The 57,671-nt window shown below is 70.7% G+C and carries 45 protein-coding genes and 1 other RNA gene (1 of these 46 running past the window's edge); 6 read left to right on the top strand and 40 right to left on the bottom strand.

Annotation, left to right across the window (positions count from 1 at the left end; all coding sequences use genetic code 11):
- The 4 genes from OXN85_10550 to uvrA form a co-directional block, all read right to left on the bottom strand.
- Positions 1 to 1,051, bottom strand: a 1,051-nt coding sequence (locus tag OXN85_10550; GenBank protein MCY3600394.1) for a tyrosine-type recombinase/integrase, incomplete at its 3' end; no start/stop codon positions are given.
- 159 nt (positions 1,052 to 1,210) lie between these two features.
- Positions 1,211 to 1,825, bottom strand: coding sequence for an Ig-like domain-containing protein (locus tag OXN85_10555; protein MCY3600395.1), 615 nt, complete (start codon positions 1,823 to 1,825; stop codon positions 1,211 to 1,213).
- Positions 1,826 to 2,016: 191 nt separating this feature from the next.
- The gene (locus tag OXN85_10560) at positions 2,017 to 5,898 is read right to left on the bottom strand and encodes a hypothetical protein (protein MCY3600396.1); all 3,882 of its coding nucleotides are present in this window, start codon (positions 5,896 to 5,898) and stop codon (positions 2,017 to 2,019) included.
- Between the two features lie 378 nt (positions 5,899 to 6,276).
- Complete coding sequence (gene uvrA, locus OXN85_10565; protein MCY3600397.1) at positions 6,277 to 9,141, bottom strand: excinuclease ABC subunit UvrA; 2,865 nt, start codon at positions 9,139 to 9,141, stop codon at positions 6,277 to 6,279.
- 70 nt (positions 9,142 to 9,211) lie between these two features.
- Here uvrA and OXN85_10570 point away from each other — a divergent pair, with 70 nt between their 5' ends.
- The 4 genes from OXN85_10570 (at position 9,212) to OXN85_10585 (ending at position 12,565) form a co-directional block, all read left to right on the top strand.
- Entirely contained in the window at positions 9,212 to 10,450 is a 1,239-nt protein-coding gene (locus OXN85_10570; GenBank protein ID MCY3600398.1) for an AAA family ATPase, read from the top strand.
- A 5-nt stretch (positions 10,451 to 10,455) separates the two neighbouring features.
- On the top strand, positions 10,456 to 11,076 hold the full coding sequence (locus tag OXN85_10575) for a DUF4276 family protein (GenBank protein ID MCY3600399.1): 621 nt from the start codon (positions 10,456 to 10,458) through the stop codon (positions 11,074 to 11,076).
- Positions 11,077 to 11,221: 145 nt separating this feature from the next.
- Positions 11,222 to 11,872 carry an AAA family ATPase gene (locus OXN85_10580; protein ID MCY3600400.1) on the top strand — a complete coding sequence of 217 codons (651 nt, stop codon included), beginning with the start codon at positions 11,222 to 11,224 and terminating at the stop codon, positions 11,870 to 11,872.
- Between the two features lie 195 nt (positions 11,873 to 12,067).
- Positions 12,068 to 12,565: a hypothetical protein gene (locus tag OXN85_10585; protein ID MCY3600401.1), complete on the top strand. Its 498-nt coding sequence runs from the start codon at positions 12,068 to 12,070 to the stop codon at positions 12,563 to 12,565.
- Positions 12,566 to 12,581: 16 nt separating this feature from the next.
- On the opposite strand, the gene OXN85_10590 is transcribed toward OXN85_10585, so the two are convergent.
- The 3 genes from OXN85_10590 to OXN85_10600 are packed head-to-tail and all read right to left on the bottom strand — an operon-like array spanning position 12,582 to position 18,759.
- A complete protein-coding gene (locus tag OXN85_10590) occupies positions 12,582 to 14,018 on the bottom strand; it encodes a hypothetical protein (protein ID MCY3600402.1) in 1,437 nt (478 codons plus the stop codon).
- 38 nt (positions 14,019 to 14,056) lie between these two features.
- Positions 14,057 to 15,493 carry a sodium:solute symporter gene (locus OXN85_10595; protein ID MCY3600403.1) on the bottom strand — a complete coding sequence of 479 codons (1,437 nt, stop codon included), beginning with the start codon at positions 15,491 to 15,493 and terminating at the stop codon, positions 14,057 to 14,059.
- Positions 15,490 to 18,759, bottom strand: a complete 3,270-nt coding sequence (locus tag OXN85_10600) for a serine hydrolase (protein MCY3600404.1) — start codon at positions 18,757 to 18,759, stop codon at positions 15,490 to 15,492. Before OXN85_10600 ends, OXN85_10595 begins: the two co-directional genes overlap by 4 nt.
- Positions 18,760 to 18,817: 58 nt before the next feature.
- Here OXN85_10600 and OXN85_10605 point away from each other — a divergent pair, with 58 nt between their 5' ends.
- Complete coding sequence (locus OXN85_10605; GenBank protein ID MCY3600405.1) at positions 18,818 to 20,125, top strand: DUF1343 domain-containing protein; 1,308 nt, start codon at positions 18,818 to 18,820, stop codon at positions 20,123 to 20,125.
- A 24-nt stretch (positions 20,126 to 20,149) separates the two neighbouring features.
- On the opposite strand, the gene OXN85_10610 is transcribed toward OXN85_10605, so the two are convergent.
- The 33 genes from OXN85_10610 to rnpB form a co-directional block, all read right to left on the bottom strand.
- On the bottom strand, positions 20,150 to 21,076 hold the full coding sequence (locus OXN85_10610) for a diacylglycerol kinase family lipid kinase (GenBank protein MCY3600406.1): 927 nt from the start codon (positions 21,074 to 21,076) through the stop codon (positions 20,150 to 20,152).
- A gap of 19 nt (positions 21,077 to 21,095) precedes the next feature.
- Positions 21,096 to 25,829, bottom strand: coding sequence for a translocation/assembly module TamB domain-containing protein (locus OXN85_10615; GenBank protein MCY3600407.1), 4,734 nt, complete (start codon positions 25,827 to 25,829; stop codon positions 21,096 to 21,098).
- 173 nt (positions 25,830 to 26,002) lie between these two features.
- Positions 26,003 to 28,219: a BamA/TamA family outer membrane protein gene (locus tag OXN85_10620; GenBank protein ID MCY3600408.1), complete on the bottom strand. Its 2,217-nt coding sequence runs from the start codon at positions 28,217 to 28,219 to the stop codon at positions 26,003 to 26,005.
- Positions 28,216 to 29,049: a prolipoprotein diacylglyceryl transferase gene (locus OXN85_10625; GenBank protein MCY3600409.1), complete on the bottom strand. Its 834-nt coding sequence runs from the start codon at positions 29,047 to 29,049 to the stop codon at positions 28,216 to 28,218. Before OXN85_10625 ends, OXN85_10620 begins: the two co-directional genes overlap by 4 nt.
- A gap of 84 nt (positions 29,050 to 29,133) precedes the next feature.
- A complete protein-coding gene (gene tsaD / locus OXN85_10630) occupies positions 29,134 to 30,162 on the bottom strand; it encodes a tRNA (adenosine(37)-N6)-threonylcarbamoyltransferase complex transferase subunit TsaD (GenBank protein ID MCY3600410.1) in 1,029 nt (342 codons plus the stop codon).
- 77 nt (positions 30,163 to 30,239) lie between these two features.
- Complete coding sequence (locus OXN85_10635; protein MCY3600411.1) at positions 30,240 to 31,187, bottom strand: CdaR family protein; 948 nt, start codon at positions 31,185 to 31,187, stop codon at positions 30,240 to 30,242.
- The gene (locus tag OXN85_10640) at positions 31,188 to 31,988 is read right to left on the bottom strand and encodes a PASTA domain-containing protein (protein ID MCY3600412.1); all 801 of its coding nucleotides are present in this window, start codon (positions 31,986 to 31,988) and stop codon (positions 31,188 to 31,190) included.
- Between the two features lie 7 nt (positions 31,989 to 31,995).
- The gene (locus tag OXN85_10645) at positions 31,996 to 33,318 is read right to left on the bottom strand and encodes a hypothetical protein (protein MCY3600413.1); all 1,323 of its coding nucleotides are present in this window, start codon (positions 33,316 to 33,318) and stop codon (positions 31,996 to 31,998) included.
- Positions 33,315 to 34,091: a thiazole synthase gene (locus OXN85_10650; protein ID MCY3600414.1), complete on the bottom strand. Its 777-nt coding sequence runs from the start codon at positions 34,089 to 34,091 to the stop codon at positions 33,315 to 33,317. Before OXN85_10650 ends, OXN85_10645 begins: the two co-directional genes overlap by 4 nt.
- A gap of 1 nt (position 34,092) precedes the next feature.
- Positions 34,093 to 34,293 (bottom strand): sulfur carrier protein ThiS, encoded by a 201-nt coding sequence (thiS, locus tag OXN85_10655; GenBank protein MCY3600415.1) that lies wholly within the window; start codon positions 34,291 to 34,293, stop codon positions 34,093 to 34,095.
- A 57-nt stretch (positions 34,294 to 34,350) separates the two neighbouring features.
- Positions 34,351 to 35,049 (bottom strand): thiamine phosphate synthase, encoded by a 699-nt coding sequence (locus tag OXN85_10660; GenBank protein MCY3600416.1) that lies wholly within the window; start codon positions 35,047 to 35,049, stop codon positions 34,351 to 34,353.
- 16 nt (positions 35,050 to 35,065) lie between these two features.
- Positions 35,066 to 36,061 (bottom strand): methionyl-tRNA formyltransferase, encoded by a 996-nt coding sequence (gene fmt, locus OXN85_10665; GenBank protein ID MCY3600417.1) that lies wholly within the window; start codon positions 36,059 to 36,061, stop codon positions 35,066 to 35,068.
- A 23-nt stretch (positions 36,062 to 36,084) separates the two neighbouring features.
- On the bottom strand, positions 36,085 to 36,579 hold the full coding sequence (gene def / locus OXN85_10670) for a peptide deformylase (GenBank protein MCY3600418.1): 495 nt from the start codon (positions 36,577 to 36,579) through the stop codon (positions 36,085 to 36,087).
- Between the two features lie 56 nt (positions 36,580 to 36,635).
- Positions 36,636 to 36,929, bottom strand: coding sequence for a preprotein translocase subunit YajC (gene yajC / locus OXN85_10675; GenBank protein ID MCY3600419.1), 294 nt, complete (start codon positions 36,927 to 36,929; stop codon positions 36,636 to 36,638).
- Entirely contained in the window at positions 36,923 to 38,140 is a 1,218-nt protein-coding gene (gene tgt, locus OXN85_10680; protein ID MCY3600420.1) for a tRNA guanosine(34) transglycosylase Tgt, read from the bottom strand. The genes yajC and tgt overlap by 7 nt, the downstream gene beginning before the upstream one ends.
- Positions 38,137 to 39,327 carry a tRNA preQ1(34) S-adenosylmethionine ribosyltransferase-isomerase QueA gene (gene queA / locus OXN85_10685; GenBank protein MCY3600421.1) on the bottom strand — a complete coding sequence of 397 codons (1,191 nt, stop codon included), beginning with the start codon at positions 39,325 to 39,327 and terminating at the stop codon, positions 38,137 to 38,139. Before queA ends, tgt begins: the two co-directional genes overlap by 4 nt.
- Positions 39,317 to 40,456 carry a Holliday junction branch migration DNA helicase RuvB gene (ruvB, locus tag OXN85_10690; GenBank protein ID MCY3600422.1) on the bottom strand — a complete coding sequence of 380 codons (1,140 nt, stop codon included), beginning with the start codon at positions 40,454 to 40,456 and terminating at the stop codon, positions 39,317 to 39,319. The genes queA and ruvB overlap by 11 nt, the downstream gene beginning before the upstream one ends.
- The gene (ruvA, locus tag OXN85_10695) at positions 40,453 to 41,052 is read right to left on the bottom strand and encodes a Holliday junction branch migration protein RuvA (protein MCY3600423.1); all 600 of its coding nucleotides are present in this window, start codon (positions 41,050 to 41,052) and stop codon (positions 40,453 to 40,455) included. The genes ruvB and ruvA overlap by 4 nt, the downstream gene beginning before the upstream one ends.
- 22 nt (positions 41,053 to 41,074) lie before the next feature.
- A complete protein-coding gene (ruvC, locus tag OXN85_10700) occupies positions 41,075 to 41,551 on the bottom strand; it encodes a crossover junction endodeoxyribonuclease RuvC (protein ID MCY3600424.1) in 477 nt (158 codons plus the stop codon).
- A gap of 14 nt (positions 41,552 to 41,565) precedes the next feature.
- Positions 41,566 to 42,306, bottom strand: coding sequence for a YebC/PmpR family DNA-binding transcriptional regulator (locus OXN85_10705; GenBank protein ID MCY3600425.1), 741 nt, complete (start codon positions 42,304 to 42,306; stop codon positions 41,566 to 41,568).
- 22 nt (positions 42,307 to 42,328) lie between these two features.
- Positions 42,329 to 44,416 carry an elongation factor G gene (fusA, locus tag OXN85_10710; protein MCY3600426.1) on the bottom strand — a complete coding sequence of 696 codons (2,088 nt, stop codon included), beginning with the start codon at positions 44,414 to 44,416 and terminating at the stop codon, positions 42,329 to 42,331.
- Between the two features lie 220 nt (positions 44,417 to 44,636).
- Positions 44,637 to 45,524, bottom strand: a complete 888-nt coding sequence (locus tag OXN85_10715; GenBank protein MCY3600427.1) for a rhomboid family intramembrane serine protease — start codon at positions 45,522 to 45,524, stop codon at positions 44,637 to 44,639.
- Positions 45,521 to 46,732, bottom strand: coding sequence for a D-alanine--D-alanine ligase (ddlA, locus tag OXN85_10720; protein MCY3600428.1), 1,212 nt, complete (start codon positions 46,730 to 46,732; stop codon positions 45,521 to 45,523). The genes OXN85_10715 and ddlA overlap by 4 nt, the downstream gene beginning before the upstream one ends.
- Positions 46,725 to 47,156: an energy transducer TonB gene (locus OXN85_10725; GenBank protein MCY3600429.1), complete on the bottom strand. Its 432-nt coding sequence runs from the start codon at positions 47,154 to 47,156 to the stop codon at positions 46,725 to 46,727. Before OXN85_10725 ends, ddlA begins: the two co-directional genes overlap by 8 nt.
- Positions 47,149 to 49,803, bottom strand: a complete 2,655-nt coding sequence (gene mutS, locus OXN85_10730; GenBank protein ID MCY3600430.1) for a DNA mismatch repair protein MutS — start codon at positions 49,801 to 49,803, stop codon at positions 47,149 to 47,151. Before mutS ends, OXN85_10725 begins: the two co-directional genes overlap by 8 nt.
- 4 nt (positions 49,804 to 49,807) lie before the next feature.
- Positions 49,808 to 50,656 carry an SPOR domain-containing protein gene (locus OXN85_10735; protein ID MCY3600431.1) on the bottom strand — a complete coding sequence of 283 codons (849 nt, stop codon included), beginning with the start codon at positions 50,654 to 50,656 and terminating at the stop codon, positions 49,808 to 49,810.
- Positions 50,653 to 51,663, bottom strand: coding sequence for a DNA polymerase III subunit delta (holA, locus tag OXN85_10740; GenBank protein ID MCY3600432.1), 1,011 nt, complete (start codon positions 51,661 to 51,663; stop codon positions 50,653 to 50,655). The genes OXN85_10735 and holA overlap by 4 nt, the downstream gene beginning before the upstream one ends.
- A gap of 40 nt (positions 51,664 to 51,703) precedes the next feature.
- A complete protein-coding gene (locus OXN85_10745; GenBank protein ID MCY3600433.1) occupies positions 51,704 to 52,150 on the bottom strand; it encodes a hypothetical protein in 447 nt (148 codons plus the stop codon).
- Between the two features lie 175 nt (positions 52,151 to 52,325).
- Positions 52,326 to 52,982: a sigma-70 family RNA polymerase sigma factor gene (locus OXN85_10750; GenBank protein ID MCY3600434.1), complete on the bottom strand. Its 657-nt coding sequence runs from the start codon at positions 52,980 to 52,982 to the stop codon at positions 52,326 to 52,328.
- Between the two features lie 44 nt (positions 52,983 to 53,026).
- Complete coding sequence (locus tag OXN85_10755) at positions 53,027 to 53,662, bottom strand: NUDIX hydrolase (GenBank protein ID MCY3600435.1); 636 nt, start codon at positions 53,660 to 53,662, stop codon at positions 53,027 to 53,029.
- An 18-nt stretch (positions 53,663 to 53,680) separates the two neighbouring features.
- Positions 53,681 to 55,045, bottom strand: a complete 1,365-nt coding sequence (locus tag OXN85_10760) for a pitrilysin family protein (protein ID MCY3600436.1) — start codon at positions 55,043 to 55,045, stop codon at positions 53,681 to 53,683.
- Positions 55,042 to 56,307 carry a pitrilysin family protein gene (locus OXN85_10765; GenBank protein ID MCY3600437.1) on the bottom strand — a complete coding sequence of 422 codons (1,266 nt, stop codon included), beginning with the start codon at positions 56,305 to 56,307 and terminating at the stop codon, positions 55,042 to 55,044. The genes OXN85_10760 and OXN85_10765 overlap by 4 nt, the downstream gene beginning before the upstream one ends.
- 39 nt (positions 56,308 to 56,346) lie before the next feature.
- An RNA gene (rnpB, locus tag OXN85_10770) (RNase P RNA component class A) lies at positions 56,347 to 56,742 on the bottom strand.
- A 187-nt stretch (positions 56,743 to 56,929) separates the two neighbouring features.
- Here rnpB and OXN85_10775 point away from each other — a divergent pair.
- On the top strand, positions 56,930 to 57,671 hold the 5' portion of the coding sequence (locus OXN85_10775) for a YncE family protein (protein MCY3600438.1). 338 nt of this gene lie beyond the right edge of the window; the window shows 742 of its 1,080 coding nt (coding positions 1-742); its start codon is at positions 56,930 to 56,932; its stop codon lies beyond the right edge, outside the window.

Here is a 57,671-nt window from a genome sequence, read left to right on the forward strand (position 1 = left end):
GGCAGGCCTCCGCGACCTCCGCCGGGACGCCCGACTCGGCCATCCACGACCGGGCGCTCGACCGGAATCCGTGCAGTGTCGAGGCGACCCCGGCCCGCTTGAGCACCCTGAGAGGCGCTTTCGGCGGAAGCGGTCCGCCGGTCCGCGACGGAAATGCCAGCGACGATTCGGGAGACAGCTTGCGCGCCCGCTCCAGAACGTCGAGCGCGGCGGTGCTGAGTGGGACCGCAAACTCGCGGCCCGCCTTCATCCGCAAGGCCGGGATCGTCCACGTCGCCCCGTCCATGTCGATCTCGTCCCAAAGCGCGCCCCTCGCTTCGCCGGGACGGACGGCGGTGAGGACGATCAGTTCGACGCACAGAGCCGCCGAAGGATGCGTGTCGGTGGTCCGGCGAACCACCCGGAGCGCGGCGGCGACCTCGCCGTGCGGGAGCGCGCGGTGGTGGGTTGTCGTGTGGCCGTTCGCCTTCGGCAGCGCAACGACCGCCCGGTCCACCGGGTTGTCCGCCCGGTAGTTTCGACCGATGCACCAGCGGAAGACGGCGGTGATGCGGTGCTGGGCCTTCCGCGCCGCCGCGGGCTTCGAGTTCCAGATCGGCGAGAGGCAGGCGAGCACGTCCGCGCTCTCGATCCGGTCCACCCGCTTGTCGAGGAGCGGGGCGGCGTGAAGGCGGAACGTGGACTCCCACTGCTCGGGAAGCAGGCTCCCCGCCTTCCACGCCTCACGGTGAAGCTCGATGGTCCGCTCGGCGGCTTCGGCGAACGTCGGAACACCGCGCCCGCGCGGGTCCTGGCCCAAGAGGACGCCCCGGCTGTTGTCCAGTGCCTTCTGCCGGGCCTCGGCGAGCGTCACCTCGGGGTACGGCCCGAGTCCGATCGAGGTTAGGCGGCCTTCGATCCGCACGCGCTGACGCCATGTCTTGGTGATCCGGCCATCGCGTGTCCGGTGGACGCGAAGGCTCAGCCCGCGTCCGCCCCGCCCGTCGCCGTAGACGCCGGGCCGGTTGACCGTCCGAACGAAGGCGGCGGAGAGTGTCCTCGGTCGCTTCATCGTGGGGTTCCTTCCTCGTCATGTATCACTCATTGCAGCACTACACCGGGAAGAATACACCGGATGGCGATGGACCACAAGGGACGGTAGAGCGCCGGGGATACTACAGAACACGTTGTCCAATAACGTGTTATGGACTATTTGGTAGATCTTGATGGATTACGTTGGAAGTTGTGTGCCGAGTTCGGGCGGAATCGGCCCCGCCAGCCTGTTACGCTCGAAGTCGAGCGTCTCCAGGCGCGCCAAGCGACCGAGTTCCGGTGGAATCGACCCGACCAGGTTGCTCGCCGAGAGCCGCAGGGCGGTGACGCGGCCGTCCGGCGCGGTCGTCACGCCGTGCCACTCTCCGATCGGCTGGTCCGACAGCCAGCCCCCGTTCTCGAGCCATCCGGAGCCGTTGGTGGCTTCGTAGAGCGCGACGAGCACGGCCCGGTCCGCCTGGGCCACCGTGACCGTCGCGCTCCCCGATGCGGAGCCCGCCGTGGCCGTGATCGTGGCCGTCCCGTTGCCCACCGCCGTCACGAGGCCCGACGCGTTGACCGTCGCCACTCCGGGGCTGCCGGACGTCCAGGTGACCGCAGCCCCCGCCATCACCTGCCCGTTCTGGTCGCGGACCTCCGCCGTGAGTTGCACGGTCGCGCCCAGCGCGTTCAACTCGGCCGCCGCCGGGCTGACCGCGACCGCCGTCGCCCGGGGCGGATCCGGGGGCGGAGGCGGCGGAGGCACCGGATCCGTGGTCGAATCGCCGCAGCCCGCCAGCCAGCTCAGACCCACGAAGGCGGCTCCGAGAGCGAACGTTCGACGAAAACTGCGTCGGCACGGGGATTGTCCTGACACCGTGATCACCTGGCAGTTACCCCTGACCGCGTTGAATGGGAATAGTGGGAATTTAAAAGAAAGGGGCCCCGCGAGTGCGGGGCCCTCTTCCTTTACTGCCTGGTCCCGTCCAGGGACGGGAGTTGTGGTTAGGTCGAGGAGTCGTCCGCGTTGACGATCGTCACCTCGGCCGCCTGGAGCGTCCAGTTCACCGTGTTGGCCTTGGCTGTCGGATCAACGGTAACCGGAACGGCGCAGTCCGTGTTGCCGTCGTCGATGTTCGCCACCGGCGTCACCGTCACCGTCCCGCTGGCCGAGGACTGACCCCGGTCGATCCTGAATGTCCCTCCGGCAACGGAGGTCTCAACCGCGGCGCACGCCGCGACATCCCCGATCGTGAACGTTAGGATCCCATCGGACGGCGCACCCAACGTCGCCGTGACCGTCACCTGCGTCGCACCCGATCCCTCATCCAGAGAGGTGTGACTCAGCGTTACGCTGATGTCCGGATCGACGTCAACGATCATGATCGAAGTCGGCGCCACGTAGATCCCTTCCACAGCGGCGTTGGCGCTGACGGCGAACTCAATCGCATTACCGACCTCTTCCATCTCCGCATCATCGAGCGCGGTCACGTACACGGTGTCGATCGCCGACGTCATGCCCATCGGAATCGTGATGTTGTTGTCACCATCAGCGTCCGAGGTCACGCGGAAATCGTCGGCGGTTGCGCCGCCAATACCTGTCGCTCCCACCGCTAGCACGGTCCCGGCCGCGTCCGTGGGCGCGGTGCCCGCCGTGGCCGTGATGATCACCGTAGCGCTGTCCGCATCCTCGGTCACGGACATCACGCTCGTGGAGAGCGCGAAGTCATCGTCCAGCACGCGCACCGGGAACGACGCGGCGTCGTAGCCCGTCGCCGTATGGGACACCATGTGCATTTCGGACGCCAGGTTCAGGTCGTGAGCGATCGCGACCGTCACCAACGCACTGTCCGTCGCTGACGTGAGGCTCAGGGTCGCGGGAGTCACTGTCACCCCAGACCCAGGCGGCGCGCTGACCGCCACCGCGAGGGGCGCGGTCGCCGTCGGGGCCGCCGTCGCGACGTTCGTCAGCCGGACCCAGTAGCCCATGTTGGCTGACGCTTCAGTGCCTTCGGCCACGCGAATCGAGTCCGCATCCGTGAACGTCGTCGGACTGGTGTTGTCGTCCGCGGTCGAGAACTCGAACGTCGGGCCGGGAGGCGGACGGCCATCAGGCCACGCCACCATGAACTCGTTGAGTACGTAGTCCCCTGCGTTGCCGTCGTCCCGACCGTTGGGCTCGACCGCGACGTCCTCGGAATCGAGATAGAAGCAGAGGTTCTCGGTTCCGGCTCCGGTACCGTTCCTCCGGATCGTGAACGTCTCGTCGAAGGTGATCGCGTTGGTGTCGTTCTCGAGATCGACCCTGTTGCGCGAGACGCGCGTGTTCCCGCCCTCTCGCCGCGGAAGCGTGTCGGCGGTTGCGCAGGTCTGACCCGCGTTCACTCGCCGCAGCTGGAGCTCCGCCGAGCGGATCACGTTCGCGTCGGAAATGGTCCCGCCCACGCTGACCGTGACCGCCGTGGCCGACTGCGGGCTGATGTCGCCCTGGGTCCTGCTCAGCGTGAAGGTCGGCGGCTTCGTATCCCGAATGAAGGAGAAGCTCGTGGAAGTCGCGTTCACGGGCGTGGCGCCGTCCCGAACCTGCACGTTCACCCTGCGCGCACCCTCGCCCGAGGAGCTCGCACGGGCCGTAAGGTCGGTGTTGATCTCAACGGTTCCGCTGGACCCGTCGACAGTGCCTTTGACGGTGGTACGCGGGTGGGTGAAGCTGAGGCTGCCCACCCACCACCTGACCTCGTCGATGCCGCTGCCGGGCTCACCGGTGGCGAGATCCGGATCCTCGACGTCGAGGGAGAGCACGGCACCAGCACCCAGCACCAGGCCGGCCTCATCCGGCTCGGCGTCGCTCAGCTCGGGATCGCCCTTGTCGACGCCGAAGGCGGCTGCCGTCTGGATCGTGCTGTTGCCCGACCGCGGGGCCCGCGCGTTCATGAGCTTGTCGTAGATCGCGGTAACCTCGGCCAGATAGCAGTTGGCGCCATCGTCGTCGTCGAAGTCGCTGTTGGGGTCGTCCTCCGGCAGGTCGCCGATGCCGCCCACGTCCCCGAGCCCCTCGAGGGCCACGAAGGCCGTCCGACGGTCGCCGTCGCTGTTGGCGGCCACGGAGCAGTCGCCCACGGCGAAGCCGGCGGTCTCTCCGCCCACGCCGGCGTCGTCCAGGCCGTTGACTCTGAAGTTGCCGGCGGAATAGTACGTGTTCATCACACCCACGACGGTGGTGCCACCGAGGTGGAGGGAGATTCCCCTGTCGCCGGCGTCGGTGTCGAAGGTGGGTCCCTTGTAGTCGAAGTGGAGCGGGCCGAGCTTCGCTTCCTCGTCTCCGCGGAACTCGTCGGTCACCAGCAGGCCGCCGTCATCCTTGATGTCGCCGCCGTTGATGAGCCAGTGCTCGTTCTCGCCCGCCGTGTTCTCGACGTTCCAGTTGATCCCCGGATTAACGCTCCAGGTGAACGGAGCTTCCTTGTCGACCCGGGCCACGCCGTTCCTGGGAGTACCGTTGCTCAGCGCCGAGAAGGCAAGCGCCGGCGGGGCATCGTCGAGTGCCGAGGCGTCGGGGCCGGTTACCATCGCGTGAAGCGACATCTCGCTCACCATGGTGCCATTGAAGGCCACCGGGCAGGCGTGGAAGGAGTTGACGTTGCTCTCGTCGTCCCCGGCCGGGCCGCCGTAGAAGGTGGTGCCGCCAGCAACCGCGGACTCGCTGCCCGCGCTGTGAGAGAGCATCACGTAGTTGGGGTTATCGAGCGCGATCGACTGAGAGGCGACGACTTCGCGCGTGGCGTCCTCATCGGTCGTGAGGAAGGCGCCCAACTCGTACTCGCCGTTGGCGTACTTGGGCATGAGCTGCATCCCCACGCACTCGCCCACGACGTCGTTGGTTGTCAGGGCGCACTCGATCTCGACCTGCCCTGCGGCGGCGAGTCCGGGGCCCACGGCGACGTCGGCGGAGGTGCTGCCCGTGCCGCGGCACATGGGCGTCACGGTCTCGCCGTTCAGCGTGAGGCCGATCTCCGTCCACGTCTCATCGTTCGACTGCACATCGAGCACCGCGTAGATCGTGCCCGAAATATCCATTGGATCGCTGATCTGCTGCCGCTCGGCATCCAGCAGCCTCGTGATCACGAGCGTGGCCGCCTCCGGACCCTCCGGAACATCGATGCGGAAGCCCTGGGAGACCGAAGCGGATCCGTCGCTCGCGGTGATCGTGATGACGGCGTCACCGGACGCGATCGCGCTGATCGTGGCGGTGGAGCCCTCCATCGCGACGGTCGCGACGGCTTCGTTCGAGCTGGCGCCCGTGTAGGACAGCTCGTCGCCGTCCGGATCGTTGAAGTAGCCGGCCACGTCGATGGTCGACGTGCCGCCGATCTGGAGCCTGGAGCCGGGAATCGTGCCCACCGCAACGGGGGCCGCGTTCCTGGACGCTGCCTCGACGGTGACGGCGAAGCCCTGGTTGGCCTGGGCGCCGGAGGGGTCGGCCGCCGTTATCGTGACAACGGCACTTCCTTCGGTAACACCCGTGACCGTCGCGGTCGAACCCTCAAGGCTCACCGTGACGATGCCGTCGTTGGACGAAGAACCGCTGAACGTCAGCGCGTCGCCGTCCGGGTCGTTGAAGTAGCCGGCCGCCGGAACGGTAGCCGTTCCACCCACGCCCACCGTGTGCGCCGGAATCGTGCCGACTGCCGCTGGAGCCTGGTTAACAGGCGGAGGCGGAGGCGGCGGCGGCGGAGGCGGCGGCGGAGGCGGCGGAATTACCGGCGGTGGAATGGTGATGGGCGGAATGTCCGGGAACGCCGGCGGGACGACCTCTACGGTGTCACCGCAAGCGCCGATGGTCAGGACCGCCCCGACCGTCAACAGCCTTTTGGTACCCTTTCTCATTCTTCACTCCTCCTCAGGATGAAGTCCTTCGGGTGTATGGCCGACTCGATCGATCAACATACCACCGTCAACGAACGATGCACCACACCCCAGCCCGCAAATCGGGCTGAACATACCCACGCTCTCACAGGGTGGCAAGAGCGCCGGAAGCCGCAAAAACGCCTTGTTTTCTTCGATGTTTCCTTCGGTCGAGCAAGTTCGTGAAACCGTCGCTTCGGATCACGTTTTTTCGGGGGGATTCGAGGCAGGCCCCACCACACTCTCCACCACCCACTCCCCCGCGTAACCTGGAGTATGGCACCGATCTTCACCTGCCGTCAAGTATTCCGCCAAGTGTTGCTGCGCCGCACCGCACGCTGATACGGCCCCCTACACCGCTTATATGGCCAAGGTTCCGCTCGGCTCCGGCAGGAGCGAGGCGAGGTGCCGGCCGGTGTGGCTGCCGGGGGTCGCGGCCACGAGTTCCGGGGGGCCCGCGGCGACGACGAGGCCGCCCCCCGCCCCGCCCTCCGGCCCCATGTCGATGACCCAGTCGGCCGTCTTCACGACGTCCATGTGGTGCTCGATGACGATGATCGTGTTGCCGCGGTCGGCGAGCCGGTGGAGGACGCGCAGCAGGAGGCGCACGTCCTCGAAGTGGAGGCCGGTGGTGGGCTCGTCGAGGATGTAGACGGTGCGGCCGGTGCTCGTCTTCGCGAGTTCGGTGGCGAGCTTCACGCGCTGGGCCTCGCCGCCGGAGAGCGTGGTGGCGGGCTGGCCCAGCGTCACGTAGCCGAGGCCGACATCGGAAAGCGTGCCCAGGCGGCGCTTCACCGACGGCACGGCGTCGAAGAACTCGAGCGCCTCGTCCACGCTCATCGCGAGCACGTCGGCGATGCTCCGCCCCCGGTAGAGGACCTCGAGCGTCTCGCGGTTGTAGCGGCGTCCCCGGCAGATGTCGCAGGGGACGTACACGTCGGGCAGGAAGTGCATCTCGATCTTCACGAGGCCGTCGCCACGGCAGGGTTCGCAGCGCCCGCCCTTCACGTTGAAGCTGAACCGCCCCGGCGCGTAGCCGCGGATGTTCGACTCGGGCAGGCGGGCGAAGAGTTCGCGGATGGGGGTGAAGAGGCCGGTGTAGGTGGCCGGGTTCGAGCGCGGGGTGCGGCCGATGGGGCTCTGGTCGACGTCGATAACCTTGTCGAAAAGTTCAAGGCCCTCGATCGCGTCGTGGGCGCCGGGGACGAGCTTGGAGCGGTAGATCTCGCGCGCCAGGCGGCGGTAGAGGATCTGCTCGACGAGGGTGGACTTGCCGGAGCCGGACACGCCGGTCACGCAGATGAAGGTCCCGAGCGGGAACTCGACGTCGATCGCCCGCAGGTTGTGCTCGCGGGCGCCGCGCACGACGAGCCGGCCATGGTCCGGGGCGCGGCGGCGTTCGGGGACGGGGATCTCGCGCTCTCCGCGCAGGTAGGCCGCGGTGAGGGAGCGTTCGTCGGCCAGGAGGCGGTCGATGTCGCCGGAGACGACGACTTCCCCGCCCTCGCGCCCGGCCCCCGGCCCCATGTCGACGATGTGGTCGGCGCGGCGGATCGTGAGTTCGTCGTGCTCGACGACGAGGACGGTGTTTCCGAGGTCGCGCAGGGCGCCGAGTGTCTGGAGCAGCTTGCGGTTGTCGCGCGGGTGGAGGCCGATGCTGGGTTCGTCGAGCACGTAGAGGACGCCGACGAGGCGGCTCCCGATCTGGGTCGCGAGGCGGATGCGCTGGGCCTCGCCGCCCGAAAGCGTGCCGGCGGAGCGCGCCAGGGTGAGGTAGCCGAGCCCCACGTGGTCGAGGAACTCGAGCCGCTCGACGACCTCCTTGAGGATGGGGACGCGGATCTCGGCCGCCTGGCCGCCGGCGGCGCGGGCGCGCTCGAGCCAGCCGCCGAGGAGCGGGCGGAGTTCGGCCACGGACTGCGCGGTGAGCGCGGGGAGGGAGAGTCCCTCCAGGGTGACGGCCCGGCTCTCGGGACGCAGCCGCCCGCCCTCGCAGGCGAGACAGGTGGAGAGCGTCATGTACTCCTCGAGCGAGAGGCGCACGCGCTCGCTCGTCGTCTCGTGGTAACGGCGCAGGGTGGCGGCGACGGCCCCTTCCCATCCCATATCGGTGTCGCCGTAGAGGATCGCCTCCTGCTGGTCCGGGTTCAGGTCGCCCCAGACGGTGTTGAGGTCGAAGTGCAGCTTGCGCGCGAGGCGCGCGAGGGCGTGACGGCGGGCGCCATAACTCGGCGCGCCCAGAGGGAGGAGGACGCCCTCGAGGATGGAGATCCGGTCGCCGCCCACGATGAGGTCGGCGTTGGGGACGCGCTGCGAGCCGAGCCCGTCGCACTCCTGGCAGGCGCCGAAGGGCGAGTTGAAGGAGAACTGCCGGGGCTCGAGTTCCGGCATGCCGAGTCCGCAGCCCGGGCAGGCGTAGCGCTCGCTGAACAGGTGCCGCGTCTCCCCGTCGCCCTCCGCGCTCCCGCCGGTGGCCTCGCCGGCGCCGTTCTCGCCCGCGCCGTTGTGGAGGGCGACCTCGACGACGCCGTCGGCCATGCCGAGGGCCGTCGCCACGGAGTCCGCCAGCCGCTCGCGGTCCGAGGCGCGCACGACGAGCCGGTCGACGACGACGGAGATGTCGTGGTTCCGGCGCCGGTTCAGCAGCGGCGGGTCGGAGAGGTCGACGAGTTCGCCGTCCACGCGCGCGCGCACGAAGCCTTCACTGAGCGTGCGCTCGAACAGGTCGCGGAATTCGCCCTTCCGTCCCCTGACGAGCGGGGCGCGGACCTCGATGCGGGCGCCGGCGGGCCAGCCGAGGATCTGCTGCGCGATCTCCGACGGCGACTGCGGGCGCACGGGGCTGCCGCACGCGGGACAGTGGGGAGTGCCGGCGCGGGCCCACAGGAGGCGGAGGTAGTCGTAGATCTCGGTGACGGTGCCGACGGTGGAGCGCGGGTTGCCGCCGGCGGTGCGCTGCTCGATCGCGATGGCGGGCGAGAGTCCCTCGATGACGTCGACGTCGGGCTTCTCCATGACGCCGAGGAACTGCCGGGCGTAGGCGGAGAGGGATTCGACGTAGCGGCGCTGCCCCTCCGCGTAGATGGTGTCGAAGGCAAGCGAGGACTTCCCGGAGCCGGAGAGCCCGGTGACGACGATGAGCCGGTCGCGCGGCAGTTCGACGTCGACGTCGCGGAGGTTGTGCTCCCGCGCCCCCCGCACGATGAGAGCGTTCGAGTCTTCCATAGCCCGGCATCGTAGGCGCGCCCGCCACCCCCGCGCCAGCTTGAGGGCCCGGTGCGCTTCCGCCTCTCGCTTGCTCCGTCAAGGCAGGGCGCGCGAGCTTGGTGCGGCTTTGAAACAACATGTGCGTCGATCGAGGACGCCACGCGGCAATGACACCTGGAGGAACCCCTCGACCATGAGCGACCACACCCACATCGAGCGCATCCACATCCAGGGTTTCCGCTCGCTGGCCGACGTCGAGTTCTCGCCGGGGGCGGGCGCGAACGTACTGATCGGCGCGAACGGCTCGGGAAAATCCAACTTCGTGAAGTTCTTCAACATGCTGAGCTGGATGCTGAAGTCGCGGCAGCTGGCGGAGTTCGTCGGCATCGAAGGCGGCGCGGACGACCAGCTGCACGGAGGGAACGAGACCACGCCGCGTCTGGATGCCGAGATCGCAATACGCACGGACACCGGGCGGAACGACTACCGGTTCAAGCTCGCCTTCGCCCATCCCGACCAGCTGTTATTCGTCGACGAGGCGTTTCGCTACAGCCGTTTCGATGGTAACGCGCCATGGAACTCTCTGGGCAGCGGACATCGAGAGGCCCTCATCGTCGAGGCGAGGCAGCCGAACGAGCCGGAGCCAGCGTCCGAAGTCCGTGCTCGAACCGCGCGCGTGGTGACTCATCTGCTGAGGGACTGCGCCGCCTATCAATTCCACAACACCGGCGCCACCTCGAAATTCAAGAAGAACTGGGACGCCGACGAGAGCGGGTACATGCGAGCTGACGGGGGCAACCTGCCGGCCATACTGTACCGGCTGGAACAGGAGGATCGGCGCCGTTACGACGTCATCTGCCGTCACATTCGGCGCGTACTGCCGGGGTTCGATCGATTCGAGATCGAGGAGCAGTACGGAAAAGTCGCCTTGCGCTGGCGGTCCAAGCATTCGGACAAGACCTACGGCGCGCACCTCACGTCGGACGGTTCGCTGCGTTTCTTCGCTCTCGCCACCCTGCTGAACCTGCCCGCGGAGATGCTGCCGGGCGTGCTGCTGCTCGACGAACCGGAACTCGGCCTCCATCCGAAGGCGGTCGCACTTGTGGGCGACATGATCCTTGCGCTGGCCGAGAGTCGGCAGATCATCGTGGCGACCCAATCACCCCTCCTCGTTGACGCGTTCGAACTCGATCAGGTCTTCGTGCTCGAACTTGAGGACGGGCGGACGGTGCTGAGCCCGCGGGAGACGCATCAGCTTCGCGAATGGCTTGAAGATTACACGCTGGGAGAACTCTGGCAGAAGAACCTGCTGGGTGGACGGCCTTGACCCGTTTGGCCATCTCCGTGGAGGGGCAGACGGAGGAGGAGTTCGTCAAGGACTCGCTGGCGGCCCACCTCCAAAGCCGGGGCGTGTATGTCACACCTGTGACCGTCGGGCGGGCGCGCGGCAGGGGAGAAGGCGGGGGCAACGTCTCAATAGGCCTGCTCGCACGGGAAATGCGGGCACTGCAGGCCAATTTCGACGCCGTAACCTCCCTGGTGGACTTCTACGGGTTCAGAGGCAAGGGAACCATGTCGCCCGACGACCTCCTCCGGGCGATCCGCGAGAGCATCGAACCATCCGACGAGCGATTCGTGTTCCCGTACGTCCAGATGCACGAGTTCGAGGCACTGTTGTTCTCGAAGGTAGACGCATTACCGATCGTTCTCCCCGAGGCCCCGGTCGCGGATCTCAGATCGATCCGCTCCGACTTCGAGACGCCGGAGGACATCAACGACAGTCCCACGACCGCACCGAGCAAACGTATCAAGCGGCTGATTCCGAGCTACCGGAAGCGACTGGACGGCCCTCCGCTGGCGGCTGAAATCGGGCTGAACCGGATACGAAGCGAATGCCCGAGATTCGACGCCTGGTTGCGTCGCCTCGAATCCTTCGGCGAGCCCGCAACCTGAGGGAGGTAGCGTTTTCGCCCTCCCGATCCGCGTGGCTGGAGACTCCATGACTCAAGAAACACCCGGGAACCGACTCCATCTCCCACACCTGGCCATCACCGGGTTTCGGGGCATCCGGGAGCTTTCGATCGGCCGGCTCGGTCGGGTGACGCTGCTCACTGGAAAAAACGGTGTGGGGAAGACCGCCGCCCTCGAGGCCGTCCGAGCGCTGGCGGCGCGTGGCCGGCGGTGCCTTTCCCTGGGCCCGGGCGTACTGGGAGACGACAGGATCGCGAAATGGTGGAACGACGTTGAGTTGACCCCAGACGAGGACAAGGTCGTTGACGCCTTGAAGCTCGTGGTGAACGCGGCTGAGCGCGCGGCTGTGGTCGGGGAACGCGCAGGCCGCCGACCGCGACGTAGTCGAGTGATCGTGGAGCTGGAGGACGATCCCGTGCCTGTTCCGTTGAAGAGTCTGGGGGACGGGGCCGTGCGGGTGTTCGGGGTGGCGCTCGCTCTGGCCAACAGCCGCGACGGATTCCTGGTGATCGACGAAGCCGAAGACGGCATCCATCACTCCCTGCAAGAGCGCTTCTGGCGCATGGTTCTGGAAACTGCGGAGGCCAACAACGTTCAGGTGCTGGCGACGACGCACAGCCGAGATTGCGTGGAGGGATTCGCCCGGGCGGTGACCGAATGTCAGCACATCGACGGTGCTCTTGCCCGGATCAACCGACGGAACGGAGAAACGTGGGCCGTCGAGTACTCCGAGAGGGACATGCGGATCGCCGCGGAGCAGGGCATCGAGGTTCGGTGAGCGACGATGAGGCGGTCGCGCGGCAGTTCGACGTACCCGGGGCCAGCTTGCCGGCCCGGTGCGCGCGCGGGGGCCGGAGCGGCTACGTTGGTGTGGCGGGCCGTGGGGAGCACCGGGATCCGGAGCCCGGTTTATGGCCCGTTGATGGCGCCGGGCATGGTTGGGCGTCACGCTACTCCGGATGCGAGGTGGACGTTGCTGATCCGCAGATTCACACGTAACGACCGCGATGCGGCCCTGGTTGCCGCGCTCGTGCAGGCGCTCGAGCCGCGCTTCGAGGCCATCGACCGCCGCTTCGAGGCCGTCGAGAACCGCCTGGACGCCATGGACGGCCGCCTGGACGCCATGGACGGCCGCCTGGACGCCATGGACGGCCGCTTCGTGTCGATAGGCCATCGTTTCGAGGCCATCGACAACCGCTTCGACGCGCTGGACGTGAAGTGGGAGGGCCGGTTCGTCGCTCTCGCCAACGATATATCCAGACTGCGGGTTGACTACGTCGATGTTCGCGAACACGTCGCCCGTCTGCATGAGAACGTCAACGCGCGGATGGATGGATTCGAGGCGCGACTCGACACGATGGGCGAGGACATCGACGCGCGATTCGACGCGATGCGCCAGGAGATGGCCGCGCAGTTCGCGACCCTCTCCGAGACCGTGGTGCACGGGTTCAGCCGGCCGGAGCCCGCCTGACGCCGGCGCCGTCTCCTTACCTGGGGATCACGCGGGTGATGCGGCCGTTGGGGTCGACGAAGATCAGGGGGCCTCTCCAGATGTCGTCTCCGTAGGGGATTCTCGGCGCCTCCTCGAGGGCGCGCGCCAGGTCCGGGCTGGGCAACCGGTAGGGTTCGGCCGGCTCCAGGTCGACTTCGTAGCCGAGATCGGCGAGCGACTGGATGGTGATCGCGCTCAGCGGTTCGGCCTCGCCGAGGTGCTGGAACGGCGTCATGAGTTCCAGCGCGAGGACGGCTTCCCTCCAATGGCTGTTCCGCGATCCCTGGCCGCCCTCGTTCTCCACGGGCACCTTTGCGCCGCGGTAGCCCGTGCCGCCCGCCTCGTCGAACGCCGCGATGGCCAGCGGGCCCGTGAAGTGCGTGTCCGGCGCCGACGTTGCCGAGGCGGGATTCCGGAGCAGGTCGAGACGCTGCCAGACAAGGCCGATGCCGAGCACATGACCCATCTCGTGGAGGATCACCTCCTCCAGGTCTCGGGTCCCGAGCCGCCCGAGGTCGGCGGCGTCCATCATGATCCGACCGTACAGGGGCAACGATGATGCGGTCCGGAGCCAGCAGGGCCCGGCACGTCCCAGAACCCCGCTCGGACCGTCGATTTCGACCACCGCCACCACGATCATCAGGTCGTCGATCGCCTCCACGTGGCGCTGGAATAGCGGATCGCTGCCGCAACCCAGCGTCCGGTTCAACTGCGCGTCGCGGAGGTCCGTCGGCGCCAGGATCGCCATCCAGCGTTCCGCCGCCCGCTGGAACGCGGCCTCCTGCGCGCCGGTCATGGGCGTCGCGAAAACGAGTTCGATGTCGAAGGGAGTCGTGGCGCGCCCGACGGTGACGTCGAACGATGTGGCGACGGCGGCCTCCTCCGGATCGGTCGCGGTCACCGTGACCGTCGCGACCTCGGGAGCGGACGAGGTCGCCGCGAAGGTGAGCGCGTCGCCGTCCGGGTCGCGGAAGTGGGCGGAGGCGTCCACCGTCGCCGTCTCGCCCGTGAACAGCGTTTGGGCCGGGATCGTGTCCCCGGCCGCGGGCGCCTGGTTCGGGACCGTGACCTCGAAGCTCTGCTGGGCGGCCAGGCCTTCTCCGTCGGTTGCGGTCACCGTGATCGTGCCGACCCCCCTGGCGACGGCGGTGACCGTCACGGAACTGCCGGACAGCGAAACGCCGACGATGTCCGCATTCGATGACGTGGCGGTGTAGGACAGGACATCGCCATCGGGGTCGCGGAAGTGGGGCGCCACGTCCACGGTCGCCGTGTCCCCGACGGGCAGCGTCCGCGCGGGAATCGTCCCCACCGGCTCCGGCGCGCGGTTCGGCACCGGGGCGGGTCCCATGACGTCGGGCTCGCCGTCGCCGCAGGCGGCCGCCCACACCACGGCGGCGGCCGCCAGTACGCGTGCTCTCCGCGACTTCATCCCCGCGACTTCATCCCTGCGACTTCATCCCCGCGAGTTCACTCCGACGCGCGCGAACCGCGGCGGGAACCGGCGAGGAGGCCGACCGCCACGGTGATCGCCGTGCCGATGAGGACGAACCAGGGCCAGGCAACGGCGTCCCGCGCCCCGATCCAGATCGAGGTGACGGATCCGATCCCGAGCACGATCCCGAGCCGGGCCGAGCCGCTCGTGGCCCGGCGCGAGAAGCGGGCGAGCGCGAACGCCCCCAGCAGTCCGCCGTAGACGAGCGACGCGATCCCGAGCGACACCTCCACGGCGGTGCTCTCCTCGCTCAGGGGGATGAACCCGATCGCCGCCGCCACGAGCAGCACCGTCCACGCCACCGCCGCGATCCTCCCCACGCGCAGGATCCGCCGCTCGTCCGCCTCCGGACGGGCCGCCGCCCAGAAGTCGTAGGCCGCAGTGGATGAGAGCGCGTTGATCGAACTGGAGAGTGTAGACATGGCTGCCGCGAACACGCCCGCGATGAGCAGGCCGCGGACGCCGGCCGGGAGCGCTTCAACGATGAATCCGGCGAAGATCTCGTCGGCGCGCACGAAGGCGGCTCCGTCGTACCACGCCCAGAGGCCCAAGCCAACGAAGAGGAAAAGGGTGAACTGGAAGAGGACGGCGAAGCCGCTGCCGACGAGGGCGCGGCGGCTCGCGGCGAGATCGCGGCAGGCGAGGAGGCGCTGGACGATGAGCTGGTCCGCGCCGTGCGAACCCATGGAGAGGAAGGCGCCGCCGAGCAGCCCGGCCCACAGCGTGTAGGGTCGCCCGAAGTCGAGGGAGGGGTCGATGACGGTGAGCTTCCCGGCTTCCCCGGCGCGGGCGAGGATCTCGGGCCAGCCGCCGGGCAGGGCGCCGCCGAGGACGACGAGCGCGATGAGCCCGCCGGCCAGGTAGAGCGCCATCTGCGAGGCATCCACCCAGACGACGGCGCGGATGCCGCCGATGAAGGTATAGATGAAGGTGACGGCCCCGATCACGAGCACGGAGGCGATGAGCGGCCACCCGGTGACGAGTGTGAGCGGAATGGCCGTCGCGAAGAGCCGCACGGAATCCGCGAGGAGGCGCGTGATCATGAAGATGCCGGAGGTCAGCCGCCGGGTCTCCGTCCCGAACCGGGCCTCCAGCAACTCGTAGGCCGTCCGCAGCCGTCCCTCGCGATATGCCGGCAGCAGCCAGGAGGCGACCGCGATCCGCCCGAGCACGTAGCCCGCCGCGATCTGCACGAAGGCGAGCGACCCGCCGTACGCGATGCCGGGGATGGAGAGGAAGGTGAGCGTGCTCGTCTCCGTCGCCACGACGGACAGGAGGACGACGACCCACGGCAGGTCGCGCCGGCCCAGAAAATACTCTTCTCCCCCGCGCGCGCCCCTGCCGAGCCACGCCCCCCAGGCGGTGATCCCGCCGAGGTAGACGACGAGGATCGCGAGGTCGAGAGAGGTCAGCGGTCGCCACCCGGGTCGCGGGGCCGGACGTCCCGGTCGCGGATCGAGGTCGCGACGGCGTCGTGCACCGTGCGCCGCAGCGCGATGTGCTTCCGGTTGTCGCGGGTCGGGTTCACGCGGTTCGTGAGCAGGACGACGAAGAGGTCCAGCTCCGGGTCCACCCAGAAGCTCGTGCCGGTGAAGCCGGTGTGCCCGAACGCGTCTTCACCGAAGTAGTCCCCCGCCGACGAGCGCCCGGAGGGAGTGTCCCAGCCCAGCGCCCGGCTCGAGGCGGGGGCGGCCCGCGCCGTGAACCGCGCGACGGTCTCCGGCGACGGCGAGTCGAGACGGGCGGAGAACGATCGGGTATACGGCCCGGGCGGGGGGCGGTCGGCGGCGGCAAGCTCTCGCCCTTGGCGCGCGGCGGCGAGGATCCAGGCGGCGAACTTCGAGAGGTCCCGGGCCGACGAGAAGAGTCCCGCGTGTCCCGCCACGCCCTCCAGCGCGTGGGCGTTCTCGTCGTGTACCTCCCCGTGCACGTGCCGGTGCCGGTAGACGGTGTCCACCTCGGTCGGAGCCGTGCGCCGGTACAGCGAGCGGGGCGGCTCGAACCAGGTCTCCGTCATCCCCAGCGGCCGGAAGACGGACTCGTGCAGGTAGTAGTCCAGCGGCTGTCCCGATATCTCCTCGATCAGGAACCCCAGCGTCATGAACCCGATGTCGGAATAGACCGTCGGGTCCCCGTCCTCCCCCGGCTCATAATCGGGTTCGAGGGCGGCGATCGCCTCGCGGTACGCGTCCTCTCCCCGGAGGGTGCGCCAGAAGGGAAGGAAGGGCGGCAGTCCCCCCTGGTGCGTCAACAGGTGGCGGACGGTGACGTTGCGCTTCCACCCCTCAGACCACTCCGGCAGGTGCTCGCCGATGCGGGTGCCGAGGGAGAGGTCGCCACGGTCGATGAGTTGCATCACGCCGGTCGTGGTGGCGACGACCTTGGTGAGCGATGCGAGGTCGTACAGACTCGAATCCGTCGTGGCCGCCCCGGACGGGAGCGTGGCGGAGGACGCCCAGTCCAGGTCTCCGTAGCCGCGCAGCCGGACGACGCGGTCCCCCCGTCCGACGGCGAGCACCGCGCCGGGCGCCGCGCCGTCCCGGATCGCGGCATCGATGATCCGGTCCACGCGGGCGAGCGAATCCCCGTCCATCCCCACGTTCACGGGCCACTCCTCCCGGGCGAGCCGCATGCGCCCGTCCGCGAGCGGCGGACCCTGCTCGGCTTCCGGACGTTCGCCGACGGCCAGGCCATCGCCGAGCGCGTGGCGGGGCGGGAGCGAGATCGGCAGGCGGCCGGAAATCGGCGCGCCGAGGAGCGCGAGCGCGGCGGCTTCCTGCGAGGCGTCCGCCCCGCCCCACGCGATGAGGTACGTCTCCGCGTCCGGCACGGAGGTGAGTAGGTAGGGGCTCCCGAACGAGACGAGCAGGGCGGGCCGGCCGGCGGCGTCGAGGCGGTCGAAGAAGTCCCGGACCTCCTCGGGGAGGTCGGTGGAGTCCGAGGCGGCGCCGGGCCGCACGTAGGCGGAGAAGATGACGGCGTCGACGGAGCGGGCGCGCCGGAGGAGCGAATCGTAGACATCGGGGTGGGCGTCGAAGCCGATCCGTGCGCGGCGGACGCGTACCGCCCGGCTGAGTTCGCGGTTGAAGACGCGCCCCGCGGCGAGGTCGTTCGTCCCGGCGAAGGTCACGGAGAGCACGGAGCGCGACTCGCGCGGGTCGAGGGGCACGGCGCCGGCCTCGTTGCGGACGAGCGTGATGGAGCGCGCGGCGACCCCGCGGGCGAAGGACTCGTGCCACTGGGTGCCGACGAGCCGGGGGATGGCGTCGGGGTCGACCTCCGCGCCTTCGTGCAGGCGGGCCCGCGCCTTCAACTCCAGGACGCGCCGGACGGAGGCCTCGATGCGCCCGGCGGTGAGCCGGCCGGAGCGGACCGCGCCGACGACGGCCGCGATGGCCCGCAGCGGCTCGCGCGGCATGAGCAGGACGTCGCTCCCCGCTTCCAGCGAGCGGATCGCGGCTTCGCTGGCCCCGTAGTCGTCGGCGATGGCGGCCATGTCGAGCGCGTCGGTGAAGAGGACGCCGTCGAAGCCCAGGTCGTCGCGCAGCATGTCCGTCATGAAGTACGGCGAGAGCGTGGCGGGCGGGGCTCCGGCGCCGAGGATGCCGGGGGCCGCGACGTGCGCCGTCATCACCGCGTCGACACCCTCCGCGATCGCGCGCCGGAAGGGGACGAGTTCGAGGCTGTCGAGGCGGCCGCGGTCGCCGGGAATGACCGGGAGGGCGACGTGGGAATCCGTCCCGGTGTCGCCGTGGCCCGGGAAGTGCTTGGCGGTGGCGAGCAGGCCGGCTTCGTGCGCGCCCCGGATGAACGCCGCGCCGAGCGCGGCCACGCGCTGCGGGTCCTCCCCGAAGGAGCGCGTGTTGATGATGGGGTTGGCGGGGTTGTTGTTGACGTCGAGCACGGGCGAGAAGGTGATGTGGACGCCGAGGGCCCGCGCCTCGATGCCGGTGATCCGGCCCGCGGAGTAGGCGTATTCCTCGTCGTCCGCGGCGCCGAGCGCCATCGCGGGGGGGAGGACCGTCGCGCCGGGCATCTCGAGCATGTTCGGCAGCGCGAACACGCCGCTCACGCGGAAGCCGGCGCCGGCCTCGAAGTCCGCGCCGACGAGCAGCGGAACGTCGGCCGCGGCCTGCAGCCCGTTCAGCCGCGCGGCGTAGCCGAGGGGAGTTCCGAGCGAGATCACGACCCCGCCGATCGCGTCGTCGCGCACGAGGGACTCGACGCGCGTGAACTCCTCGTCGTCGCGCGGGGCGTAGCCGCCGCTCATCCACACCATCACGAGTTGCGCCACCCGTTCCCGCAGGCTGAGACCGGCGAGCGTCTCTTCCACCCAGGCCCGCGCCTCGGCGGAAAGGGTGGGCTCGACCGGAGGAACGCCGGGGGAAGCGGCAACGGCGCCGGCGGCGGCGGGTGCCGAACCGGCGGGGTCCGAGCCGGCGGGGACCGAGCCGGCGGGGACCGAGCCGGGGGGAGCCGAGCCGACGGCGCCGGCGGCCGCGGGGTCCGGGCTGGCGGGACCCGAGCCTGCGGGGTTCGCGGAGGAGAGGCAGGCAAACGCGCTGACGGCGAGGAGCGTGGCCAGCCCGAGAGCAGCGACCGTCCGCCCCGGCACGACCGCCCTCCCCCGCCCGTCCCGCTTTCGGGGGCCGCTCCACGTCTCTAGTCTCCGCACCATGTCGACCTCCGCCCGCCCCGCGTCTCGCGCTCGCTGCCCCGAACCTATGCGGCGCGAGATGAATCCGCTCGCCGGTTTCCTCTCCGTTCTCGCGCTCGCGGCGTGCGGGGGACCGGGAGCGGAAGCGGGAGCCGGCGCGGCGGAAGCGGGAGCAGAAGCCAGCGAGGCGGGGGCGGGATCGGCGGGAGCGGACGCGGCCGCAGCGACGGTGCGGCCCGGCATCGATGTGCTGCTCGCCGATTCCTCCCATCTCATCGACGGGCGGCGCGTGGGGCTGATCACGAACCGGAGCGGCGTGGGGCGCGACGGGACGAGTGCCATCGACCTCCTGCACGGCTACGCGGACGCGGAACTCACGGCGCTCTTCGCCCCCGAGCACGGGATCCGGGGCACGGAGGCGGAGGGCTCCGCGATCGGCGACGCGACGGACGAAGGAACGGGGCTGCCGATCTACTCGCTGTACGGCGAGACGCGGGCGCCCACGCCGGAGATGCTCGCTTCGGTCGACGTGCTCGCGTTCGATATCCAGGACATCGGCTCGCGCTACTACACGTACGTATCCACGATGGCGCTCGCGATGCAGGCCGCCGGGCGCGCGGGCATCCCCATGATCGTCCTCGATCGCCCGAATCCCATCGGAGGCCTCACGCAGGGTCCCGTGCTGGACCCGGCCTTCGCGACCTTCGTCGGCCTGTACCCGGTGCCCGTGCGGCACGGACTCACGGCGGGCGAACTCGCGCGTCTGTACCGGGGGGCGTTCGGCGTCGAGGTCGAGTTGCACGTCGTCCCGGCCGCCGGCTGGTCCGCGGACCGCTGGTTCGACGACACGGACCTTCCCTGGATCGCGCCATCGCTCAACATGCCTTCGCTGGAGAGCGCCACGCACTATCCCGGCACCTGTCTGTTCGAGGGCACCAACCTCTCGGTCGGACGCGGGACGCCGACCGCGTTCCAGGTGCTGGGCGCGCCGTGGCTGGACGGCGAAAGCTGGGTGGCGGAGATCGGGGCCGTGGCCGGCGCCCTGCCGCTGCCGGGGGTCGAGATCCGGGCGGTCGCGTTCACGCCGGAGTCGCCGAGCGACGGAAGGTTCGGAGGGGAGGAGATCTCCGGGATCCGCCTCACGGTGACGGACCGGTCGACCTACGACCCCGTGCGGACCGCGGTGGCCGCGCTGCTTGCCGCGCGCCGGCTCTCCGGCGACGCCTGGGAGTGGCGGGTGCGCCACTTCGACCGTCTCGCGGGCTCGGACGGCCTCCGCCTCGCCATCGACCGCGGCGCCCCGCTCGACGAGATCACTTCGCGGTGGGCGGCCGACGTCGCCGCCTTCGAGACGCTCCGCCGCCCGTACCTGCTCTACCCCCGCTGACGGCCGCGCCCGCCGGGGACAACCCTACCTGGGGACGATGATCCGGGCGGCCTGCGGCGAGACCTTCGCCTCCATCGGGGTTTCGCCCCGCGGGTCGCCGTCGATCTCGATGGCGACGGGCGGGTCGGCCTCGATCCGGACGCTACGGGCCTGGAAGTAGATGATCTTGTCGTCCCCCGAGAACCGGTTTCGCGTGACGCGCCAGATGATGCGGGCGACCTCGGGGAGGTTGCTGGGGGCGTAGATGCACACGTCGATGAGGCCGTCCTGGAACGAGGCCCCGGGCGCCATCCGGAACTCCACGGGAAGGGGGCCGGCCCCGAGCTGGCCCGCGTTCGCGACGAGCACCATCGACGCCTTCACCTCCACTTCCTGGTCGTCGGCGGTGATCCGGAAGTCGGCGCCGGGGCGGTTGATGACGTTCTTGAGTCCGCTGTAGATGTAGGCGCCGAAGCCGAGTCGGCTCTTGAGTTCGGCGGTGGCGTCGGCCATGACCTGCGCGTCGAGGCCCGCGCCGGCCATGAGCGCGAACGTCTCTCCGTTCGCTTCCGCGAGGTCGATGCTCGTCACTTTCCCTTCGACGGCGACCCGCACGCTGTCCTCCAGCGACGTGGGAATGTCGAAGTTGAGGGCGAGCTGATTGGCGGTTCCGAAGGGGACGATCCCCACGGGCACGGCCGTTCCGGCGACGCCGCGCAGGGCCACGCTCACGGTGCCGTCGCCTCCCGCGGCGACGATGGCCCGGTATCCGCGCTCCGCGGCCTGGCGGGCGACTTCCAGACCTTCCTCGGAATTCGCGGCCTCGATGATGTCGAAGGGGACGCCCCGCGCGGCGAAGGCGCCGCCCAGCCGCCGCCGCAGCGTCTCGGGCTCCGCGGTGCCGCCGCCCGCGCCGGGGTTGAGGAGCACCAGGAATCGCTCCGAATCGGGATAGAGGTGCGCGCCGGACATGGAGGGAAGTTAGGGCCCGCTACCGGGAACCGCTGCCGGAGCCGGAGCCGGAGCCGGGATTTGGGTCCTCGTCGGAATCGCCGCCGGAGCCGGAACCCTCGCCGAACTCCCATTCGCGGAAGAGGAAGAGGCTGTATGTGCGGTCGTTGGCGACGTTCGTGCCCAGGCTGAGCCCGAACAGCCGCTCGTCGAACCGGCTCGCGGTGCCGGCTTCGACGGACCAGCCGGGGAGGAACGCCCAATCCACGACCCCCCTCGGAGGCCCGCCGCCCAGGGGCTGCCAGTAGGAGAGGAAGAGCGTGTTGCTCGCGTCCCACCCGACCTCCAGCGCCGTGCGCTCGAACAGGCTCCGGTTCGCGACGGCCCCGGCCCCTCGCCCGGCGGCGATCGGCGTCAGGTTGAGGTAGCGGATGCCGGTGGCCCCGAGCGCGGACGTGAGTCCGGAACTCAGCGGACCCAGCACGGTCTGCTGCGCGAGCCGCTGTCCCAGTAGCGGGTCGGCGGAGCGGTAGCATGGCGTCCCCACCGCGAGCAGGCAGAGCTGGTCGGTGTCGCTCATGGGCGGGTTGCTCGTCAGCAGGACCTCCGGCTCGATGGCGGTCCCGGTGACCCGGGCCTCGACGAACACGGGGCCGTCGATGGTCCGGTCGCGGTATTCGGCGGTGATGTCGATGAGGGGATTGAAGCCGGCGTCCCCGACGAACTGCATGCTTCCCGCGGTGATCCGGAGCGGGCGGACATAGGGCGGCACGCGGTCGAAGAAGTAGGTGCCCCGCGGCATCTCGGCGCTTCCGCTGATGTCGAGGATGTCGAGACGGCGGTCCATGTAGACGGAAATCCCCTCCCCTGTGACCTCCGCATCGAGCTGCCCCGACTGCAGGGAGAGGCCGGAGCCGAGATCGACGTTCGCGTCGAGGACGAGGTTGTCGAGGAACGGGTTCCGGAACTGTGCCAGCACGCCTTCCGCGGACGCGTCCAGGAAGTCGAAGACCTCCACGTCGCCGGGATTGAACACCTCGAGTCCGCGGAGGAACTCGTCCTGTTCCAGGAATCCGTCGGAGAGGACGACATCACCGCTCACCCAGGGCCTCGCATAGGCGCTGTCGAGCCGCGCGCGGCCGCTCACGGCGAACTGCATGTCGTTGCGCACGATGCCGTGGAACTCGTCCGCGTCGAAGTCGAGGGCGAAGACCGGGTTGGTGATCCGGGCGATGTCCACTGTGCCGCGCGTCCGCAGCGAACCGCCGAGATCCGACCCCACATGGGCCGAATCGACGAAGGCGAGCGAGGAACCCCGGAAGGCGACGCGCGCGCGGACATCGGTGAGCCAGACGCCGAGGTCCGGCACCCAGCCCCGGCCGTCCACGAGGCGCAGGGCGCCGTCGTAGCGGAGGGCGTCGGGGGCGCCGCGAATCGAGAGGTCGGTCTCGGCGATGCCGGTCACCTCCTCGAAGGTCGGCAGGACGAGTTCGACGAGCGCCAGCGGGAGGCGGTCGCCGGTCAGGTCCAGGTCGAACGGGTCGTCGAGGAGACGGCGTTCCACCGGGAGGATCGCGAGATCCGTCGCCATGGCGCCGCCGAGCCGCCCCAAGAGGGCGCCGTCATCGACGAGGTCGATCTCCCCCTCGAGTTCGCGAGCGGCATAGTCCACCCGCGCGTTCAATGCGTCGTAGGCCTGATGTTGAAGGGATGGAGCGAGGACCTCGAATTCTGCCGTCACGAGGGGTTCCGCCAGCGTGCCCGTCGCCGTCACGCGTCCTCCGAGCGTGCCTCCGATGATCGGTTGCTCCGAGAGCAGGTAGCCGAACTGGTCCACGCGCACGCCGAAGATCTCCACGCCGAGCGACCCCTCGCCGGAGGCGGGGATGCGGCCGTCGGCGCGGAGCCGGCCGAGTTGACCGTTCAGGAAGAGGTCCTCGACGAGCAGCGCCGAATCGGAGTAGACGAGCCTGGCCGGGGTCACGAGCGCGGACTCGAGCTTGCCGAGACGGAGGCGGAGATCCGTCAGGCCGGCGCTCCACAGGTCGCCCCCGACTACGACCCCCCGGCCCGAGACCTCGAGGCTGGAGTCGCGCTGCGCGTAGAATTCGGCGTCCAGCGCGTTCGCGCCGGGCTCGCCGGCGTCCGAGCGGGCCAGCCGCACGTCCAGCGAATCCACCCGCCGCCCATCCAGTTCGACGTTCGTCGCGGTGAACCGGGACCGCAGGTCGCCGAGGCGCGGCGGGTCGAACAGCTCGACGCGGGCCGAGAACTCTCCGGCGCGGTAGCCGCGGAAACGCGCGTCCGAAGCGCCGATGTCGGCGTCGACCGTGAAGTCTCCCCAGCGGCCCGTGGCGGTCCCCCGCGTCTCCAGCCGGCCTTCCAGCCCCTCCGTCGGTTGCCGGTCTCGCGAGGCCCGGCCCAGCAACTCCTCGATGGTATCGAACAGCGCCTCGCCGGCTTCCGCGGCCGCACCGCCCGGAATCTCATCCACGACCCACCGGTCCCAGTCGGAGAGGTCGGGAGCTTCCGCCTCGAAGGCGATCTGCCCGCTCCGGTCCTCCGCGAGGCCGAAGTCGCCCCGCGCCGAGAGCGTCCCCACGTCGGAGGCGAGGAACGCGCTGTCGATCGTCGCCACGCCATCGGCCACCCGCAGCCGCACGCGACTGTCGAAGATCTCGGCCTGGTCCACCTGGGAGGGGAGGATCTCGACGTCGAACGCCGCCTCGAGCGTCGCGGGATCGAGCCCTTCTCCCTGCACGCGCCCCCGGACGGCGAGCCGCGACGCCGGAGCGCCCTCGACCCACTGGTCGAGCGAGAGATCCGTCCCCTCGATCTCGGTGTCGTAGCGCAGTTGCTCCGCCGCGAGATCGAAGTCGCCGTTCAGCGTGAGCCGGCCGCGTTCCGATTCGAGTTCCGCCTCGAGGGCCAGCGCCTCGAGACTCCCCCGCGCCCGGATGGGACCGTACACCGAGCCCGCCAGTTCGATTCCCGAGGTCCACGGGCGCAGCAGCGTGAGCGCCAGCGGGTTGGCGTCGATCGCCGCATCGACCTGCGACCGCGCGAGGTTCAGGAACCCGGAACCCGAGAAGCGCGAGCGGTCGCCGGCCGGCGTGAGGTGCTCGACGGCGCCGTCGAACGCGACGCCGCTGTCCTGTTCGCGGTCGAGGGTGAGGGTCCCCTGGAAGCGCCCGTCGATCCCCAGGTCCATGCCGATGAGCCGGGTCCAGCGAGACTCGAAGGCGGCGACTTCCACGCCGAGTCGCCGGAGGCTCAGGAACTCCTCGCCGATCCCGACGCCGCCCCGGGCCTGCAGGCTGGACGGCGGCGTGTCCGGATCGGGATCGTGCACGGTGAGATCGGCCACGATCAGCAGGTCGTCGACGTAGCCCGAGCCGCGCAGCGTGCCGCGCATCGTCCCGGGCGGCGGCGCGGGCACCGGGCCGGGCGCGGCGTCGGGAGGGGCGTCGGGGGCGTCGGCCTCCGGGTCGGGCGCGGCCCCATCGCCGACCGCCGGCACGGAGTCGCGTCCGAGGAGCGGGGCCAGATGCGCGAGATCGAAGGGTTCCAGCGTGACGCCGATGCGGCGGAACCTGGGGCGTCGCTCGAGGGAGAGGGAGAAACCTCCGGTCATGCGGGTCTCGCCGGTCCGGAAGTCGCCGTTCGTCACGTCCACGACCGCGTTGCCGCCGCGGCCGCTGAGGTCGATGGACATGGGGCCGCCGCCGGTCTCAGGCAGGTCGATGGGCAGCCAGCGGAGGTCCCGGACGTCGATCGGTTCGGCTTCGAGCTGGAACTCGAAATCGACACCGTTCGAGGCCATCCACCCTTCCCCGCGGACCATCGACTGACCCGTCTCGAACCTCTCCAGGTCGAGGCGGGCCGTGTCCCCGATCGTCAGGTTCATCCTCAGGTTCGAGAGCTCCAGCGGCTGGTTCACGGCGAGCAGCGTGGCGGCCGCTTCCTCGACCTCGACCATGAAGGGGTCCTCGGGATCCGTCACCCGCGCGACGGGGAACCGGCCGCGGAGGTTCGTCAGTTCGAACACGCGCTCGAATTCGCCGTCCGGTGTCTCCCGCAGGGCCCAGGGCGACTCCCCGGCCCGCGCTTCGCGCAACGCCTCCGTCTTCGCGGCTCCGGTCAGCGTTTCCGTCCACGGCGTCAGGATCCGGATGCGGCCGGAGGCCACGGTCGCGTCATGCAGGAGGATGCCGAGCGCGGCGTTCGGCGCGCCGGGCGCCGGCGGTCCCGCCGCCGCCTCTGGGCCCTGGCCCTCACCCTGTTCGGGGTCCTGATCCCGACCCTTCGAACGGGTGAAACGGGTGAAGGAGAGGGCTGCCGGGAGGAGCGAAGCCGCCGCCATGGACATCGCCTCGGCCGCGGAGTCCGCCTGCGACGGCGGTGGGGACGGCGCCGGCGTCTCCCTCCGCGGGCGCGCCTCGAAGACGCGGTCGTAGTTCCAACTGCCGTCCGGGTACTGCCGCAGACGGAGGTCCAGACCGCGCACATGGAGTCGGTCCACGTCGAGTTGCTGCCGCAGGAGCGCCACCGGGTCGTGTTCCATCGTGACGGTGTCGAGCGCCAGGAACAGTTCCCCGTCCGCGTCGAAGATCTCGAAGCGGGAGACCGTGAGATCGCTGAGGAGATTGCCCGAGATGGCGTGGCCGATGCGCACCTCCCCGTTCACGCTGCGGGCAAGGGCGTTTTCGAGCAGCGAGAGGGCGGCATCCCGGCCCCTGGCGGTCTGCGTGACCACGATGAAGACGCCGAGCACCAACAGGCTCGCGAGGACGGCCAGCGGCAGCGCGATCCGGCGCCGGCGCGGCGGCGGCGCGGACCCCGACCCGTTGGGCTCGTACGCGGATCCGCCGGACGCGGGGGCGGACCCATCGGAGCCGGTCGCGGAATCCGGCGCGGGGGTCGGCGCGGGGGGGCGGTCGTCGGGACTCAGAACGCTTCTCCGATGGACACGTGGATCTGCACGCGGCGCCAGAGTTCGAGCAGGGGGTGCGGATCATCGAACCGGAAGGGGTCGAACCTGACGGGCTGCGGCATCTGGACCAAGGTTCCGTCCTCCGTGGAAACAATCGCCGGTAACTCGGTCGCGAAGGTTGTATTGTACCCGATATCGAGCCGGATGGAACCGATGGGGCTCGCGTAGCGCAGTCCCAGGCCGGGCGTCCAATGGAGCTTTCGAAGCTCCGTGAGCCGCTGCGAGACGCTTCCCGCGTCCCCGAAGAAGACGAGGCTCCACCGGTCGCTGAGATAACGGCGCAGTTCGATGCTCAGTTCCAGGTGGGCGTCGCCGCCGCGCGGCCGCTCGTCGAAGGCGCCGGGGTTCTGCGTCGCGAGCCGTTCGACGCACGCCTCGAAATCTCCCGCCGGGCAGTCTTCCGCCTGATCGGCCACGAGCACGCGGGGGCCGAGGAGGTTCTGGCCCACGCCGCGGACGCTCCGCGAGCCGCCGACGAAGAAGCGCCGCGACGGATGGATGAGCCGGTCGGTCCGGGGCGCGCCGGGCAGGAAGATGCGGGTGCCGGGGAAGCGGACCATGCCGGTCCGCGCGCGCGCCGCGATCACGAGGCCGGGTTCGAGTTCCCGGAAGAGCGCGGCCTGCGCCACGATCCGCGCGTACCGGTACTGCGAGCCCGTCATCTCGTGGGCGACCTCCCCCTCCGCCGTCAGGTAGTGGCCGCGGGTGGGGCGGAGCGCGTCGTCCGTCGCGTTGTAGAGCCCCGCGAGGGTGAGGGGCGCCAGCCAGCGCGACCGCGTCACGGTGACGATGTCCTCGGGTTCGCAGAACCCGAAGTTGATGCAGAAGAAGATGTCCGCGGACTGCTCGCCGAAGCCGGTGTAGCCCGGCGAGTACGAGAGGGTGGCCGACGCCCTCCGCCCCAGTCGGCGCGTCAGGCCGATCTCGGCGCCGAAGCCTTCCTGGATGAAGACATCGGGGATCGTCTCCCGTTCGACGAAGACCCGGGCGCTGAAGGTGTTCTCGGCCGAAAGGGCGACGGGGATGAGCAGTTCCGCCTGGAGCCGGTAGTTCAGCGTACGGAAGTCGGGGTCGGCGCCCACCTGGGAGCAGGGGAAGGACCCGTCCAGCTGGTCCGCGGCGATGTTCCCGAGCTGGCCGGTGATCTCCAGCCGCCGGGCGCCGCCGAAGAGGTTGCGGTGCGTCAGCCGCGTCTCGCCCCGGAGACACTGATCGGTACTCCATCCGCCCCCGATGCGGGCCGCCCGCGGCGGGGCCGGCGTGACCTGGACGACGAGATCGAGCGTCGAGTCGGCGCTGGCGGCCTCGGGCGGCGGCGATTCCCGGCGGACCGAGGCGAAGCGGATGGCGTCGAGGCCGAAGAGGTTCCGCTGCCCCTCCTGCTCGGCCTCCTGGTTGTAGTAGTCGCCGGCGCGCAGGGGGAAGAGGTCGCGGATCACCTCCTCGCCGATCGTCTCGCCGCCCTCGATCCGGACCTCCCTGAGGCGATAGCGGGCGCCGGGGCGGACGTCGAGCGCCACCTGCGCGGTCCCGTCCCGCCCGCGGGCGAAGTCCTCCAGCGCCATCGCGTTCACGTACCCCTGACGGCGCAGCGAACCGATGAGGCTGTCCACGCCGGCCTGGAGCCGCCCGCGATCGAAGGGATCGCCGACGCCGATATCGACGAGGGCCGCGGCCTCCTCCGCGCCGAGAGCTTGCGGCAGCCCCTCGAGGGAGAACTCGTCGATGAGGGTCGCCGGACCTTCGTCGATGATGAACGAGACGCCGGCGTTGACGCCGTTCGTGCGGACGACGTGGCGGACGTCCGCCTCGAAGTGGCCGCGGAAGTTGTAGTACAGGCGAAGCCGGTCGGCGTCGACCCTGACTTCGAGCGTGTCCAGGTAGGCCCGGCGGTGCGCGAACCCCCAGTTCGTCACCAGGCAGAAGGGGGACAGCAGGAGGCTCGTGCATTCGGTGCTGCGCGTACGGATCACCGTGCGCAACTGACCGTCGGAGAGCGTCTCGTTGCCGCTGAAGCGGAGGGAAGTGACTTCGGCGCGGCGCGGTCCCGCCTCGCCGGCCGCCTGCCCGCTGAGGGGAGACGGCCCGAGAAGCGGCGACGGCCCGACGAACGAAGGCGGCCCTGCGAGGGTGACGGCCAGCGCCAGCCCGGCCAGAGCCGCGCGTTTCACACCGCCGCCTCTGCGGCCCGGCGGCGCAGCCTGAGGACGAGCGCGATGCCCCCCGCGAAGAGCAGGACCGAGATCACCTGCGCGAGCGTGAAGCCTCCGAAGAAGCGGTCGTCCTTGGCGCGGAAGATCTCGATGACGAAGCGCTCGACCGCGGCCATCCAGAGCCACATGCCGAACAGCCACCCCTGGACGTGCGGGTGCCGCCGCAGCCGCCACAGGATGAAGAAGATGACGAGCGACAGTCCCGTCTCGTAGAGTTGCGTGGGGTGGACGGCGAGGACCTCGGTGTCGGGGATCGCCGAGTCCACCTCTGCCCCGAAACGCCGCAGGTTGCCGGCGGTCGTGGGCGGCAGGCCGTTGGGGAAGGCGATGCCGACCCACGATTCCGTCGGACTCCCGTAGTCGTCGCCGACGAGGAAGCAGCCGATGCGCCCGATCCCGTAGGCGAGCGGGAGCGCCGGCGCGATCGCGTCGACCCCGAGGCCGGGGGCGACGGGGCGCCGGCGCAGCACCCACATGACGCCGATGCACCCGCCGATGAATCCGCCGTACCAGACGAGTCCGCTGCGCGAGAAGAGCATCCCCAGCGGATCGGCCGCCGTCTGCTCCCAGTAGAGGAGCACGTAGTAGATCTTCGCCCCGACGATGCCGCCGATCAGCGCCCCCAGCAGCATGTCGGCCGCGAGTTCGCGCCCGGCGCCGAGACGCGCCGTCTCCGTGCGCAGGATCATGTACCCGCTCAGGAAGGCGAGCGCCATCATCACTCCGAATGAAGTGATCGTGAGCTCGCCGAGAACCGGCAGCGTCAGTGTGAAGAGTTCGGGATACACGTCTCGTACGCTCCTCGTTGGCTGCTGTGCTGGTCGTTGGCTGCGGTGCTGCTTGCTTGGCGGTCCCGGCTTCCGCGCCGGCCGTTATGCGAGGCCGGGGAAGGCGAGCGCCGCTTCGGCGTTGAGCGACCACGGGCTCCGTTCCCCTCTCGCCAAACGGAACCGTGCGGCCGCGGCGATCATCGCCGCGTTGTCCGTCGCGAGGCGGGGAGAAGGGGCGTACAACTCCCCGGACGAGCCCAGACGCTCGGCTAAACCTTCACGAAGACGGGAGTTCCGCGCCACTCCCCCGCCCAGCACGACCCGCCGGCAGCCCGTCTGTTCCACGGCGCGTCGCGTCTTCTCGGCGAGGACGTCCACCACGGCTTCCTGAAACTCCGCCGCCAGGTCGTCGACGGCGTCGGCGAGGCCGCCCTCCGCTTCCAGTTGTTCGGCGATCCGCGCCACGGCGGTCTTCAAACCCGAAAAGGACATGTCGTAGTACGCGGGATCGCCGGGCAGGTCCCGCCGGCTCAGCATCGGGCGCGGAAGCCGGAAACGTCCCGCCGCGCCCCCGGCCGCCGCGCTCCTCTCCGCTGCACGCTGGATCTCGGGGCCGCCGGGATAGGGCAGTCCGAGCCGGCGCGCGACCTTGTCGAACGCCTCGCCCGCCGCGTCGTCCCGCGTCTGGCCCAGGAGGCGGTAGCGTCCCCATGCGCGCGCCTCCAGCAGGAGCGTGTGTCCGCCCGAGACGAGGAGGCCGATGAAGGGGGGCTGCGCGCCCTCGTGCTCGAGCGCGGTGCCGAACAGGTGCCCCTCCATGTGATGGACGCCGAGGAGGGGAAGCCCGCGAGCGAAGGCGTACGCCTTGGCCCAGTTCACGCCCGCGAGCAAGGCGCCGACGAGCCCGGGGCCCGCCGTCACGCCGACGCCCGCGATGTCCGCGTGCTCGACCTCCGCTTCCCGCATGGCGTGCCGCACCATCGCGTCGAGCGAGCGGAGGTGTTCGCGGGCGGCGATCTCCGGCACCACGCCCCCGAACGCGGCGTGCGCGTCCTGCGAGGCGATCGCGAGCGCCCGGATCCCGTTCTCATCCACGACGGCGGCCGAGGTTTCATCGCACGAGGTCTCGATGCCGAGGACCGGGCCGCCCCGAAAGGCGGCGGCGGGCGTAACGGGGCGCGGGGCGGCGCCCGCGGCGGGCGGGGCGTCTATCGGTCGGTCGGGTCGGAGGCGATCCCGGCGCTCACTCGCTCCGGGACGAGGTCGATCGTCACCGTGCCGGCCACGGCTTCGGGCAACTGGGCGCGCACGGGATAGGAGCCCGTCGATTCGAAGGAATTCGGTATGTCGACCGTCACGCGGACATCCCCCGGATCGAGTCCGTCCACGACGGCCGCGGGTCCGGTGACGGCCACGGTGATGGAGGGCGGATCCACCGCGGCCATGAGGGCCCGCGGGCCCGTGGTGACGACTTCGATCGCAAACAGGCGGGTGCGGAGGGAGTCGACATCGACGGTCGCAATCACGGTGGCGGGCTCGACCGAAAGTCCCGCGAGATCAGGCGGCAGCGCGATCTCGAGTTGCTGGGTCACGCGCGTGGAGACCGCGCCCACCTCGAGCGTGGCCGTCGTGACCTCGGAGATCTGGTTGACGAAGGACGCGGGCCCTTGGATCCACACGCTGTCGGGGGCGACCTGCATGCCGACGACGAGCACGCCCGCCGCCGCCCTGGCATCCGTTCGGCCGGAGACCGCGACCCGCTTCCCCACCCGCTCCTCGAGAAACACGGTGACGGCGCCCGGAGAGACGCCCACGGGATCGAGCCCGAGTTCGCCGTTGTAGATGACCTCCGAGGTTGAGAGCGGAACCTGGACCACCGTGTCCTCGACCTGGTCGAGCACCTTCCGGATCACGGGCCTCTCGAAGCGGGCGGCGAACATCTGGTTCCGGCGGCCGCGGAAAGTCGTCGTGATCTCGGCGGGGCGCACCTCGCGCAGACTCCACGCGGAATCGCTCACCTGGATCTCAAGCACCGTCGACACCGGCTGTTCGGCGATCTCGGCGTCGGCCGACACGCTGAGCCAGAGAAGCACGGACAGCACGATCGCCGCGACCTTGTAGGGCCAGTTCTTCGTGAACGCTCTCTTGAAGTCCATTCAGTCCCCTCCTGGCGGTTCCCGGTCTCCGGGGGTCGGGGGAACCGTGTCGAGGACGGCGTCCCTCGCGAGATCCACGGTGGCCGAGTCGGGCGGCGTCCCGGCCACGATCACGGAGACGAACCCGTCCCCGCGGAGGGCGGAGCCGGGGGCCGGACTCTGAAAGATGACGCGTCCCTGCACCTCGGGGGCCTCGGCCTGGTAGCGGACGGAGCCCAACTGGAGTTCGACCTCCTCGAGGATGAGCTCGAGGTCGTCCACATGGCGCCCGTGAAGGTCGGGAACGGAGACGATCGCCTTCCCCTGGCTGACGAAGAGGCGGACGCGGGCGGGGAGAGGGAGGCTCGTCCCCGCGGCCGGCTCGGTGCGGATCGCGCCGGCGACGGCGCTCTCATCGGTTTCCTCGATATCGATCTCGAAACCGAGGCGGGTGAGGAGGGTCGCGGCTTCGCGGCCCGGAAGGCCGGCGAGATCGGGCACGCGGCGCGTTTCGATGCCGGCGCTCGTCGTGAGCACGATGGTGTCCCCGGCCCGGGCGAACTGGCCGGGGAGCGGCCGCTGGGCGACGACGCCGCCGACGGGAATCTCGCCGTGATGGAGACGGCCCTGCTCTGTGAAGACGAGCCCCAGCGCGGCGAGACGTTCGCCGGCCTCGGCCAGGGAGACGCCCGTGAGATCCGGAATATCGGCGAAGTCCACATCGGTCGGATCTTCCGCCGCGGGGAAGAGGCGGATCGCGGCGAAGGCGTAGCCGATGCCGAACATGGCGGCGAAGAGGAGGGTCAGGCGCAGGAGTTTCACGGGGCGCTCACGCGATCCGCCGCAGACGCGCCGCGTAGGCACCGTCCGTGCCGGTGAGCCACGGGCGCACGAAGAGGTCGCCGCGCGGCGTCGTGCAATCGTCGCGCGCCCCCGCGGGGGGCGGCTCGCGCCGGTAGTCGGGTCTGCGGTCCAGAAGGGCGTCCACCTGTTCTTCGTTCTCCTCGCGTTCGAGCGAACACGTGCTGTACACGAGCAGCCCGCCCGGTCTCACGGCCGCGGCGCACGCGTCCACGATCTCGCGCTGCAGGGCCACGAGGTCGTCGAGGCCGCGCTGTCCGAGCCGCCAGCGGGCGTCGGCCCGCCGCCGCAGGACGCCGGTGCCCGTGCAGGGCACGTCGGCCAGCACGGTCCCGGCCTCGGCGACCGGAAGCCGCCGCGCGTCGGCGACCGCAGCGCTCACCGGCAGCTCGAGTCGACGGGCCGGCGCGCCGAGGCGGGCCAGCCGCCGGTGCGAGATGTCGAGCGCGACGACCGGCGCGCCGGACGCCGCGGCGAGCCCGAGGGCCTTCGTGCCCGGGGCCGCGCACACGTCGAGCACCGGCTCCCCGAGCCGGCCGCCTGTGTAATCTACCACGGCGGAGGCCGCAGGGTCCTGAATCACGGCCCGCAGACCGGAGAGCGCCGTCTGCGGCAGCCCCCTTTCGAGCCGGAAGGAGCGCGGCCAGCCGGGGACGGGCGCGAGTTCCACGCCATCGGGCGGCGCCGGCTCTCCCTCGCTCAGCATGCGGACGACGACGTCCGGCGGGCGGTTCTGGTGCTCGACGAGCCGCCGCACATCCCCCAACTCCCAGCGCGCCAGCCACCGGCGGACGAGCCACTCGGGATGCGAGCCCCAGGAGCACAGGTGCCCCACCGGATCCACGTCCGGATCCGGGAAGGGAGCGGCGGTCGCGAGCGCGCCGGGTCGGGCGCCGGGTCCGGTGCCGGGATCGGCGCCTCGTCGCCGCGCGAGCGCGCGCAGCACGGCGTTCACGTACCCCGCGCGGCCGCGCCCCAGAGCCGAACGCGCCGCGCCGACGGTTTCGCCCACCGCCGCGTGGTCCGGCGTCCGCAACTCCGTCAGTTGGTACGCGCCGATGCGCAGCCAGTCGCGCACCGCGCGGTCCATGCGCGACGGCGGCCGGTCGGCGCAGACCCGGATCCAGGCGTCGAGGCGGGCGCGCAGGCGGAGGCAGCCGAAGGCGATGTCCAGCGTGAGTCCGCGGTCGGCCGGGTCCACGGCCGGGAGGATGCGCGACGCCGCGCGGTCGGAGCGCGTTCCGCGCCGCACCTCGCCCAGAATCCGGTGGGCCGCCGCGCGGGGGTTCAAGCCGGCGGCGGCACGCCCTCGAGCGGGCTCGACGGCACCGCCCATTCGCGTCGGGGCATGCGGCCGGCGACGTAGGCGCGCCGGCCGGCGTCCACCGCCAGCCGCATGGCGCCTGCCATCTCCACCGGATCCTCCGCCGCGGCGATCGCGGTGTTCATGAGGATCCCGTCCACCCCCTGCTCCATCGTCGCGCAGGCGTCGGACGCGGTGCCCACGCCGGCGTCGACGATGACCGGAACGGACAGGCGGGACTTGATGATGCGGATGTTGAGCGGGTTGAGGAGCCCGAGACCGCTCCCGATCGGCGAGGCGAGCGGCATCACCGCGGCGGCCCCGGCCTCCTCGAGCCGCAGCGCCGTGATGAGGTCGTCGTTCGTGTACGGGAGCACGACGAACCCCTCGGCGACGAGGACGCGCGTGGCCTCGATCAACTCCTCGGTGTGCGGCAGGAGCGTGTCGGGGTCGCCGATGACTTCGAGCTTCACCCACTCGCTCAGGCCCGCCGCCCGCCCCAGCCGCGCCGCGCGAATCGCCTCCTCGGCGCTGTAGCAGGCGGCGGTGTTCGGCAGGAGGCTGAACTCGTCCGGGCTCAGCGTGCGGAGGATGTCGTCGCGGTCCGGGTTCTCGATGTCGACTCGGCGCACCGCGACGGTGACCATGTCGGCGCCGGAGGCCCGGATCGCTTCGAGCATGACCTCGGGACTCGGGTATTTCCCCGTTCCGACGATGAGCCGGGACGCGAACGTGCGGCCGGCGATTTCGAGCGGAGCCATCTCATCCGCCTCCCACGAAATGGACGAGTTCGACGCGGTCCCCCGCTTCCAGTTGCACGCTCTCGGTCTCGGGCGGACGGACGATCCGCCGGTTGAGTTCGACGACGAGGGTGCGTCCATCGAGTCCGAGGTTCCGGAGCAACGCCCCGACGGACGTTCCCGCGGGAACGTCTCGCTCCCGTCCGTTCACCTGTATCTGCATGATCTCCCTGAAGTCCGTTTCCGGTCGGCGATTCTCCGGCGGTGCGTTCCCATCCGGTCAGCGCGCCCGCCGGTGCAGCCGGTCGAGCTGCCGGCGAAGGTCGAGCGCGGCGTGCTCCGGATCGGCCGCGGCCCACACGGCCCGCCCCACCACGATGCCGTGCGCCCCGGCCTCCGTCACCTCCCCGACCCGATCCGCGTCCACGCCGCCGATCGCGAGGATCGGGGGCGGACGCCGGCCGGACAGCCGGTGAACGGCAAGCCGGTGGGCGTTGAGTCGACGGCGGACCGCGGACACGGCGCCGGGACCGCTTCCCTCGACCCCCGGGTGCGAGGGCGTCGCGTAGATCGTGCCGAGCACGACGTAGTCAGCGCCCTCCCGGGCCGCCCGCAGCGCGCCCTCCGCGTCATGCACGGAGGCTCCGATCGCAAGCCTTCCCGCGCACGCTTCAACCACTCGGCGCGTCTCCTCGACCCCGAGCGCCTCGCGCCCAAGTTGTACGGCCCGCGCACCCGCCGCCAGCGCCACATCGGGCCGTCCGTTCACGACGAGCCAGCTCCCGGCGCGCGACGCGATGGGGGCGAGTCGGTCCGCGATTTCCAACATGCGGCGGGCACTGATCCGGGCCCGCAGATGGACTGCGACGGGGGCCGCGCGCTCCAGCAGGCGTTCGACCGCCGTCAGCCCGCCCGAGCCGTGCGGACCGTGCGCGCCGTGCGAGTCGCCCAGCTCCCCCTCCGAGACGAGGACGTGCAAGCGCGGGAGTCGCGGCTCAGTCGAAGCGCACCTCCTTCGCGTCCGGGAGGCCCCGCACCCATGCGGCCGCGCTCATGCGGCGGCGGCCGGCCGGTTTCACGGCGCCCACGGTGAGCGTGCCCGACCCCGTGGCGACGCGCAGCCCCCGCGCGGGGTCGGCCCGGACGACCGTACCCGGCGTCGTGCCGGGCTCGGTGCCCGAGTGGACCCCTCGGGCGTGGCCGCCGTCCGCTGCGCGGGGACCGTCGACGTCCGGCTCGAAGCACTGCAGGGTTCGCCCGGCGAGGGCGGCGGGCGCGGCCAGCGAGGTCCACGCGGCGGGCCAGGGGTCGCAGCCGCGGAGCCAGTTCGCGACTTCGGCCGCGGGGAGCGACCAGTCGATGCGCGCGGTCTCGCGGTCGAGCTTCGGCGCCCATGTCGCGCGGGCGTCGTCCTGCGGTCTCTCAACCGCCCGCCCCGAGGCCAGGTCGTCGAGCACGGCGACGAGCCGCGCGCCCCCCGCCTTCGCGGCCTCCGCGTACAGCTCCCCGGCCGTCATCTCCGCCGGGATGGGGATGCGGGTCTGGCCGAGCACGGGGCCGGCGTCGAGTGCCGCGACCATGCGCTGGAGGCTGACCCCCGACTCGCGGTGCCCCCGGATGATGGCCCAGTTGATGGGCGCCGCGCCGCGCAGCGCGGGCAGGAGCGACGCGTGCACGTTCAGCGACCCGAGCGGCGGCAGGTCCAGCGCCGGCGGCGGGAGGAGACGGCCGTACGCCGCGACAACGGAGATGTCGGGGCCCAGGCGGCGGGCCGCGGCAAGAAAGGCCTCCTCGCCCGGACGCTCGGGCTGGAGCACGGGCACGCCGGCCTCGAGCGCCCACGCCTTCACCGGACTCGTCCGCGGACGCCTCCCCCGGCCGGCGGGCCGGTCCGGGTTGGTGACGACGCCCGCGATGTCGTGCCCCGCCCGTCGCATCGCTTCCAGCGACGGGAGCCCGAACTCCGGCGTACCCCAGAACAGAACTCTCATGGGAAGAGGACCCCGCAGCCGCTTCAGTCCCGCTCCTGTTTCCGCCACTTGGCGAGCAGGATCTTGCGCTTGAGCGGACTCACGCGGTCCAGGAAGAGGATCCCGTCCAGGTGGTCCTTCTCGTGCTGGATGCAACGGCTCAGAATGCCGTCGGCGCGGATCTCCACCGGCTCTCCGTCGAGTCCGAGGCCGCGGGCCACGATGGACTCGCTGCGCTGGACGGTCTCCGACAGTCCGGGGATGCTCAGGCACCCCTCCTCCTCCTTCACCGCGCCCTCCTCCTCGACGATCTCGGGGTTCACGAGGACGCCGGGCGAGATCCCCTCCTGGCGCACGTCGTACACGAAGAGACGGATCGGCACCCCCACCTGGGGCGCCGCGAGACCGATGCCGTCCGCGTCATACATCGTCTCCTGCATGTCGGCGGCGAGTCGGCGGACCTCATCGTCGATCTCCGTCACCGGGGCGCATTTCTCCCGCAGGACGGGGTCTCCGAAGATGCGGATGTCGAGAATCACGAAGACTCGGCGGGGCTACCGCAGCCGGCGGGACGGAGGCGCCGAACCGGCGGCGGCTAGTTGACTCTGCCGATCTTCGAGCGCTCGACCTCGACCCGGGTGTCGCCGCTCTTGATCGTGACGATGTCGTTCGTGATGTGCACGATCTCGCCCACGATGCCGCCGATCGTCGAGACCTTGTCCCCCCGCTTCAGGTTCTTGACCATCTCCTGGTGTTCCTTCTGCTGCTTCCGCTGCGGACGGAAGAAGATGAAGTAGAAGATGGCGATGAATCCGAACATCATCATCATGGTGGCGGCCGGATTCGCCGTCCCTCCCTCGGGAGAGGCCATGAGGTTCAGCATCAGCATGGTCCGTCCTCACCTTCTTCTTCGGTCCCGGGGCGCGGGAACCCGCGCCGGTAGGTGGCGAGCCAGTCGTCGGCCCAACGGTCGTATTCGCCCCGGAGGATCGCCGCGCGCGCCTGTGAAGTCAATCGGATCAGGAAGCGCACGTTGTGCAGCGAGAGGAGCCGCAGGCCGAGCAGTTCGTTGCTCACGAAGAGGTGCCGCAGGTACGCGCGGCTGTAGTCGGTGCAGCAGGGCCCGTCGCACGTCTCGTCGAGCGGCGCGGGGTCGGATGCGAAGCGGGCGCCCTTGATGTTGAGGCGGCCCTGGGCCGTGAACGCGGTGCCGTTGCGCCCGTTCCGGGTCGGCGCCACGCAGTCGAACATGTCCACGCCGCGCCGCACCGCCTCGATGACGTCGTCGGGATAGCCGACGCCCATGAGGTAGCGGGGCCGGTCGGGGGGAAGGGCGGGTTCGATCGCATCGAGGACGCGGTGCGTGACCTCCTTCTCCTCGCCCACGGAGAGTCCGCCGATCCCGACCCCCGGCCACTCGCCCAGGGCGAGCGTGCGTTCGACGGATTCGAGGCGAAGGTCGTCGTAGGAGGCGCCCTGGATGATGGGAAAGAGGAGCCCGTTCCCTCCGGCAGGCGCCTCCCGATGGGCTTCGTGGCTCGCCCGGCACCGCGCCAGCCACGCGAGCGTGCGTTCGACCGCGGTCCGCGCGGCCTCGGGGGAGGCCTCCCCGGGGGGACATTCGTCGAACGCCATGCGGATGTCGGAGCCGATCGCGGCCTGGATCTCCATCGAGAGTTCCGGCGTGAGCCGGTGCAGGCTCCCATCGAGATGGCTGCGGAAGGTGACGCCCTCGTCGTCGATCCGGTTGATGCGCGCGAGCGAGAAGACCTGGAACCCCCCCGAATCGGTGAGGATGGGGCCGTCCCATCCCATGAACCGGTGGAGTCCGCCGAGTCCTTCGAGCACGCGCGTGCCCGGCCTCAGGTAGAGGTGATAGGCGTTCCCGAGCAGGACCTCGACTCCCGCGGCGCGCAGCTCGCCGGGGGTGAGCGACTTCACCGTCCCCAGCGTCCCGACCGGCATGAAGCACGGGGTGTGGATCGTGCCGCGCGACAGGCGGAGCGTCGCGGCGCGCGCCCGCCCGCTCGTCCCCTCGACGCGGAAGCCCCCCTCGTCCGCGGGCGCGGTCACGGCATCCGTCTCGGGCATCCGTCTCATGTGATGAGCATCGCGTCGCCGTAGGAGTAGAAGCGGTATCGCTCCCGGATCGCGTGCGCGTAGGCTTCGAGCGTGCGTTCGCGGCCCGCGAACGCCGCGACGAGCATGATCAGGCTGGAGCGTGGAAGGTGGAAGTTCGTCACCAGGGCGTCCACCGCGCGGAAGGTGTAGGGGGGACGGATGAAGAGGTTCGTCCATCCCCGCCCCGGCGCGAAGGGCCCGCCCGCCGAGACGTCGCCCTCCGCCGTGGGGCCGCCCCCCGCCGCGGGGCCGCCGCCCGCCGCGGGGCCGCCGCCCTGGGCGACCGTTTCCAGCACGCGGCAGGAGGTCGTGCCGACGGCGAACACGCGCCCGCCCCGCGCCCGCGTCGCGTTCAGCGCCTCCGCCGCGGAGGAGGAGAAGCTGTACGCCTCGGGGGCGACCTCGTGCTCGTCGATCCGGTCCGCGGTCACGGGACGGAAGGTGCCGAACCCGACGTGAAGGGTGAGGGACACGAGACGGACGCCGCGGGCCTCGACCGCCGCGAGCATCTCCCGGGTGAAATGAAGTCCCGCCGTCGGCGCGGCGACGCTCCCCGACGGCTCCGAGTACACGGTCTGGTAGCGCTCCCGGTCCTCGGCGTCGTCGCGCCCGTCCCGCTCGCCGCCTGTGTCGTCGCGGACGATGTATGGAGGAAGGGGCACGCGGCCGTGGCGCTGGATCAGGCTCCACGGGTCGCCGTCGCCGGCCAGCCGCACGAGACGGGTGCCGTCGGAGGCGGAGTCGAGGATCTCGACCGCGAACCCGTCGGCGATGTCCACGGTGCGGCCGGGCTTGAGCTTGCCGCCGGGGCGGACCATGGCGCGCCAGAGGCGGGTGTCCGCTTCGTTGAAGGGGGCAAAGGGCGGGAGCGCGCCGGACTCGGACTCGGACTCGGGGCGGACGAGGAGGATCTCGGCCCGGGCGCCGGTCGGCTTGCGGCCCAGCAGCCGGGCCGGGAAGACGCGGCTGTCGTTGACGACGACGGCATCGCCGGCGGAGAGCCGCTCGAGCAGCGCGGGAAAGGGGGCGTCCGTGAAGCGGCCCCGCGCCCGGTCGAGCACGAGGAGGCGGCTGGCGTCGCGCCGCGCGGCCGGCCGGGCCGCGATCAGCTCGGCGGGCAACTCGTAGTCGTACGCCTCCGTCCGGCCCGCCCGCTCATCCGTCATCGCCGAACAGCGCACCCTGTGCCCCGCCCTCCGACCCCTCCCGGTCGCTCGGGAGGGCGTAGCCGAAGCGCTCGTACGCCTTCCGGGTGGCCACGCGGCCGCGGGCCGTGCGCTGCATGTACCCGTTCTGGATCAGGTACGGCTCGTAGACCTCCTCGAGCGTCCCCGCGTCCTCGCCCACCGCGACGGCGAGGGAGGCGAGTCCGACCGGCCCGCCCTCGAAGGTCTCGATGATCGCCTTCAGGACGCGCGCGTCCATCTCGTCGAGGCCGTACTCGTCGACGTTGAGCAGCGTGAGGCCCTTCTCGGCCGTCCCGGAATCGATCGTGCCGTCGCTCCGCACCTGCGCGTAGTCGCGGACGCGGCGCAGGAGGCGGTTCGCGATTCGGGGGGTGCCGCGCGCGCGGCGGGCGATCTCCTCCGCCCCGCCGGACGTGATCGGGATGTCGAGGAGGCCCGCGGAGCGGGTGACGATGCGCGCGAGTTCCGCCGGCGGGTAGTAGCCGAGGCGCTCGACGACGCCGAAGCGCGCGCGCATGGGGGCGGTCAGGAGCCCGAAACGGGTCGTCGCGCCCACGAGCGTGAAGCGCTCGAGCTTCATCGAGAAGGTCTCCACGCGAGGTCCGTCGCCGAGTCGGATTTCGATGCGATAGTCCTCCATCGCCGGATAGAGGAACTCCTCGATCACGGGCCGGAGACGGTGGATCTCGTCGATGAAGAGGATCCCGCGCGGCGGGAGGTTCGTGAGCAGGCCCGCGAGGTCGCCCGGCTTCTCGAGCACGGGGCCGGAGGTGAGCTTGATCCCGACCCCGAGTTCCCCGGCGAGGAGCAGGGCGAGCGTCGTCTTCCCGAGGCCCGGCGGGCCGTAGAAGAGGGTGTGGTCGAGCGCTTCCTCGCGGCCGAGCGCCGCCTCCACGAACACGGAGAGGCTCTCCTTGACGCGCGCCTGGCCGATGAACTCGTCGAGCCGCTGCGGGCGCAGCGAGGCGTCTGGACGCTCGTCGCTCTCGAGCACCTCGGGCGTCGTGACCTCCGTGCGCGGCCGAGCCCCGCCTCCGGCGCCCGTGTCGCCGGCGTCGCCCGCCTTCCGCGTGTCGCCCGATCGGCCCGGCGGCCCCGGCGCCGTCATACGTGCTGCAGCGCGCGGCGCACGAGTTCCTCGGCGCCGACGTCGGGGTCCCCGGCCTGCGCGAGTCCCTGCAGGGCGCGGCTGACGGCGTTCTCGCTCTGGGAGCGCGGGTAGCCGAGCCCGCGCAGCGCCTGCACGGCCGCCGCGGCGACCCCATCGCCCGACACGGGGTCGTCGCCCATGTCGCCGAGGTCGTCGAGCTTGTCCGTGAGTTCGATCACGATGCGCTCGGCGGTCTTCTTGCCCACGCCGCTCACGGTCTGGAGCGTGCGGTGGTCCTTGGCCCGGATCGCGCGAACGACGCGCTCGGGCCGCAGGGCGCCCAGGATCGCAAGCGCGAGCCGGGGACCCACGCCGCTCGGGACGCGGAGCCGCTGGAAGAGTTCGCGATCGCGCGCGGTCTCGAAACCGAACAGCTCGAAGGCGTCGTCGCGAACGACGAGGACGGTGTGCAGTTCGACCTCGGATCCCTCGGGCGGAAGCCGTCCGGCGAGCCCGAGCGGTACGCCGATCTCGTAGCCGACGCCGTCTCCCGTGAGGACCTCGACGAGGCCCTCCGCGCGCCCGACGAGTTCGCCCCGGAGGCGCCGGATCACGGGAATCTCCGTTGCACCCGGCTCACCGGATCGGTCCCCCGAGGAGGTGACAGAGCGCGACCGCGCAGCCGTCCGCCGCATCCGCCGGACGCGGCGGCTCGCCGAGCCGCAGATGGTGCTTGACCATGAAACCGACCTGCTCCTTGCTCGCGGCGCCCGTCCCCACGACGCGCTTCTTGACTTCGCGCGGCGCGTACTCGTGCACCGGCAGACCCCGGAGCGCCGCCGCGAGCACGAGGACGCCGCGCGCGTGCCCGAGCACGAGCGCCGTGCGCGCGTTCCGTCCGTGAAAGGCGGCCTCGATCGCCACGCACGTCGGCTCGAGCCGGTCGATGAGCTCGAGCGCCGCCGTGTGGATGTCCACGAGACGCGAGGAGAGGTCCTCTCCGCGCGGCCGCACGACGCCGCACTCGATGAGGCGATGCGCACTCCCTTCCGGGCGGCGCCCTTCGACGAAGCCGTAACCGGTCGCCCGCGTGCCGGGGTCGACGCCCAGCACCTTCAGGGAGCTGATCAGCCCGCCCCCTCCGCCTCCTCCAGATCCACGTTCGTGTTCACCTTCAGCACGTCGTCGTGCTCGTCGAGCGCGTGCAGGACGGCGAGCACCTTCTCCGCTTCGCGCCCCTCCAGTTTCACCGTGTTGCTGGGCACCATCGCGAGTTCGGCTTCCGCGACAGGAAGCCCGCCGTCGCGCAACGCGCCGAGGACGTCGTGGAAGTCGGGCGCCGTCGTCGTGACCACGTACACTCCGTCCTCGGACTCGAAGTTCTCCGCCCCCGCCTCGAGCGCCGCATCGAGCGCCTCGTCCTCATCGCACTCGTCGGAGGACACGAGGATCTGGCCCTTGCGTTCGAACATCCACGCGACGGACCCGCTCTGGCCCAGGTTGCCGCCGCGCTTGTCGAGCAGGTGCCGGAGTTCGGCCAGCGTGCGCCGGGGGTTGTCCGTGAGGCACTCGAGGTAGAGGGCCGCGCCGCCCGGCGCGTAGCCCTCGTGCGTGACCTCCTCGAAGCTCGCGCCCGGCAGGTCCCCCGTCCCGCGCCGCACCGCGCGATCGATGTTGTCGGCCGGCATTCGCTGGCTCTTCGCGTTGTCGATCGCGGTCCGCAGGCGCGGATTGAAGTCGGGATCTCCTCCGCCTTCCCGCGCCGCCACGGCGATTTCGCGACCGAGCTTGGAGAACAGTTTCCCCTTCGCCTGGTCGGTCACCGCCTTCTGGCGCTTGATCTTCGACCACTTCGAATGGCCTGCCACCGGCTACCGCCCGCTCGTCTTGCTAGTCGTCGTCGCGCTGCGACTCGGCGATCACCTTCTCCTGAACATGCGGAGGAACCTGCTCGTACGCAGCCAGGCTGCGCGTGTGCGTCGCCTTACCGTGCGTCAGGGAGCGCAGCGCGGCGGAATACTTGTAGAGTTCGGCCTGGGGGACGTGGGCCTTCACGACCTGACGCCGCCCCTTCGAGTCCATGCCGAGCACGCGCCCCCGCCGCTGGTTGAGGTCTCCCATCACCTCGCCCATGTACTCCTCGGGCGTCTCGACCTCGACCTCCATGATCGGCTCGAGGATCACGGGGTTCGCGTCCCGCGCCACCTTCTGGAAGGCGATGGATCCCGCGATCTGGAAGGCGATGTCCGAGCTGTCCACGGAGTGGTGCGATCCGTCGTAGCACTCGGCCTGGAAGTCGACGAGCGGGTAGCCGGCGAGGACGCCCCGGTCCGAGGCCTGCCCGATCCCCTTCCCCACGGCCGGGACGAACTTCGTCGGGATCACGCCGCCCTTGATGGAGTCGACGAACTTGTACCCTTCCCCGCGCGGCAACGGGCTGAGCCGGATGTGGCAGTCGCCGAACTGCCCGCGCCCGCCCGACTGCTTCTTGTGGCGCCCCTGCCCCTCCGCCGTCTTCGTGATCGTCTCGCGGTAGGCGATGTTCGGCTGGTGCGTGTCCACGTTGACCCCGTACTTCCGGGTCATCTTCTCCAGCGAGATGTTGAGGTGGATCTCCCCCAGTCCGCGGATGATCGTCTGTCCGCGCTCGGGATCGTAGCCGGAGGAGAAGGTCGGGTCCTCCTCGTGCAGCTTCGCCAGGCCGCTGCCGATCTTGTCCTCGTCGGCTCGCGTGCGGGCCGTGACCGCGAGCGAGAGGTCGGGCCGGGGCCACTCGATGCCGCCGAAGGAGAGCTGGCTCCCGCTGTCGCAGAGGGTGTCGCCGGTGTGCGTGTCCTTGAGCTTGGTCACGACCCCGATGTCGCCGGGGTTCAGCGCCTCGACGTCGATGCGGCGCGACCCGTGCGGAATCGCGAGGTGCGCGATGCGCTCGCTCGCGGACCGGTCGGGGTTCGCGAGCGTGACGCCGTTCGCGATGCGGCCGGAGAAGACGCGGAAATAGCTCAGGTCGCCGACGTGGGGTTCGGACGTCGTCTTGAAGACGAGCGCCGCCGTGGGCGACGCGGCTCCCGGATCGAGCGACACTTCGCCGCTTCCGTCGCGCGCCGTCCGGGGCGCGGCGCGGTCGGGCGAGGGGAAGAGCTCCACGATGCGGTCCATGAGGGCCGGCACGCCCGCGCTCGTCTGGCACGAGCCGCAGAACACGGGGACGATGTCGCCGGAGCGGATCGCCTCCGCGAACACCTCGGCGAGCCGGCCGGGATCGAGTTCCTCTCCCTCGAAATAGGCTTCCAGCAGGTCGTCATCCCCCGACACGATCGCCTCGATGAGTTCCTCCCTGAGGTCCTCCACCTCCGACGCGACATCGGCGGACGCCTCGGCGACGTCGGTCGCGCCCCTGTCCCCGCCCCTGGAGGTGTGGGCCTTCATCGTGAGGAGGTCGACGAAGCCGCTGAAATCGGCACCCGCTCCGATGGGGACGTGGACCGGCATCGCCGCGGCGGTGAGTTCGTCGCGGATCTGACCGAGCGTGTTGCGGAAGTCCGCGTTGTCCCGGTCCATCATCGAGACGAAGACGGCCCGCGGGAGGCTCGCGGCGTCTGCGGCGGCCCAGGTCTTCTCCGTCCCCACTTCAACGCCGGAGATCGCATCGATGACGCAGATACCGGCGTCCGCCACGCGGATTCCCGCCACGACTTCGCCCAGGAAGTCCAGGTAGCCGGGGGTGTCGATGAGGTTGATCCGCACGCCGTTCCGGACGGCGTGGGCGACGGAGAGGTTGATCGAGATCTTGTGGCCGGTCTCTTCCGGCGTGAAGTCGGTGAGCGCGTTTCCCTTCTGGACATCGCCCTTCCGGGTGGTCCCGCCGGCGATGTAGCACATCGAGTCCACGAGCGTCGTCTTTCCGGCTCCTCCGTGCCCGAAGAGGACGACGTTGCGAAGGTTCCGCGTTTGATATTCCGAGGCGGCAGACGCCATGTACACCTCCCGTACTCTTCTGCCTGGGATGACACCGGGGCTGGCGGCCCGCGACAGGCGCTTTGCTACGGCCACGGGCCGTTCCGTGCGTGACGCTCCCCGGCCGGGGGGTCGCGCGGGGCGGACATTGTAGAAACCGGCGGCGGAAAACTCCAGCCGGGCCGCTGGCGCGGGCTGCCCGGTGTGTGCGGGCCAGTGTGTGCGACCTGGCGCGTGCGACCTAGTGGGTGCGGGTCTTCTTCCGCGTGCCCTGTGTCTCCTGGTACTGCCGGCTCACCTCGTCGAGGAAGGCGCGTTCGCGCGCCGAGAGGGAGTCCATGCCGCTCGCGCGGATCTTGTCGAGGATCCGGTCCACCTCATCGAGGGAATCCCCGTCCGCCCGGGGGCGGCGCCGGCGAGGGGTGGGGTCCGGCGGCGGTGCGGCGCGCCGCGCCTTTCTGCGCGGGGCTGCCGGCCGTTCCTTGTAGAAGACGCTGTTGGCGAGGCGGCCGATGCGTTCTCCGTATCGGAGATAGACGAACCCGGTCACGAGGCCGCCGAGGTGCGCCCAGTGCGCCACGCCGTCGGCCGACCCCTGTACGGTCGAGAGGAGGGTGAAGGCACCGAGCGCGGCCACGAACCACTTCGCCGGCACGGGAAAGACGAAATAGAGGTAGATCTTCGCGTCCGGCCAGTTGAGGGCGAAGGCCACGAGGATGCCGAAGATGGCGCCCGAAGCCCCCACCATGATCGTCGGGCCGGTGAGCGAGTAGAGCAGGACGGAGAAGGCCGCCGCCCCGAGGCCGGTCACGAGATAGAAGCGGAGGAAGAACCGGGTGCCCCACTTCTGTTCGAGCGGCGGGCCGAAGAAGAAGAGGGCGAGCATGTTCATGAGCACGTGCATGAAGCCGCCGTGCACGAACATGTAGGTGACGATGGTCCAGGGGCGCGTGAGGAAGCCCGGGACGGCGAAGCCGAGCCAGTCGACCGCTCCGATGGGCACGATCCGCATCGCCATGAGGAGAAAGATCGCGAAGTTCGCGATCATGAGGCGCAGCACCCAGCGGCTCATCGGGAAGCCGTGGCCGAAGCGGACCCCGCCGGTCTGGTACGCGGACCGTCTCATCATCCCGCGCCCGCCTCGCCGTCGCCCTGGAGGTCGATGGCGGAGGCGAGCCGCTCGTCGCGCTCCGCGCGCTCGATCGCCAGCCGCAGCAGACGGTCGATGAGTTCCGGATAGGGCACGCCGCTCGCCTCCCAGAGCTTGGGGTACATGCTGATCCGGGTGAAGCCCGGGAGCGTGTTGATCTCGTTCACCACCAGTGAACCCGCCGGGAGCGGGCCGCAAGCCTCCGTCGTGAGGAAAAGGTCGACGCGCGCCATCCCCTCGCAGCATAGCACGCGGAAGGCGCGGGCGGCGATCTCCTGCGCCCGCGCCGTCGTCTCGGCGTCGAGGTCCGCCGGGATGAGCAGGTCCGCGCCGCCCTGATCCAGGTATTTCGCTTCGTAGGAGTAGAAGGCGTGCGTGGGGGCGATCTCCCCCGGGACCGAGGCCTCCGGCGCCTCGTTCCCGAGTACGGAGAGCTCGATCTCCCGGCCCCGGATCGTCCGTTCGAGGAGCACCTTGGTGTCGAAGGAGAAGGCCTCGTCGAGCGCCCGCCGGTATTCGGGATCCGTCTCGACCTTCGAAACGCCGACCGACGATCCCATGTTCGCCGGCTTGACGAAGATCGGGACGTCGAGGGCGGCCACGGCCTCGTCCCACGAGGGGGCCCCGCGCCGGGAGAGGACGGTGATGAAGGGCGCGACGGGGAGGCCCGCGTCGCGCAGCAGCCGCTTGGCCACGTCTTTGTCCATGCACACGGCCGAGCCGAGGATGCCCGGCCCGACGAAGGGGAGGTGCGCGAGCCGCAGCAGCCCCTGCACGGTGCCGTCCTCGCCGAAGGGACCGTGCAGGACGGGAAAGATGACGTCGAGTTCCGGCAACTCGGCTGGCTCCAGACGTCCCTCGCCGGCGCCCTCGCGCTCGCCGGGATCGCGGGGTTCGGCGGGTTCGGCGGGGGCGACGGGTACGATCCGGGGGCGGCGGCCGGGCGTCAGGGCGAGCCTGACCGGCGCGTCCGGGAGGCGGATGCGCCGCGGGTCCGAGGCGTGCCGGAGAAAGCGCGATTCGTCGGCGAGGTGCCAGCGGCCGCGGCGGTCGATCCCGATGAGCACGATGTCGCAGCGCTCGCGGTCGATCGCCTCGATGACGTTCTTCGCCGAGCGCAGCGATACTTCGTGCTCCGGGGACTCGCCGCCGAAGAGCACGCCAACGCGCAGACGGGCCTCAGCCACCGGACACCGGCACGGGATAGCTGATGGGGAGTCGCGCCCAGATGGCGGTGGGGGCGCCGCCGTGCCGCGCGGGCCGGTACCGGAGGAGGCGGGCGCCCTCCACCGCGGCCGAGTCGAGGATCGCATGTCCCGAGGACGTGACGACCGCGACCGAGTCGACGCGTCCGGAGGCCGAGATCCGAATGCGGAGGAGGATCTCTCCGCCCGCGCCTTCCTCGAGGGCCTCGGCCGGATAGGGGAACGCGGGGGATGACGGGGTCTCGAGCACGGGCCACACGAGGCCGCCTTCGCGAAGCTGGTCCACGCGAAGCGCGCCGACCTCGGGGCCCGGATCGTCCGCGCACCCGGTGGCCGCGGCGACCGCAAGCGCGGCGATAACCGCAAGGACCCCGGACGCGGGGTGCCGCCGGGGGCCGCTAGGCATCGCCGAACGCCTTCCACTCGGCGAGCGTGTTCAGAGCTTCGAGCGGCGTCATCCCATCGAGTTCGAGCGCGGCCAGCTTGTCGAGCACCGCGCGGGCGGCGGCGATGTCCGCGCTCTCATCGTCACCGGGCGCGCCGGATGGCGCCTGGCGGCCCTCCGGGCCCGGGGCGGCGGCCTCGAAGAGGGAGAGTTGCCCCATCCCGGCCTCGGCGAGCGCGGCGCCGCGGCCGCCGGCGCCCCACGGCCCGCTCTCGAGCACGCCGAGGATGCGGGCGGCGCGCCCCACGACATCGGGGGGCAGCCCGGCCAGCCGCGCGACGTGCACTCCGTAGGATCGGTCGGAGCCTCCCGGCTGCAGCCGGTAGAGGAAGACGATGTCCTGACCGGTCTCCCGCACCGCGACGTTGGACGCCGCCGCGCGCGGCAGCGACTCCGCGAGGCCGACAAGTTCGTGGTAGTGGGTGGCGAACACGGTGCGCGCTCCGAGTTCGTGCAACCGCTCGGTCACCGCCCACGCGATCGAGAGACCGTCGTACGTCGACGTGCCACGCCCGATCTCGTCGAGGAGGACGAGCGAGCGCTCGGTGGCGCCGTGCAGGATGGTCGCGGTCTCCGTCATCTCCACCATGAAGGTGCTCTGCCCCGCCGCGAGGTTGTCGCTCGCGCCCACGCGCGTGAACACGCGGTCGCATACCCCGAGGTGGGCCCGGCGAGCCGGGACGAAGGACCCGATGTGCGCCATGAGCGCGATGAGTCCCGCCTGGCGCAGGACGGTCGATTTCCCCGCCATGTTCGGGCCGGTGACGATCAGGGTCCGGCGCTCCTCGTCCAGTCGCATGTCGTTCGGGATGAAGGTGTCCCTCGCGACGGCGGCCTCAACGACGGGGTGCCGGCCCGCTTCGATGTCGAAGACGATGTCGTCGCTGAGCCTCGGCCGCACGTAGTCCTCGGCGGCGGCGACCTCGGCGAGGCAGGCGAGGAAATCGATCTCGGCGACGAGGGCGGCGGTCGTCTGAATCCGTCCGACCTCGGCGGCGATGGCGTCCCGCAGGGTGTGGAAGAGCTGCGCCTCGAGCCGGGTGATCTCATCTTCGGCCCCGAGGACCTTCGCTTCCCACTCCTTGAGTTCCGGCGTGAGATATCGCTCGGCGTTGGTGAGCGTCTGCCGACGGGTCCACTCCTCCGGCACGCGGTCGAGCTTCGAGCGGGTGACCTCCAGATAGTACCCGAACACCTTGTTGAACCCGATCTTCAGCGTGTCGATGCCGGTGCGCTCGCGCTCCCTCACCTGCATGCCGGCGATGAATTCGACCGCGCCGCCGCGCACCCCGCGCACTTCGTCGAGTTCGGCGGAGAAGCCGGTCCGGATCACGCCTCCGTCCTTGAGGGCGTGGGGGGCATCGGGGTCGATGGCTTCATCGATGCGGGCCGCCACGTCCCGGAGCGGATCGAAGCCGGAGCGAAGCTCGGAGAGACGGCCGGCCTCCAGCGGCGAGAGGGCCGCCGCCAGCCCGGGCAGCGCGTCGAGCGAGAGGCCGAGGCCGAGGAGTTCGCGGGGCGCCGCCCGACCGGTGGCGACGCGGGCGGCGAGCCGCTCCAGGTCGCGGATGGGGCGGAGCGCGGCCCGGATGCGCTCGCGCTCCTCCGCCCGCTCGAAGAGTTCCTGCACGGCGTCGAGGCGGACCGTGATCTCGCCGCGGACGACGAGCGGGCGCAGCAGGCGGCGTCGCAACAGGCGCGCTCCCATCGGGGTCCGCGTTCGGTCGACGAGGGCGAGCAGCGACGCCCCCTCGCCGGGGCGCAGAGGTTCGACGAGTTCGAGGTTCCGCCGGGTCATCTCGTCGAGGTACATGAGGCGCCCGGCTCGGTCCACGCGCGGCGGCCGCAGGTGGTCGAGGCCGGCCGGCCGCACCTCGTCGAGGTAGCCGAGGAGGGCGCCGCTCGCCGCAAGGAGAAGCGGGTCGCGCGCGGGGTCGAGGCCGAAGCCGGTCGAGGAGGCGACCCCGAACCACTCCCGCAGCCGCTCTTCCCCGAGCGAAGCGTCGAAGCGCCAGGCGGGCCGCTCGGTCAGGTGCCAGGGGCCGCCCGGCGCCTCCGTCTCCTCGGGGATCACGATCTCGGCCGGCTCGATTCGCCCGAGTTCGTCGTCGAGATCCGGCGCCGCCACCTCGCGAAGCTCGAACTCGCCGGTCGAGAGGTCGACCGCGGCGAGCCCGAACGGGGCGTCTCCGGCGATCGCGACCACGTAGTTGTTGCGGCCCGCGGCGAGGAGCCTGTCCTCGAGGACGGTGCCCGGAGTGATGATCTCGACGACATCCCTCTTCACGATCCCCCGGGCCTCGGCCGGATCCTCGAGTTGCTCGCAGATCGCCACGCGGCGCCCCATCTCGAGCAGGCGGGAGACGTACTCGTTCACGGCCTTCACGGGAACGCCCGCCAGGGGGACGTCCCGCTTTCCGCCGTTGTTGCGCGCCGTAAGGGTGAGGCCAAGCAGGCCGCTCCCCTCCTCCGCGTCCTCGAAGAACATCTCGTAGAAATCGCCGACCCGGAAGAAGAGGAGCGAATCGGGATGGCGCGACTTGATGTCGAGATACTGCCGGATGAGCGGCGAGTGCCCAGCCGGGTCCGGGGTGGCCGCGGCCATCATCGCCTCACGAGACGACGGGGATGACGGTGGGCTCGAAGCCCGCATCCCGGAGTCGGCGCACGAGGCTCTCCGCGGCTTCCCGGCGGGCGAAGCGGCCCAGCCGGACGCGGTGCAATCCGTCGAACTCGACGACGCGCGAGAAGAAGCCGGCCGCTTCCAGCCGCCCACGCGTCTCCTCCGCCGGATCCCGGCGTGAGAACGCGGCGACCTGTATCGCGAAGCGCGGGGCGCCCGGCGCGCAGCCGAGCGAGGCGGCCTCCGCGAGGCCCGCAATCTCCGTGGCGCCGACGCGCCGGCCCTCCACCGCCCCCCGCTGCCACGCCTCGCACGCCCGATCGATCAGGCCCCGGGCCTCGAACGTCCGCGCGGTCCAGTACCAGGACTCGACGGTCTCGGCGCTCCCCGGATGGTCCGACCGCAGGCGTTCGAGATCGGCCGCCGCGCGGGAGGGTTCGTCGAGCGCCAGGTCCAGTTGGGCGAGCCGCAGCCACGCTCGGGATCCGTAGCGCGAGCCGCCATCCATGGCGACGGAGAGGAGTTCCGCGCGGGCGGAGTCCGGGTCGGAAAGGAGTCGCGCCCGAAGGTACCGCGCCCGCAGCACGTCGCCGCGAACCGCATTCCGCGCCTCCGTGGCGAGCCAGCTTTCGATCGCCTCCGCCGCGCCTTCGACCCGCCCGGCCTCGATCCGTGCCTCGAGATGGTCCAGATCCACGGGATCGGCGGCTTGCGCGGCCTGCGCGGCGGAGGGGACGGAAAACCCCCATGGCAGCGTGCCGGCGATAAACGCCAGCGCCCGCCCGCGGCCGCTCCGAATTCCCGGGCGCCCTCCGCGGCTCCGGCCGCTCCGCGTCATCTCGCGACGTTGTCCGTCCGCCCCAGCTCCAGGAGCATCTCGGCGAGAACCGCGTGGTCTCCCCGCCCCGACTTGAGGTGCCGGTCGGCGCGGTGGAGCGCCCGCAGCGCGTGATCGAGTTCGTGTACGGTCCATGCCCTCGCCTGCTTCGCGTAGGCGTTCGCCTTCCAGGAGAGATAGCCGCGCCCGGTCTCCGACAGGGCGGCTCGCAGGCCGGCGGGTCCCGCGTCGAGGGCCAGACCAAGCAGAAGGTGCTGTTCCACAAGTCCGGCGACCAGCCCGACCCCCCGTTCCGATGTGAGCACGTTTTCCAACTCGCGCAAGGCGCGCCGGTAGTCGCGCGAGGCCACGAGGTCCAGCCAGCTCCAGCGATCGATCCGGTGCGTCCGGGGGACGATGTCGCGGATGTCCGCGTCGGTCCGGCGGTCGGCGGGAAGCGAAGCGAGCTTCTCGAGTTCGGCATCGAGCGTCGAGAGGTCCGACCCGACGGCTCCCGCGATCCACTGGGCCGCCGCCGGCGAGAGGTCGAGCTTCCAGCGCGTCCGCGCCCGGTTGTGGATCCAGCCGGGGATCTCCGCCGCGCGCGGCGCCGTCCACTCCAGTGTGCGGCAGACCTTCCTGAGGTCGCGGTAGAAGGCCGCACGCGACCCCTTGGGGATGCGCGCCGTCACGATGAGGGCGAGGTCGGGGGGAGGCGCCGCCGCGACCCGCTGCAGGACCGCGCGAGCCTTCGTCCCCAGTCGCTCGACGTCGCGCACGAAGACGACGCGGCGTTCGGCCATCATCGGGGGCATGGCCAGGGTGGCGGCGAGCTGCTCGTCCGTCACGTCCTCGGCGTGGAACTGGTCGTAGTTGAAGTCGCGCGTGGCGGGATCGACGGCGGCCTCGACGAGTTGCCGCGCGGCTTCGTCCCGCAGGCGGACGGCGTCTCCGTGGAGGAACCAGGCTCCGGTCGGGGGACCCTGGCCCATGGCTCGCGAGAGCCGCGGGTCGAGGGGCGCGCTCACGGCGACGGGAGGGACCCGTGCCGCGGGCCGCGGGGGTGGGTCAGCGAGACTCGTCGAGTTGGCCGGAGCGTCGCTCGACCGGCAGGACAATGGCGTCGCTCGTCGCGATCGGCACCGCGTACGACTGACCGAACAGCCCGCCTCCGTCATCGAGCGCCGGAGCGAACGGTACGAGGAACCAGTCGGGGACGTAGGGGTCGTCGGCGAACCGGCTCCCCTGGCTCTCGGCCACGGTTTCCGCCGGCACGTCCGCCATCACCGGCGGAAGCTGAACTTCGACGAGCAGGGGCTGGCTTCCGTTCGACACGCCGAGCGTGAAGAGCCCCGCCGACGCCAGGGCGATGGCGGCGGCCCGGCCGACCTGGCCTCGCCAGGACCGCCTCGGGGACTCGTCGACGTGGTAGAGGCGATGCTGCAGGCGGGGCAGAAAATCCGGAGAGGTGGAGACGCGAGGGAGGGCGCGCCAGACGGCGAGCCCGCGCGTCATGACCCGCTGGTAGCGCCGACACGACCGGCAATCCTTCAGATGCGCGTCGAAACGACGGCGCTCGTCGGCGGCAAGCGTACCGTCGAGGTATTCGCTATGTCGCTCGATAAACTCTTTACAAACCATCATTGCACCAGCGTTCCTTCCGTTGGCCGGACCGCGCGGGCCCGGGACTTCAATCGAGCATCGGGGCGATGATGCGGGCGAACCGGTTCCGCGCCCGATTGAGGCGCGACTTCACGGTGCCCAGCGTGACGCCCGTGATCTCGGAAATCTCCTCGTAGCTCTTCCCTTCCAGTTCACGCAGCACGAATACGACACGGTGATGCTCGGGAAGTTCCGCGACCGCGGCCTCGACCTGTTCGCGCACACGCCGCTTGCGGAACAGATCGTCGGGCCGGTAGGCCGTATCCTCGAATTCGAGCGGCCGGTGGTCGGCTTCCCAGCTCTTCCGGAGCGTATGGAAGAGTACCAGCGGATTGCGCGCGCGGTTCCGCAGTTCGTTCTTCGCCAGGTTGCTGGCGATCGTGTAGATCCAGGTCGAGAACTTCCGCGCGGGGTCGAACCGGTGCAGGTGCCGGTAGACGCGCACGAAGGTCTCCTGCACGAGATCCTCGGCCCGGTCCCGGTCGCCGATGGTGCGGTAGATGAAGTTCAGCAGGCGTTCCTGGTAGCGGTCGGCGATCTCGTTGAACGCGAAGCGCTGCCCCCCCAGGTAGTGGGTGACGAGTTCGGCATCGTCGAGGCGCTTCAACTCTCCGCGCCCGAGCGATGCCATCTCATCCGGCGCCGTGTACTGCCTCGATACCTCGAGGTTCGGCTTCGTGTCCATGCCGCTCCCTTTGCGGGGCTCCCTTTTGCGGGCGATTCGGCGTGTTAAACCCCGCCGCCGCCGATTCGATCCATCCGCCGGGCGACCCAGCGCGCCGCGAGGGTCAGCGCGCAGATCGTCTTGCCGTCGCTGATCTCTCCCGCATCGATCATCTCGATGGTACGGCGGAGAGGCAGCCGATGCACATCCATGAACTCGCTCGCCTCGTGACTCGTCTCCCCCGCCTCCAGGTCCCACGCCGCGAAGAGGTGGATGATCTCGTCCGTGAACCCCGGCGTCGTGTGTACGGAGGCCAGTTTCTCCAGGCGTCCGGCGCGGAGTCCCGCCTCCTCTTCCAGTTCCCGGAGCGCGCACACCTCGGGGGGCTCGCCGGGCTCCAGGTTCCCGGCAGGCACCTCCCAGATGAATCCGTCGGCGGCGTACCTGTATTGGCGCACCAGCGTGACGATGGGTTCGGGCGGAACGGCGCCGGCGATCTCGCGCGGCCCGTCGGGAAGGTCCAGCGCGACGACGGCGGCGGCGCCGGAGTGGCGGATCAGTTCGAGCCGCCCGATGGATCCGTCCGGAAACCGCACGCGATCCACGTCGACATGGATCCGGCGGCCTGAGTAGGCGCGCTCTCCGTCCACCCGGCCCGTCGAGCCGCCGCGTCCGGCGCCTTCGTGCGCGCCGCCGGTCATGGTGCGGTCACGAGGCGGTCACGACGCCGGCCGGACGTCCACGGGCCCGAAGCCGTTCAGGGTGGGCGCGGCCGTCGCGGCGTCGCCGACGGCGAGGAGCGTGAGGCGGTCGGGGTCGAGGTACCTGCGGCAGACCTCCTGCACCTCCTCCGGCGTCACGGCCTCGATGCGGGAGCGGTACGTCTTCCAGTAATCGTCGGGGAGGCCGAATACGCGCTGACGGCTCACCTTCCCGCAGATCTGCACCGCGGTCTCGAACTGGAGCGGCAGGGAGAGCGTGAGGGCGTTGCGGGCCAGCGTCATTTCGTCGGCGGTGACGGGCGCCGTGCGCATGGCCTCGATCTCGCGCAGGATCTCCTCGAACGCGGGTCCGGTCCGGACGGTCTCGACGGCCGTGCGCGCGATGAAGGGCCCCGCGCCGCGGCGGAACCGGAAACTCGATCTCGCCCCGTAGGTCCACCCCTTGTCCTCACGCAGATTGAGGTTGATCCGGGAGTTGAAGAGGCCGCCGAGGATCGCGTTGGCCACGATGATCGCGTGATGGTCAGCGGTGTTGTGGGGCACGCCCACCGTCGCGACGCGAATCTCGCTCTGGGCGCTGCCGGGCCGGTCGATGAGGATGAGGTCGCTCGCCCGCGCCTCCGGCGTGTCCGGGGGCGCGACCGGGGCGGTCTCGCCGCTCCAGGCGCCGAAACGCGCCTCCGCCGCGGACAGCAGCCGTTCGCGGTCGAGTTCGCCGCACGCGATGAGGAGGGCCCCGCCGGGCCGGTAGCGCGCGGCGTGGAACTCCCGCACCGCCTCCGGGCCGATCGCCGACACGGTGGCGCCGGTGCCGGCCGCCGGCCGCCCGTACAGGCCGTCGCCGTAGAGTTCGGCGATCGTGGCGAGACCCGCGACGGTCGCGGGGTCGTCCGCCTGGCGTTCGATCTCGTCGATGCGCTCGCGGCGGATGCGTTCGACCTCGTGCTCCGGAAACTCGGAATCGAGGATGGTGGCGGCGAGGAACTCGAGCCCCTCCTCGAACAACTCCGACAGGAAGTGCATGGAGACGGCCCCCACGGCGTAGCCGGCCGTCGCGCGGTAGCCGACGCCGAGGCGGTCGAGCCAGCGCGCCATTTGGATGGCGTCCCGGCCGGGGGTGCCGGCGGTGAGGAGCCGGGCCGTGAGCTCGCAGAGACCGCCGAGTCGTGGCGGTTCGGCGCCCGCACCGCACTCAAGGACGAGGTGGAGCGACACCTCCGGCAGCCCGCGCCGCTCGGCGTGCTCGATGCGGAGGCCGTTGGGGAGCGTGTGCCGCTCGAAGCGCGGAAGCGCAAGCGGGCGCGGGGCGGCCGGCGCCGGGCGCACGGCGCGGTCGGGGGTCGCGGCTCGGGGGTTCGTCACGGCGTCTCCTCCTCGGGCACGACGTGGAGGACCGTGAGGCCGCGGGGGTCGAGCACCTCGCGGGCCACGCGCTCCACGTCGGGGCGGGCGACGGCGCCGTAGCGCGTGAACGCGTCGTTCACGTAGGCGGCGTCGCCCCGCAGCACCGCCGCGTGCGCGATCGCGTCCGCCCGGTCGCCGAAGCCCGCGCGCCCGTTCAGGAGCCCGCGCCGGGCCCGGTTGCGCGCCCCCTCGATCTCTTCCTCCTCGACGCCGTGGCGGAGCAGATCGTCGATGACGTCCCTCACCTCCGTCTCCAGGTCGGCGGCCGCGACGCCCGGGCGGGCGGTGGCGACCACGAAACACATCCCGGCGCTTTCGGTCGGCCAGGTGAAGGACGTCGCGTCCGCCGCCATCTGCTTCTCGTACACGAGCGTCTTCTCGAAGCGGGAACTGTTCCCGTCGGCAAGCAGGTAGTTGAGGATGACGACAGCCTCGAAATCGGGGTCCGCGTAGCACGGCGAATGGTACATGAGGTACACGCGGGGCATCTGGACGCGGTCCCGAAGGAGCGTGCGCCGCTCTCCGCCGCGCGCCGGCACGGGGACCTCCGGCCGCGGCGCCACGGGTCGCGCGGGAATCTCCCCGAACCAGGCCCCGACCCGCTCCAGCGCCGCAGCCGGATCGAAGTCGCCGACGAGGACGAGGGTCGCGTTGTTGGGTCCGTAGTGGAGGTCGAAGAACTCGTGCACGTCCTCGAGCCGGGCCGCGTCGATGTCGGGCATGTAGCCGATGGTCGGATGGCGGTACGGGTGTCCCTCGTCGTAGGCGCGCGCGAGCAGGGTCTCGAACGCGAGGCCGTAGGGGCGGTTCTCGTACGACTGCCGCCGCTCGTTCTTCACCACTTCCCGCTGGTTGTCGAGCTTCTCCCGGGTGATCCCGGGCTTGAAGAACCCCATGCGGTCGGACTCCAGCCACAGGCCGAGATCCAGTTCGTTGGCGGGCAACGTCTCGAAGTAGTTCGTGCGGTCGAACCACGTCGTGCCGTTGAGCGTGCCGCCGGCATCCTGCACGAGCTTGAAGTGCTGCTCGCGCGGCACGTGCTCGGACCCCTGGAAGAGGAGATGCTCGAAGAGGTGCGCGAAGCCGGTCCGGCCGGCGCGCTCGTTCTTCGATCCCACGTGGTACATGACGTGAACGGCGACGAGCGGCGCGGACGCATCGGGCTGCAGAACGACCCGTAGCCCGTTGTCGAGCGTGTGCTCAAGGATGTCGAATCTCATCGCTGTTCTCCGTACCGCTCCCGGCGCCGCGGCATGAGGTGAGGCGGAGGGAGATAAGCCGGGTTCTGTTACCAGCGGGCCAGGCCCGCGGCGAGGTCATCTATCTGGGACCTGCGGTTTCCCGAGGCCTCGTGCGGCCTACCCGGAACTCGAACGCGACGGGCCGCCGCTCGTTCCTGCTTGGCCTTGCTCCCGGCGGGGTTTGCCGTGCCGTCCCTGTCACCAGGAGACGCGGTGGGCCCTTACCCCACCCTTTCACCCTTGCCTGTGCGCCTGGACCCTTGCGAGTCGCAAGCTGCCATCGGCGGTCTGCTCTCTGTGGCACTTTCCGTCGCCTCGCGACGCCCGGGCGTTACCCGGCGCCGTGCCCTGTGGAGCCCGGACTTTCCTCGAACGGCGTGACGCGCACCCGTCCGCGACCTCTTCTCCCTCCGCCGCCGACAACCTAACCGATTGGCAACCCCTTGAGGAATTGTCTACTCTAAGGGTAGGTGGGAAGTGTCCGCCGGAAGTGGTTTCCGGGCCCGGATGCTTCATGGAGAAGGAGTCGCGAACGCGCGTAAATCGTATGCTACCTGAGTCTGCCATACCCCGCTTGGCGAGGGCCTTGTGGGCGCTGGGAATGACGGCCGCGGCGGCGCTGCCCGCGGCCTCCCAGGAAACCAGCCCAGAAGGCCCGTCGTCGTATTACGTCTACGTGGCGGCGGAATCGGAGGATCGCGTCGATCTCGTCCGGTTCGACGGCACCGGTGCGTCGGTGCTGGATTCCGTCTTCGTGGGCCGTTTCCCCACCGAAATCGACGGGCCGCACGGCCTGGCGGTCGATCCGAGTGGGGAACGGTGGTACGTGACGCTCGCCCACGGGAATCCCTTCGGCACGGTCGTCGCCTATTCCACCGCGACGAACCGCCCGGTCGGGAGCGCGGAGCTGGGGCTCTTCCCCGCCACCATGCAGGTGACGCCGGCAGGCCTGCTCTTCGCGGCGAACTTCAACCTGCACGGCGAGCACGAGCCGAGTTCGGTGTCCGTCGTCGACGTCGGCGCGATGATCGAGGTCGCGCAGATTCCGACCTGCACGATGCCGCACGGCTCGCGGCTCACGGCGGACGGGGCGCGGCACTACTCCGTGTGCATGATGGATGAGATGCTCGTGGAGGTCGACGCGCACCGGCTCGAGGTCACGCAGCGCTTTCTCCTCCACCCGGGCTCTGAGCAGGCGTGGCCGCACGACTGGCTCCCGACGCGGCCCGTGGGAGCGACCGCGTGCAGCCCGACGTGGGCGCACCCGGCCGTGGGTGGGCGCCACGTCTACGTCGCGTGCAACCGGAACGCGGAGGTGCTGGAGATCGACGTTCAGTCGTGGC

The sequence above is a fragment of the Candidatus Palauibacter australiensis genome (assembly GCA_026705295.1).
Taxonomy (GTDB): Bacteria; Gemmatimonadota; Gemmatimonadetes; order Palauibacterales; family Palauibacteraceae; genus Palauibacter; species Palauibacter australiensis.

What these genes read in the sequence shown, in the direction of transcription:
- OXN85_10650 (MCY3600414.1), bottom strand. Translation starts at nt 34,091, where the DNA reads ATGGCTCCGCTCGAAATCGCCGGCCGCACGTTCGCGTCCCGGCTCATC.
- fusA (MCY3600426.1), bottom strand. Translation starts at nt 44,416, where the DNA reads ATGGCGTCTGCCGCCTCGGAATATCAAACGCGGAACCTTCGCAACGTC.
- OXN85_10600 (MCY3600404.1), bottom strand. Translation starts at nt 18,759, where the DNA reads ATGGTGCGGAGACTAGAGACGTGGAGCGGCCCCCGAAAGCGGGACGGG.
- OXN85_10715 (MCY3600427.1), bottom strand. Translation starts at nt 45,524, where the DNA reads ATGATGAGACGGTCCGCGTACCAGACCGGCGGGGTCCGCTTCGGCCAC.
- OXN85_10735 (MCY3600431.1), bottom strand. Translation starts at nt 50,656, where the DNA reads ATGACGCGGAGCGGCCGGAGCCGCGGAGGGCGCCCGGGAATTCGGAGC.
- yajC (MCY3600419.1), bottom strand. Translation starts at nt 36,929, where the DNA reads ATGCTGATGCTGAACCTCATGGCCTCTCCCGAGGGAGGGACGGCGAAT.
- OXN85_10560 (MCY3600396.1), bottom strand. Translation starts at nt 5,898, where the DNA reads ATGAGAAAGGGTACCAAAAGGCTGTTGACGGTCGGGGCGGTCCTGACC.
- OXN85_10755 (MCY3600435.1), bottom strand. Translation starts at nt 53,662, where the DNA reads ATGACCGGCGGCGCGCACGAAGGCGCCGGACGCGGCGGCTCGACGGGC.
- mutS (MCY3600430.1), bottom strand. Translation starts at nt 49,803, where the DNA reads ATGATGGCCGCGGCCACCCCGGACCCGGCTGGGCACTCGCCGCTCATC.
- OXN85_10765 (MCY3600437.1), bottom strand. Translation starts at nt 56,307, where the DNA reads ATGAGATTCGACATCCTTGAGCACACGCTCGACAACGGGCTACGGGTC.
- fmt (MCY3600417.1), bottom strand. Translation starts at nt 36,061, where the DNA reads ATGAGAGTTCTGTTCTGGGGTACGCCGGAGTTCGGGCTCCCGTCGCTG.
- OXN85_10750 (MCY3600434.1), bottom strand. Translation starts at nt 52,982, where the DNA reads ATGGACACGAAGCCGAACCTCGAGGTATCGAGGCAGTACACGGCGCCG.
- OXN85_10605 (MCY3600405.1), top strand. Translation starts at nt 18,818, where the DNA reads ATGAATCCGCTCGCCGGTTTCCTCTCCGTTCTCGCGCTCGCGGCGTGC.
- queA (MCY3600421.1), bottom strand. Translation starts at nt 39,327, where the DNA reads ATGACGGATGAGCGGGCGGGCCGGACGGAGGCGTACGACTACGAGTTG.
- ruvB (MCY3600422.1), bottom strand. Translation starts at nt 40,456, where the DNA reads ATGACGGCGCCGGGGCCGCCGGGCCGATCGGGCGACACGCGGAAGGCG.
- uvrA (MCY3600397.1), bottom strand. Translation starts at nt 9,141, where the DNA reads ATGGAAGACTCGAACGCTCTCATCGTGCGGGGGGCGCGGGAGCACAAC.
- thiS (MCY3600415.1), bottom strand. Translation starts at nt 34,293, where the DNA reads ATGCAGATACAGGTGAACGGACGGGAGCGAGACGTTCCCGCGGGAACG.
- OXN85_10610 (MCY3600406.1), bottom strand. Translation starts at nt 21,076, where the DNA reads ATGTCCGGCGCGCACCTCTATCCCGATTCGGAGCGATTCCTGGTGCTC.
- tgt (MCY3600420.1), bottom strand. Translation starts at nt 38,140, where the DNA reads ATGAGACGGATGCCCGAGACGGATGCCGTGACCGCGCCCGCGGACGAG.
- OXN85_10745 (MCY3600433.1), bottom strand. Translation starts at nt 52,150, where the DNA reads ATGACGCGCGGGCTCGCCGTCTGGCGCGCCCTCCCTCGCGTCTCCACC.
- OXN85_10725 (MCY3600429.1), bottom strand. Translation starts at nt 47,156, where the DNA reads ATGCCTAGCGGCCCCCGGCGGCACCCCGCGTCCGGGGTCCTTGCGGTT.
- OXN85_10590 (MCY3600402.1), bottom strand. Translation starts at nt 14,018, where the DNA reads ATGAAGTCGCGGAGAGCACGCGTACTGGCGGCCGCCGCCGTGGTGTGG.
- OXN85_10635 (MCY3600411.1), bottom strand. Translation starts at nt 31,187, where the DNA reads ATGGACTTCAAGAGAGCGTTCACGAAGAACTGGCCCTACAAGGTCGCG.